Source organism: Streptomyces sp. NPDC051105 (assembly GCF_040682795.1).
In the GTDB taxonomy this organism is placed as follows: domain Bacteria; phylum Actinomycetota; class Actinomycetes; order Streptomycetales; family Streptomycetaceae; genus Streptomyces.
On sequence record NZ_JBFBBR010000003.1, the window covers coordinates 212,640 to 268,914 of the forward strand.

The 56,275-nt window shown below is 71.0% G+C and carries 51 protein-coding genes, 3 pseudogenes and 1 riboswitch (2 of these 55 only partly in view); of the genes and pseudogenes, 26 read left to right on the forward strand and 28 right to left on the reverse strand.

Annotation, left to right across the window (positions count from 1 at the left end):
* Positions 1-757, forward strand: the 3' portion of a protein-coding gene (locus tag AB0N16_RS08410; protein WP_365794428.1) for a glycosyltransferase family 2 protein. Its footprint begins 221 nt before the window's first position; 757 of the gene's 978 nt are visible here — the last part of the coding sequence; its start codon lies beyond the left edge, outside the window; the stop codon is at positions 755-757.
* Positions 754-2,088, forward strand: a complete 1,335-nt coding sequence (locus AB0N16_RS08415; protein WP_365794430.1) for an alpha-2,8-polysialyltransferase family protein — start codon at positions 754-756, stop codon at positions 2,086-2,088. Before AB0N16_RS08410 ends, AB0N16_RS08415 begins: the two co-directional genes overlap by 4 nt.
* 146 nt (positions 2,089-2,234) lie before the next feature.
* Here AB0N16_RS08415 and AB0N16_RS08420 read toward each other — a convergent pair whose 3' ends face one another.
* Positions 2,235-4,553 carry a glycosyltransferase gene (locus AB0N16_RS08420; RefSeq protein WP_365794432.1) on the reverse strand — a complete coding sequence of 773 codons (2,319 nt, stop codon included), beginning with the start codon at positions 4,551-4,553 and terminating at the stop codon, positions 2,235-2,237.
* Complete coding sequence (locus AB0N16_RS08425; RefSeq protein WP_365794434.1) at positions 4,550-6,010, reverse strand: glycosyltransferase family 29 protein; 1,461 nt, start codon at positions 6,008-6,010, stop codon at positions 4,550-4,552. The genes AB0N16_RS08420 and AB0N16_RS08425 overlap by 4 nt, the downstream gene beginning before the upstream one ends.
* Before the next feature lie 261 nt (positions 6,011-6,271).
* Here AB0N16_RS08425 and AB0N16_RS08430 point away from each other — a divergent pair, with 261 nt between their 5' ends.
* Both AB0N16_RS08430 and AB0N16_RS08435 read left to right on the forward strand, forming a co-directional pair.
* Complete coding sequence (locus AB0N16_RS08430) at positions 6,272-7,381, forward strand: acyltransferase (protein WP_365794436.1); 1,110 nt, start codon at positions 6,272-6,274, stop codon at positions 7,379-7,381.
* 100 nt (positions 7,382-7,481) lie between these two features.
* Positions 7,482-7,739: pseudogene (locus AB0N16_RS08435) on the forward strand (class I SAM-dependent methyltransferase); the annotation flags it as partial.
* Positions 7,740-7,803: 64 nt separating this feature from the next.
* Here the strand turns inward: AB0N16_RS08435 and AB0N16_RS08440 are convergent.
* Entirely contained in the window at positions 7,804-8,454 is a 651-nt protein-coding gene (locus tag AB0N16_RS08440; RefSeq protein WP_365794438.1) for a TetR/AcrR family transcriptional regulator C-terminal domain-containing protein, read from the reverse strand.
* Positions 8,455-8,525: 71 nt separating this feature from the next.
* On the opposite strand from AB0N16_RS08440, the gene AB0N16_RS08445 reads away from it, so the two are divergent.
* The gene (locus tag AB0N16_RS08445) at positions 8,526-9,917 is read left to right on the forward strand and encodes an FAD-dependent monooxygenase (protein ID WP_365794440.1); all 1,392 of its coding nucleotides are present in this window, start codon (positions 8,526-8,528) and stop codon (positions 9,915-9,917) included.
* A 17-nt stretch (positions 9,918-9,934) separates the two neighbouring features.
* Here the strand turns inward: AB0N16_RS08445 and leuE are convergent, their stop codons facing one another.
* Together leuE and AB0N16_RS08455 are read right to left on the reverse strand one after the other, a co-directional pair.
* Positions 9,935-10,597: a leucine efflux protein LeuE gene (leuE, locus tag AB0N16_RS08450; protein WP_365794442.1), complete on the reverse strand. Its 663-nt coding sequence runs from the start codon at positions 10,595-10,597 to the stop codon at positions 9,935-9,937.
* A 156-nt stretch (positions 10,598-10,753) separates the two neighbouring features.
* Positions 10,754-12,334: a methylmalonyl-CoA mutase family protein gene (locus AB0N16_RS08455; RefSeq protein ID WP_365794444.1), complete on the reverse strand. Its 1,581-nt coding sequence runs from the start codon at positions 12,332-12,334 to the stop codon at positions 10,754-10,756.
* 99 nt (positions 12,335-12,433) lie between these two features.
* On the opposite strand from AB0N16_RS08455, the gene AB0N16_RS08460 reads away from it, so the two are divergent.
* On the forward strand, positions 12,434-13,354 hold the full coding sequence (locus AB0N16_RS08460; RefSeq protein WP_365794446.1) for a L,D-transpeptidase family protein: 921 nt from the start codon (positions 12,434-12,436) through the stop codon (positions 13,352-13,354).
* 218 nt (positions 13,355-13,572) lie between these two features.
* Here the strand turns inward: AB0N16_RS08460 and AB0N16_RS08465 are convergent, their stop codons facing one another.
* Together AB0N16_RS08465 and AB0N16_RS08470 are read right to left on the reverse strand one after the other, a co-directional pair.
* Entirely contained in the window at positions 13,573-14,631 is a 1,059-nt protein-coding gene (locus AB0N16_RS08465; RefSeq protein WP_365794448.1) for a hypothetical protein, read from the reverse strand.
* Entirely contained in the window at positions 14,631-15,296 is a 666-nt protein-coding gene (locus tag AB0N16_RS08470; protein WP_365794450.1) for an RNA polymerase sigma factor, read from the reverse strand. Before AB0N16_RS08470 ends, AB0N16_RS08465 begins: the two co-directional genes overlap by 1 nt.
* Before the next feature lie 771 nt (positions 15,297-16,067).
* Here AB0N16_RS08470 and AB0N16_RS08475 point away from each other — a divergent pair.
* Entirely contained in the window at positions 16,068-18,359 is a 2,292-nt protein-coding gene (locus AB0N16_RS08475; RefSeq protein ID WP_365794452.1) for an N-acetylmuramoyl-L-alanine amidase, read from the forward strand.
* A gap of 266 nt (positions 18,360-18,625) precedes the next feature.
* Here AB0N16_RS08475 and AB0N16_RS08480 read toward each other — a convergent pair whose 3' ends face one another.
* From AB0N16_RS08480 to AB0N16_RS08495, 4 genes are all read right to left on the reverse strand, one after another.
* Entirely contained in the window at positions 18,626-19,006 is a 381-nt protein-coding gene (locus AB0N16_RS08480; RefSeq protein ID WP_365794454.1) for a hypothetical protein, read from the reverse strand.
* Between the two features lie 155 nt (positions 19,007-19,161).
* Positions 19,162-19,701: a hypothetical protein gene (locus AB0N16_RS08485; RefSeq protein WP_365794456.1), complete on the reverse strand. Its 540-nt coding sequence runs from the start codon at positions 19,699-19,701 to the stop codon at positions 19,162-19,164.
* A 324-nt stretch (positions 19,702-20,025) separates the two neighbouring features.
* Positions 20,026-20,790: a DUF4328 domain-containing protein gene (locus AB0N16_RS08490; RefSeq protein WP_365794458.1), complete on the reverse strand. Its 765-nt coding sequence runs from the start codon at positions 20,788-20,790 to the stop codon at positions 20,026-20,028.
* Positions 20,791-20,890: 100 nt separating this feature from the next.
* Positions 20,891-22,522: a glycoside hydrolase family 20 protein gene (locus AB0N16_RS08495; protein ID WP_365795208.1), complete on the reverse strand. Its 1,632-nt coding sequence runs from the start codon at positions 22,520-22,522 to the stop codon at positions 20,891-20,893.
* A gap of 191 nt (positions 22,523-22,713) precedes the next feature.
* Between AB0N16_RS08495 and AB0N16_RS08500 the strand changes: the two genes are divergently transcribed.
* The 10 genes from AB0N16_RS08500 to AB0N16_RS08545 all read left to right on the forward strand — a co-directional run bounded on the left by AB0N16_RS08500 (position 22,714) and on the right by AB0N16_RS08545 (position 29,832).
* Positions 22,714-23,262 carry a 2-oxo-4-hydroxy-4-carboxy-5-ureidoimidazoline decarboxylase gene (locus AB0N16_RS08500; protein ID WP_365794460.1) on the forward strand — a complete coding sequence of 183 codons (549 nt, stop codon included), beginning with the start codon at positions 22,714-22,716 and terminating at the stop codon, positions 23,260-23,262.
* A 188-nt stretch (positions 23,263-23,450) separates the two neighbouring features.
* Positions 23,451-23,831 (forward strand): succinate dehydrogenase, cytochrome b556 subunit, encoded by a 381-nt coding sequence (sdhC, locus tag AB0N16_RS08505; RefSeq protein ID WP_071659649.1) that lies wholly within the window; start codon positions 23,451-23,453, stop codon positions 23,829-23,831.
* Between the two features lie 5 nt (positions 23,832-23,836).
* Positions 23,837-24,319 carry a succinate dehydrogenase hydrophobic membrane anchor subunit gene (locus AB0N16_RS08510; protein WP_365794462.1) on the forward strand — a complete coding sequence of 161 codons (483 nt, stop codon included), beginning with the start codon at positions 23,837-23,839 and terminating at the stop codon, positions 24,317-24,319.
* Between the two features lie 19 nt (positions 24,320-24,338).
* Complete coding sequence (gene sdhA, locus AB0N16_RS08515) at positions 24,339-26,093, forward strand: succinate dehydrogenase flavoprotein subunit (RefSeq protein ID WP_365794464.1); 1,755 nt, start codon at positions 24,339-24,341, stop codon at positions 26,091-26,093.
* Positions 26,093-26,872, forward strand: a complete 780-nt coding sequence (locus AB0N16_RS08520; protein WP_365794466.1) for a succinate dehydrogenase iron-sulfur subunit — start codon at positions 26,093-26,095, stop codon at positions 26,870-26,872. Before sdhA ends, AB0N16_RS08520 begins: the two co-directional genes overlap by 1 nt.
* Before the next feature lie 101 nt (positions 26,873-26,973).
* Positions 26,974-27,384: a VOC family protein gene (locus AB0N16_RS08525; RefSeq protein WP_365794468.1), complete on the forward strand. Its 411-nt coding sequence runs from the start codon at positions 26,974-26,976 to the stop codon at positions 27,382-27,384.
* Positions 27,385-27,478: 94 nt separating this feature from the next.
* Positions 27,479-27,886 (forward strand): hypothetical protein, encoded by a 408-nt coding sequence (locus tag AB0N16_RS08530; protein ID WP_365794470.1) that lies wholly within the window; start codon positions 27,479-27,481, stop codon positions 27,884-27,886.
* Entirely contained in the window at positions 27,883-28,377 is a 495-nt protein-coding gene (locus tag AB0N16_RS08535; RefSeq protein ID WP_365794472.1) for a DCC1-like thiol-disulfide oxidoreductase family protein, read from the forward strand. Before AB0N16_RS08530 ends, AB0N16_RS08535 begins: the two co-directional genes overlap by 4 nt.
* Positions 28,378-28,386: 9 nt before the next feature.
* Positions 28,387-29,127, forward strand: coding sequence for a TetR family transcriptional regulator (locus AB0N16_RS08540; RefSeq protein ID WP_365794474.1), 741 nt, complete (start codon positions 28,387-28,389; stop codon positions 29,125-29,127).
* A 90-nt stretch (positions 29,128-29,217) separates the two neighbouring features.
* Positions 29,218-29,832, forward strand: a complete 615-nt coding sequence (locus AB0N16_RS08545) for a Uma2 family endonuclease (protein ID WP_365794476.1) — start codon at positions 29,218-29,220, stop codon at positions 29,830-29,832.
* On the opposite strand, the gene AB0N16_RS08550 is transcribed toward AB0N16_RS08545, so the two are convergent.
* Positions 29,825-32,233, reverse strand: a complete 2,409-nt coding sequence (locus AB0N16_RS08550; RefSeq protein ID WP_365795210.1) for an MMPL family transporter — start codon at positions 32,231-32,233, stop codon at positions 29,825-29,827. The genes AB0N16_RS08545 and AB0N16_RS08550 overlap by 8 nt on opposite strands.
* A 175-nt stretch (positions 32,234-32,408) precedes the next feature.
* Between AB0N16_RS08550 and AB0N16_RS08555 the strand changes: the two genes are divergently transcribed.
* Together AB0N16_RS08555 and AB0N16_RS08560 are read left to right on the forward strand one after the other, a co-directional pair.
* The gene (locus AB0N16_RS08555; RefSeq protein ID WP_365794478.1) at positions 32,409-33,098 is read left to right on the forward strand and encodes a response regulator transcription factor; all 690 of its coding nucleotides are present in this window, start codon (positions 32,409-32,411) and stop codon (positions 33,096-33,098) included.
* Positions 33,095-34,531: a HAMP domain-containing sensor histidine kinase gene (locus AB0N16_RS08560; RefSeq protein WP_365794480.1), complete on the forward strand. Its 1,437-nt coding sequence runs from the start codon at positions 33,095-33,097 to the stop codon at positions 34,529-34,531. The genes AB0N16_RS08555 and AB0N16_RS08560 overlap by 4 nt, the downstream gene beginning before the upstream one ends.
* Before the next feature lie 46 nt (positions 34,532-34,577).
* Here the strand turns inward: AB0N16_RS08560 and AB0N16_RS08565 are convergent, their stop codons facing one another.
* The 4 genes from AB0N16_RS08565 to AB0N16_RS08580 all read right to left on the reverse strand — a co-directional run bounded on the left by AB0N16_RS08565 (position 34,578) and on the right by AB0N16_RS08580 (position 38,436).
* Positions 34,578-34,979 carry an ATP-binding protein gene (locus AB0N16_RS08565; protein ID WP_365794482.1) on the reverse strand — a complete coding sequence of 134 codons (402 nt, stop codon included), beginning with the start codon at positions 34,977-34,979 and terminating at the stop codon, positions 34,578-34,580.
* Positions 34,980-35,040: 61 nt separating this feature from the next.
* Entirely contained in the window at positions 35,041-36,582 is a 1,542-nt protein-coding gene (locus AB0N16_RS08570) for an ABC transporter substrate-binding protein (RefSeq protein WP_365794484.1), read from the reverse strand.
* Between the two features lie 216 nt (positions 36,583-36,798).
* A complete protein-coding gene (locus tag AB0N16_RS08575; protein WP_365794486.1) occupies positions 36,799-38,166 on the reverse strand; it encodes a metallophosphoesterase in 1,368 nt (455 codons plus the stop codon).
* A gap of 30 nt (positions 38,167-38,196) precedes the next feature.
* Positions 38,197-38,436: a hypothetical protein gene (locus AB0N16_RS08580; protein WP_360487833.1), complete on the reverse strand. Its 240-nt coding sequence runs from the start codon at positions 38,434-38,436 to the stop codon at positions 38,197-38,199.
* Between the two features lie 91 nt (positions 38,437-38,527).
* Between AB0N16_RS08580 and AB0N16_RS08585 the strand changes: the two genes are divergently transcribed.
* A complete protein-coding gene (locus tag AB0N16_RS08585; RefSeq protein WP_365794488.1) occupies positions 38,528-39,820 on the forward strand; it encodes a D-alanyl-D-alanine carboxypeptidase in 1,293 nt (430 codons plus the stop codon).
* On the opposite strand, the gene AB0N16_RS08590 is transcribed toward AB0N16_RS08585, so the two are convergent.
* The 4 genes from AB0N16_RS08590 to AB0N16_RS08605 all read right to left on the reverse strand — a co-directional run bounded on the left by AB0N16_RS08590 (position 39,768) and on the right by AB0N16_RS08605 (position 42,734).
* Positions 39,768-40,673: a YihY/virulence factor BrkB family protein gene (locus AB0N16_RS08590; RefSeq protein WP_365794490.1), complete on the reverse strand. Its 906-nt coding sequence runs from the start codon at positions 40,671-40,673 to the stop codon at positions 39,768-39,770. The two genes, AB0N16_RS08585 and AB0N16_RS08590, sit on opposite strands and share 53 nt — an antisense overlap.
* Positions 40,661-41,116, reverse strand: coding sequence for a GtrA family protein (locus tag AB0N16_RS08595; RefSeq protein WP_365794492.1), 456 nt, complete (start codon positions 41,114-41,116; stop codon positions 40,661-40,663). The genes AB0N16_RS08590 and AB0N16_RS08595 overlap by 13 nt, the downstream gene beginning before the upstream one ends.
* Positions 41,113-41,976, reverse strand: a complete 864-nt coding sequence (locus AB0N16_RS08600; protein ID WP_365795212.1) for a decaprenyl-phosphate phosphoribosyltransferase — start codon at positions 41,974-41,976, stop codon at positions 41,113-41,115. The genes AB0N16_RS08595 and AB0N16_RS08600 overlap by 4 nt, the downstream gene beginning before the upstream one ends.
* Before the next feature lie 233 nt (positions 41,977-42,209).
* Positions 42,210-42,734: a phosphatase PAP2 family protein gene (locus AB0N16_RS08605; protein ID WP_365794494.1), complete on the reverse strand. Its 525-nt coding sequence runs from the start codon at positions 42,732-42,734 to the stop codon at positions 42,210-42,212.
* Positions 42,735-42,884: 150 nt separating this feature from the next.
* On the opposite strand from AB0N16_RS08605, the gene AB0N16_RS08610 reads away from it, so the two are divergent.
* Entirely contained in the window at positions 42,885-44,285 is a 1,401-nt protein-coding gene (locus AB0N16_RS08610) for an FAD-binding oxidoreductase (protein ID WP_365794496.1), read from the forward strand.
* 15 nt (positions 44,286-44,300) lie between these two features.
* Complete coding sequence (locus tag AB0N16_RS08615; RefSeq protein ID WP_365794498.1) at positions 44,301-45,056, forward strand: decaprenylphospho-beta-D-erythro-pentofuranosid-2-ulose 2-reductase; 756 nt, start codon at positions 44,301-44,303, stop codon at positions 45,054-45,056.
* 93 nt (positions 45,057-45,149) lie between these two features.
* On the opposite strand, the gene AB0N16_RS08620 is transcribed toward AB0N16_RS08615, so the two are convergent.
* From AB0N16_RS08620 to AB0N16_RS08635, 4 genes and pseudogenes are all read right to left on the reverse strand, one after another.
* Complete coding sequence (locus tag AB0N16_RS08620) at positions 45,150-45,728, reverse strand: 2'-5' RNA ligase family protein (RefSeq protein ID WP_365794500.1); 579 nt, start codon at positions 45,726-45,728, stop codon at positions 45,150-45,152.
* Between the two features lie 185 nt (positions 45,729-45,913).
* Positions 45,914-46,927, reverse strand: coding sequence for a tryptophan--tRNA ligase (gene trpS / locus AB0N16_RS08625; protein WP_365794502.1), 1,014 nt, complete (start codon positions 46,925-46,927; stop codon positions 45,914-45,916).
* A gap of 141 nt (positions 46,928-47,068) precedes the next feature.
* Positions 47,069-48,529: a glycine hydroxymethyltransferase gene (locus tag AB0N16_RS08630; RefSeq protein ID WP_365794504.1), complete on the reverse strand. Its 1,461-nt coding sequence runs from the start codon at positions 48,527-48,529 to the stop codon at positions 47,069-47,071.
* 32 nt (positions 48,530-48,561) lie between these two features.
* Positions 48,562-48,651: riboswitch (ZMP/ZTP riboswitch) on the reverse strand.
* Positions 48,652-48,812: 161 nt separating this feature from the next.
* Positions 48,813-48,998 (reverse strand): annotated as a pseudogene (locus AB0N16_RS08635) (glutathionylspermidine synthase family protein); the annotation flags it as partial.
* 195 nt (positions 48,999-49,193) lie between these two features.
* Here AB0N16_RS08635 and AB0N16_RS08640 point away from each other — a divergent pair.
* Both AB0N16_RS08640 and AB0N16_RS08645 read left to right on the forward strand, forming a co-directional pair.
* Positions 49,194-50,120 (forward strand): annotated as a pseudogene (locus tag AB0N16_RS08640) (hydrolase); the annotation flags it as partial.
* 110 nt (positions 50,121-50,230) lie between these two features.
* Positions 50,231-51,094: a DMT family transporter gene (locus AB0N16_RS08645; protein ID WP_365795214.1), complete on the forward strand. Its 864-nt coding sequence runs from the start codon at positions 50,231-50,233 to the stop codon at positions 51,092-51,094.
* A 207-nt stretch (positions 51,095-51,301) separates the two neighbouring features.
* Here the strand turns inward: AB0N16_RS08645 and AB0N16_RS08650 are convergent, their stop codons facing one another.
* Complete coding sequence (locus tag AB0N16_RS08650; RefSeq protein WP_365794506.1) at positions 51,302-52,732, reverse strand: PLP-dependent aminotransferase family protein; 1,431 nt, start codon at positions 52,730-52,732, stop codon at positions 51,302-51,304.
* Between the two features lie 46 nt (positions 52,733-52,778).
* Here AB0N16_RS08650 and AB0N16_RS08655 point away from each other — a divergent pair, with 46 nt between their 5' ends.
* A complete protein-coding gene (locus AB0N16_RS08655) occupies positions 52,779-53,276 on the forward strand; it encodes a carboxymuconolactone decarboxylase family protein (protein ID WP_365794508.1) in 498 nt (165 codons plus the stop codon).
* 96 nt (positions 53,277-53,372) lie between these two features.
* Here the strand turns inward: AB0N16_RS08655 and AB0N16_RS08660 are convergent, their stop codons facing one another.
* The 3 genes from AB0N16_RS08660 to AB0N16_RS08670 all read right to left on the reverse strand — a co-directional run bounded on the left by AB0N16_RS08660 (position 53,373) and on the right by AB0N16_RS08670 (position 55,383).
* The gene (locus AB0N16_RS08660; protein WP_365794510.1) at positions 53,373-54,026 is read right to left on the reverse strand and encodes a chaplin; all 654 of its coding nucleotides are present in this window, start codon (positions 54,024-54,026) and stop codon (positions 53,373-53,375) included.
* Positions 54,027-54,342: 316 nt separating this feature from the next.
* Positions 54,343-54,618, reverse strand: a complete 276-nt coding sequence (locus AB0N16_RS08665) for a hypothetical protein (protein ID WP_365794512.1) — start codon at positions 54,616-54,618, stop codon at positions 54,343-54,345.
* A 78-nt stretch (positions 54,619-54,696) separates the two neighbouring features.
* Entirely contained in the window at positions 54,697-55,383 is a 687-nt protein-coding gene (locus tag AB0N16_RS08670; protein WP_365794514.1) for a hypothetical protein, read from the reverse strand.
* A gap of 466 nt (positions 55,384-55,849) precedes the next feature.
* Here AB0N16_RS08670 and AB0N16_RS08675 point away from each other — a divergent pair, with 466 nt between their 5' ends.
* Positions 55,850-56,275, forward strand: the 5' portion of a protein-coding gene (locus AB0N16_RS08675; RefSeq protein ID WP_365794516.1) for a hypothetical protein. Its footprint extends 60 nt past the window's final position; only the first 426 of its 486 coding nucleotides appear in the window; the start codon lies at positions 55,850-55,852; its stop codon lies beyond the right edge, outside the window.

Here is a 56,275-nt window from a genome sequence, read left to right on the forward strand (position 1 = left end):
CAACACCGGTATCGACAAAGCACGCGGCGAGTACGTCACCTTCCTGGACGGCGACGACTGGCTCGCACCGGGCTACTACCCGCAACTGGTGGACGCCGTCGAGGCCCTGGGCTGCGACTTCGTCCGCACCGATCATGTGCAGTGCACCGCCCGGGCCCGCACCGTGCACCGGGTCCCGGTCGGCCGACGCAACGTCGTCATGAACCCGCGGGACGCGATCCTGCCGACCGACCGGACGACCTCCGTCGACTACGCGTACGCGTGGGCCGGGGTGTACCACCGCCGTCTGGTGGACAAGGGGCTCGTCCACTTCACGGACGGGCTGCGCACGGCCGAGGACCGGCCGTGGATCTGGAAACTGCACCGGGAGGCCGAGTCCTTCGCGGCGGTGAACCTGCTCGGCGTCTTCTATCGGCGTGGCGTAGCCTCGTCACTCACGCAGATCGGAGATGTCCGTCAGCTCGACTTCATTCGCGCGTTCGACCAGGTGATCGAGGAAACCGCACAGGACGCGGACGCGAAGGAACTCCTGCCGAAGGCCGTCCGTACCTACTGCGCCATCATTTCCCATCACCTGGGATCCATCGAAAGGTTCGAGCCCGCGGTGGCGAAGAAGCTGAAATCCATGAGTGCCGCCGCACTGCGGCGCATGCCGCAGGACGTGCTGAACGAGGCCCTGGACTCCATGGACCTCCAGCGCGCCACCAAGCTGCGCCGGCTGCGCCGCCGTCCCGCTCCCGCGGGGGCCGCCGCGTGACCACCCAGATCTTCCAGGCGTCCACCCTCTACGGCACGGCCACCCTCGCCGCCGCCCTGGACTCCGGCCTGTTCCGCCCGGCCGACCGGCGCATCCTGCTGGTCTGCAACAACGCGGCGACCCCCGAGACCACCCCGGGTCTGGACGTGGCGCCCGGCTTCGAGCGGCTGCGCGACCGCTTCGACGACGTGATCTCGTACAACGAGACGATCTTCCCGTTCCACCCCGGCGGCTGGGCCCCGCGCCTCGAGGACCTCCCCCTGTGGGAACGCTTCCTGCGCCACGAGTGGCGGCTCGGCGACGACGACGTGGAGCTCGCCGTCGAGTCCATCCAGGTCAACCCCTCGCTGAGCCTGACCCAGATGTTCACCGGCGCCCCGGTCACGGTCTACGCCGACGGCCTGATGAGCTACGGCCCGACCCGCAACAAGATCGACCCGCTGATCGGCACCCGGGTGGACCGGGTCCTCCACCTCGACCTGGTGCCGGGCCTCAAGCCCCTGCTGCTCACCGAGTTCGGCGTCCCCGGCGAGGTCGTGCCGACCCCGGCCTTCACCAAGGTGCTGGCCGAACTGGCGCCCAGCGGCGACGAGTTGCCGCAGATCGAGGAACCGGCCCTGCTGCTCGGCCAGTACCTCTCCGCGCTCGGCATCCTCTCCCCCGAGCAGGAGGAGAACCTGCACGTCCGGATGTTGCAGGGCGCCGTCGAACTCGGCCACACCAAGGTCGTGTTCAAGCCGCACCCCTCCGCGCCGGCCCGCTTCGTGCGGACCCTGGAGCAGGAGGCCGAGAAGCTCGAGGTCGACCTCACCGTCCTGGACACCACGGTCCTCGCCGAGGTGCTGTACCAGAAGATGCGGCCCGCACTGGTCGTCGGCTGCTTCTCCACCGCGCTGCTCACCGCGTCCGCGCTGTACGGCCTGCCGACCGCCCGGATCGGCACCGACACGCTCCTGGACAAGCTCACCCCGTACGAGAACAGCAACCGCGTCCCGGTCACCGTCGTCGACGCGCTGCTGCCCTCGCTCACCGACCGCAAGGCCGTCGAGGAGCAGCGCGCGCTGCTGACCGTCGCGGAACTCACCGAGCTGCTGCGCGCGGTGGGCTTCGCCATGCAGCCGAAGATCCACCCGCAGCTGCGCCAGGAGACCGAGCGCTACCTCACCAAGCACCTCAACGACACGACCATCCGCTACTTCAAGCGCAAGCGTCTGACCTCGCTCGCGCTGCCCGGCGGAGTACCGGCCCAGCTGGGCTTCCTGCCGCGCAACGCGACCGTCCGGCGGATGGCCCGCAAGGCGCGCAACCTGCGTCGGGTCGTGCGCCGGTAGCTCCGCCGGTAGCGCCGCTGGTAGCGCCGTGTCCTGTCGGCCGCGGCGCCGTGGGGGTTGGTCGCGCAGTTCCCCGCGCCCCTTTGGGGCGCTGTCGAACCGCTTCTCGAAGGGGCGGGCCCTGGTCCGGGCCCGCCCCTTCGGTGTCACCTGCCCAGGATCTTCTTGATCGTTGCGCGGTTCTCCTCGGTGACCTTCCACAGCTGCTGCTGCCGGTCGTGTACGTCGGCGACCGTACGGCTGTGGTTGTCGAGGATGTCGATCGCGCGCTCGGTGAGGATCTCGCCGAGGTCGCGCTCGTGGACCGAGACACCCCACTCGGGCCGCTCGATGTCGTTCAGGAAGTACGCCATCTTCGGGTGCGAGATGAGGGAGATGATGGGCGTGCCGACCCCGAAGGGGATCATGCCTGCGTGCCCGCGCATGCCGATGACCAGGCGGGTCTTGGCGTACGTCTCACGGATCTCGTCGTTGGAGAAGTCGTACATCGGGATCACCGGCAGCGAGATGCCGTGCTCGCGGCGCAGGTCGAAGGCGATCTTCTCGTCGTCCAGCGAGTGGGCGACACACTTGACCTCGGTGTGCTCGCCGATCTTACGGACGGCCTTGGCCATCTCGGCGAGGAAGTGCGCGTAGTCATGGCCGAAGCGCAGCCCCGCGCGGTCGTAGGCCGCGTTGAGCATGACCGTGTCCTCGCGGTACAGCGGGTCGCTCCAGCCGGCCACCAGCTGGCGCATGACCGTGGTCGGGCAGGGCTGGAAGACGACCTTGTCCTGGAGCTCCGGCGGGAGCATGCCGCGGACCTTGGCGATGGAGCCGTGGTTGCGCAGGCCGAAGAAGGACGACTTCTCGACCAGCAGCCGCAGGCTCTCGTTGAACCGGGTGGCCCGGTAGGACTGGCCGTCGAAGGCGTTGAAGCCGACCGCGTAGACCATGATCGGGACGTCGATGGCGCGCAGGTGCTCGTCCGGGACGTTCCACTGCCAGGCGCTGTTGCCGTTGGGCATGGTGTCCGGGATGAACAGGCCGCCGCCGCCGATGACCAGACCCCGGCGGGCGTTGACCCGCTCCAGGGCGGCCTTGTCGAAGTACCGGTGGGCGTGGACGGAGTGCCAGCGCCGGGAGGAGGTGTCCGGGCCGAAGCCGAGCCGGACGGTCTCCGGGAGCAGCTTGTCGCCCGCGTTGCCCTGCCGGTCCATGTAGAACGCGACGTGCGCCAGCTGGTCCTCGGCGCTGCCCTGCTCCTGGGAGGGGACGGCGGCCGCGCGCTGCGCCCACAGGCGGCTGGAGCGGTGCGTGGGGTCGACGGTGAGGCCGGCGGTGGCGTACTTGAGGGCCTCGGTGTTGTCGCCGTGCACCCAGGCCATCTGGGCGAGCCGGGAGAAGGCGGTCGCGGCCCGGTTGGGAGCGGCGGTGGCGAGCAGCAGCTGGGTCTTGGCCTCGTCGTAGCGGGAGACGCTCATCAGGGCGTGGCCGAGCACCTCGTGCGGCCAGGCCTCGTCCAGCGGGATGCGGACGCTGCCGAGGACGTCGACGGCGTCCTGGTAGTCGCCGGCCGCGATGTGCGCGGCGGCCACCTTGCGGGCGATCTCGACGTCACCGGTGCGCTTGACGTGCGGGGCGCCGAAGTGGACGACCAGGTCGTGGTGGAGGCCGCCGGAGGAGGCGAAGTAGGCCGCGTGGAAGTCGGCGTCGCTCATCTCGAACTCGCGCCAGCGCTCCTCGGCCTGCGCGTAGCCGGACTCGCCGCCCTGCCAGGGCTTGTGCCGTCCGGTGAAGTGCAGGATCTTCGTCTCCTCGGGGACCGGGAGGTCGCCGGAGAGCCGCCGCTTGACGAAGTTGTACTTGGCGTCGAGGCGGACGAAGTCACCGTCCAGGACGGCGTTCAGGATGCCCTGGTCGTGCTTGTCCAGCTCGTACTCGCCGCTGCGGCCGGTCTTGTCGATCTTCGCGCAGAACTCGTCGGACAGGTACTCCTTCTGGATCACCAGAAGGCCGGAGTTCAGTTTGTGCTGCCCGTAGAAGAACTGCGGCACGGCCGCGAGGCCCTCGCGCAGCTCCAGGAGCTCGCCGAGACCACCGAGGACGACCATGTCGGTGTCCAGCGTGATGATCGTGTCGTAGTCCCGCAGCCGGAAGATGTCGAGGATGAAGTACGCCTTACGGACCAGGTAGTTGTCCTGGTCGCCCTTGACGTACGAGTCGTAGTGCGTGTCGTTGACCCGCTGGAGCACGATGCGCGGGTGCAGCGCGCGGATCTTCGCGATGGAGGCCGGGCGCAGGTCGTCGTAGAGCACGACGAAGTCCTCGCAGACGCCCGGGTTGGACAGGGCGAGGCTGCGCAGCAGGACCAGGAAGCCGGGGAGGTAGTTCTCGTCCACGTAGGACGCGAACGCGATCCGGCGCTTCTTGGTGAGGGCGCTGGCGTTGGTGTTCGGTATCGCCGGGGTGAAGGTCGTCGTCATCGCAGGGAGATCCTCATGTCGGTCACGCTCTGGGCCCGCTGCATGACCCAATCCTTCTCGCTGGTGTATTCGTGCACGGAGGTGATGGCCAGCTTCATGGCCTCCTGCACGCGGTAGGCGCCGCTCTCGTAGAAGTCGAACCCGATCAGGTCCAGGGTCGGGCTGACGTCCAGGAAGTCCAGCAGCCAGAGCATGTTGAACCCGGAGGTCGGGATGCCCGACCAGGCGTCGGCGCCGATCTGCCCGATGTTGCGCATCGGCCAGCGCAGGGACTCGTCGCCGAGGTACTTCTGGGCGCCGGGCACCAGCTTGTTGCGCAGCGAGTGCTTCCAGTCACCGGAGACGCCGCCGAAGATCAGCCGGGTGGTCACCGGCTTCTCCCAGTTGAAGGCGTGCTTGTGGATGCTGACGTGGATGTCGGTGCGCTCACCGGTGTGCTTCGGGTCGATCTTGTACGAGTTGAAGCGCACGACCAGGTCGTAGTCGTCGATCTCCTTGCCCATGCCACTGGCGCCCACCCGGCCCGAGTTGGCGATCAGGCAGATCGACTTGCCGGCGATCTGGTTGCGGAACTCCCCGAGCGTGATCCACTGGACGCCGTCGACCGTCGGGTTGCCGACCGGGCCGCGCATCCGGGTGCGGCGCTGCTCGGCGTAGAGCGCGACGGCCTCGGTGAGACCGGCGTCACCGCCCTCGGCGAGGCGCAGGTCGAGGTACTGGCTGAGCAGCTCCTGCCGGTCGTTGACCGGCGCCTCGTCCGCCGCCAGGGCGAGCAGGGCGCCCACCAGGCGGGGTTCGGCGGCCTTCCAGTCGCCGAGGGCGTGCAGGGCCAGGCCCTCGGCCCAGGTGGCGGTGGCGGCCTCACGGACGTGGTCCGTGGCGGCGGGGACCTGGCGCTTGAGGAGGTCCAGGAGTTCGCGTTCGCGTTCGCCGGCGCGGCGCATGCCGGAGATCCGGTTGGCGACGCCGAAACCGTCGTCCTTGGTGAGTTCGAGGTAGCGCTCGTAGGCCTCGACGGCCTCGCGCTCCTCGCCGAGGCCCTCCAGGATGCGGGCCCGCAGCCGCCAGCCGGCCCGGGAGTTCTTGCGCTGCGCGAGCACGGTGTCGCTGATCACCAGGGCGAGGTTCAGCTCGTCGTTGTAACCGCACTCCAGGGCCTTGTTGGCAACCGCCAGCAGAGCGTCGAGCAGGTCGTTGTTGATCCCGCCGGCAGGGGTCGCGGCGCCCTTGACGGCCCGCTTGAGCAGGGCGGTCGCGCCGCCGGCCGGGGCCGGTGCGGGGGTGGTGGTGCCTTCGGTGGCGACCACCACCAGCAGCTTGCGCAGCTGCTCGGCCAACTCCGCGCGACGGCGGTCGAGGCTGCCGACCACTTTGCCGCTGTGCACAGCGCAGGCGTGCAGGCAGTCGTCCAGCTCCCCTCCGCGCGCAGGTGCCCGCCTGTTCTGGACCCTCGTCATAGCTCTCCTGATTTTGCCAAGCAAAGCTTGTGCAACCGCTGTGTGTGGTGGGGTGACCCGCACCGGGGGGATGGATGGAGAAACTAGGAAGCCAAAACGACTATATGGTTAACGAACTCCTACGGGTAAGAGAATGGTTAGCAGGTTCACCGCACACTTTCTATGATTCCCCCAGGTGACGGTATTGGGCTTCCACGTCTCGGGGACTCTGTGAACAGATCGGATGATTAACCACCCGGGGCCGGGTAGGGGTCTCGGACCATGTCTCTCGCTACCCCCACAACGGCGCCCCAGCCTGCGAAGATTGCCGTCGCCCCGGCCCCACCCGGACGACCGCGCACCCGACTTCCGGCCCTCGACGGACTGCGGCTCGTGGCCGCCCTGATGGTCTGCCTCTACCACTACACAGGGCGCGGCGGAGTCGTCTCCGCGTCCTGGCACCAGAACCCCGCCCACGTCTTCCCGACCCTGTCCCGGGTGGCCGTCTACGGCTGCCTCGGCGTGGAGTTCTTCTTCGTCATCAGCGGCTTCGTGATCTGCATGAGCAGTTGGGGCCGCTCCCTCGGCGACTTCTTCCGCTCCCGCGTCGCCCGCCTCTACCCCGCCTACTGGGCCGCCCTGGTGCTGATCACCGGCGCCTCCCTGGTCCTGCCGGCCGTCGTGCACGCGGTCCGGCTCGACGAGTTCCTGGTCAATCTGACGATGCTGCAACAGCCGATGGGCGCACCCCGCGTCCTCGGCGTGTGCTGGACACTCTGGGTGGAGGTGCGCTTCTACGCCCTGTTCGCGCTGCTCGTGGTCCTGCCGGGCGTCACCTACCGCAGGGTGGTGCTGTTCTGCTCGGTGTGGACCCTGGCCGCGGTGCTCAGCACCTCGGCCGGCGGCGTGTGGACCGAGCTGGTCGTCATGCCCGAGTACGCCCCGTACTTCATCGGCGGCCTGGCCCTCTACCTCGTCCACCGCTTCGGCAACCAGGCGCTGCCCTGGGGCATCGTGGCGCTCTCCTGGATCCTCGGACTGCGCATGGCCACCGAGGGGCTGTGGCACGCCGGCTCGCCCCGGAACCCGTACGTGGTGATGCTCGTCGTCACGCTGGCCTACGGCGCCGTGGCGGCGGTGGCGGCGGGCTGGACGCGGGGGGCGGCCTGGCCCTGGCTGACCACGGCCGGGGCGCTGACGTACCCGTTCTACCTGGTGCACGAGCACCTGGGCTGGTTCGTGATCAGGGTGCTGCACCGGGGCTGGGGGCTGCCGCCGTGGCCCACGCTGGCGGTGACGGTGCTCGCGATGCTCGGGCTCGCCCGGCTGATCCACCGCTTTGTGGAGACTCCGTTCGGTCCGAGATTGAAAAGAGCCCTGAAGACCTCTTGATTCGCTCCGAATTCACCTTTCATTAACTCAGGGATGTCTTGGGCCGCCGTTCACCTCTCCGTTGATTTCGGAGCCGAACGGCGGGCAGGCGCCGTACCGCCTGCACGTCGACGCGTCGCATCTGTACGAGCATGTGCACGGCGACATAGGAGCCGCCCGCGATCTGCTGCTGCCGGACGGGATCGTGGTCCTCGACGACTTCCGCTCCGAGCACACGCCCGGTGTCTCCATAGCGACGTGGGAGGCGGTCCTCAACCGCGGGCTGAGCCCTGTCTGCATCAGCACGCAGAAGCTGTACGGAACGTGGGGCGACCCCCGGCCGGTGCAGGAGGAGCTGATCGAGATGGTGCGGGGGCGGAGGTCCCGTACCCGCACCGCCTGCCAACCTCCCGCGGCACCCCGCGACGCGGCGCGCTTCGCCCTCAGGCGATCTCGTAGCGGGCGCCGATTCCGGCGATGACCAGTTCCAGCCCCTCCTCGAACCGGCGGTCGAAGTCGGTGAAGATTTCCCGGCCTGCCGCTGCCGACAAGGGGAAGTCGGCCAGCATGCGGGCTCGTTCGGCCACGTCGTAGCCCTCCCGGCGTTGGCCCGGGCGGGGTTCGACGCCCTGCTCCTCGGTGACGAAGCCGATGGTGTAGGCGTTCGTCGTCATGGCCGCCTGGGCCGCCTGGGCGAGGGTGAAGCCGGCCCCCGTCATGACGTGCAGGTACGCCTCCTGCTCCGGGGCGTGGTCGATGCCCGTGAAGCGTGAGCCGCTGTAGACCTTGGCGCCGTCGCGGTAGCCGAGCAGGGCCGCGCGCAGCCCGCCGTTCACCGTGCGCAGCACGTCCTGCCAGGTGCCGGAGGGGTCGAACCGCGTGCCCGCGACCATCCGCCGGTACATCTCCGTCGCCATCTCGTCGAGCAGCGCCTGCTTGTCCTTGAAGTGCCAGTACAGGGCCGGTGCCTTGACGTCCAGCTCCTTGGCGATGGCCCGCAGGGTCAGTCCGTCCAGGCCGGTCTCGTTCAGCAGGCACAGGGCCGTGTCGGCGACCCGGCGTCGGTCGAGGGGCGTGCGTCGTTCCGTACTCACACTTGACAGCTTAACAGCGTTAAGTGCAGCCTTGTCGCCGACGGCACTTAACGGTGTTAAGGAGATATGTGATGGATGTTCTGATCGTGGGCGCGGGTCCCACCGGCCTCACCCTCGGTATCGACCTCGCCCGGCGCGGAGTGGACGCGCTGGTCGTGGAGGCGGGCGAGAAGCTGTTCCCCGGCTCGCGCGGCAAGGGGATCCAGCCCCGCACCCAGGAGGTCTTCGACGACCTCGGGGTGCGCGACGCGATTCGCGCGGCCGGCGGTCCCTATCCGCCCCAGCTGTTCTGGAAGAACGGCGAGCGGCTGGCGACGCAGCCGATGTTCGACGAGGTGACGGCGGACGAGGGCACGCCGTACACCGATCCGCTGATGGTCGCGCAGTGGCGGACGCAGGAAGTGCTGTACGCGCGGCTGCTGGAGCTGGGCGGCCGGGTCGGGTTCGGGCAGGCGCTGACGGGCCTGGAGCAGGACGCGGAGGGGGTCACCGCCGGCTTCGCCGACGGTACGACCGCCCGGGCCCGTTATGTGGTGGCGGCGGACGGGGGCCGCTCGGCCGTACGGCGGGCGGTGCGCGTCGAGATGACCGGCGAGTCGGTCGACCCGAACCCCTTCCTGGTCGCCGACCTGCGGGTGCGGGGCCTCGCCCGCGACCACTGGCACGTCTTCGTCGGCGACGACGGCAACGGCGTGGCACTGTGCCCGCTGGCCGGTACGGACGACTTCCAGCTGGGCGCGAAGCTGCCCGAGGGCACGGAAGCCGACCTTTCCCTGGCGGGCGTACGGCGGCTGGTGTCGGCGTACAGCCACCTGGACGCGGCGGACGTCACCGAGCTGCGCTGGGCCTCCGACTTCCGCCCGCGCGCCGCCCTGGCCGACCGCTTCCGGGTGGGGCGGGTCTTCCTGGCCGGAGACGCGGCCCATGTCCACTCCCCGGCCGGCGGCCAGGGTCTGAACACCAGCGTCCAGGACGCCTACAACCTGGGCTGGAAGCTGGCCGCCGTGCTCGCCGGCGACGCCCCGGACACGCTCCTCGACACCTACGAGGAGGAGCGCCGCGCGAACGCCGCCGCCATGCTGAACCTCTCGACGGACGTCCACCGCGGCGAGGTACGGCGCGGCGAGGCGACGGTCCAGCTCGGGATCGGGTACCGGGAGTCCTCGCTGACGGAGGAGACCCGGGCGGACCCGGGGCCGGTGCGGGCGGGCGACCGCGCGCCGGACGGACGGAACGCGGACGGGGTACGGATGTTCGACGCCTTCCGGGGACCGCACTGGACCCTGCTGGCCCCGGACCCGGTCCCCACCGTCCCGCAGTCGGTGCGCCGGCTGCGGGCCCCGGAGTCGTACGGCTCCGGAGTGTTCCTCGTCCGCCCGGACGGCTATGTGGCCTGGGCCGGCGACACGGCTCGGGGCCTGGCGGAGTACGCCGGGCGTACCGGGGCCTGGAGTGCGCGGTAAGGGATGCGGGCGCTGCCTCAGGCGCTGGCGCTGGCAAGCGTCAGCTTCACCGCGAAGCCCAGGAACAGCGCCCCCGCCGCCGAGGTCGCCGACGCCGCCAGCCGCTTGCGGCGGCGGAAGGCGGCGGCCAGCCTGGTGCCGCTGAATATCAGGGCGGTCAGGTACAGGAAGCTGGCCAGCTGGGCGAAGGCGCCGAGGACGACGAAGGACAGCGCCGGGTAGGCGTATCCCGAGTCCACGAACTGCACGAAGAAGGCGACGAAGAACAGGATCGCCTTCGGGTTGAAGAGGCTGATCACCAGGGCGCGGCGGTACGGCCGCTCCTGCGGGCCGGCGGCCTCCGGGGCCGCGCCCTCGGTCACCGTCCGCTCCCGGCGCGCGAGCCACATCGACCGGGCCGCCCGGAGCATGCCGACCGCCAGCCAGGTCAGATAGCCGGCGCCGGCGTACTTCACGATCCCGAACAGCACGGCGTTGGCCTGGAGCAGCGAGGCCACCCCGGCCGCGGACAGCGTCATCAGCACGGTGTCGCCGCACCACACCCCGGCGGCGGCCGTGTACCCCGCCCGTACGCCCTGCCGGGCGGCGACCGAGAGCACGTACAGCGAGTTGGGGCCGGGCAGCAGGACGATGAGGACGAGGCCTGCCAGATAGGTGGGGAGATCGATGACACCGAACATGCGAAGAAGTCTCGCACGGGGGTCTGACACCGCCCCATGCACCACGGCTCGGAAGCCCACCGCCTGCACCACGGGTGGGAAGCCGACCGCCTGCACCACGGATCAGAACCCGGCCACCTGCACCACGGGGCAGAACCCGGCCACCTGCACCACGGATCAGAACCCGGCCGCCGGGACGTACACCCCCCACACCTCCCGCAGCGCGTCGCACACCTCCCCGACCGTCGCCCGGGCCCGCAGGGCCGCCTTCATCGGGCCGAGGACGTTGTCGTCGCCCTCGGCGGCCTTCTTGAGGGCGGTCAGGGCCGAGGTGACGGCCGGCCGGTCCCGTTCGGCGCGCAGCCGCGCCAGCCGTTCCGCCTGCCGGGCCTCGAGGGTCGGGTCGACGCGGAGCGGCTCGTACGGCTCCTCCTCGTCGAGACGGAAGCGGTTGACGCCGACCACCACCCGCTCCCCCGCATCCGTCTCCCGCGCGATGCGGTAGGCGTTGCGTTCGATCTCGCCCTTCTGGAAACCGGCCTCGATCGCCGCCACCGCGCCGCCCAGCTCCTCGACCGCGCGCATCAGACCGACGGCCGCGCCCTCCACGTCGTCGGTCATCCGCTCCACCGCGTAGGAACCCGCGAAGGGGTCCACCGTCGCCGTGACGTCGGTCTCGTAGGCCAGGACCTGCTGGGTGCGCAGGGCGAGCCGCGCGCTCTTGTCCGTCGGCAGGGCGATCGCCTCGTCGAAGGAGTTGGTGTGCAGCGACTGGGTGCCGCCGAGGACCGCGGCCAGGGCCTGGACGGCCACCCGGACCAGGTTCACCTCCGGCTGCTGGGCGGTCAGCTGGACGCCCGCCGTCTGGGTGTGGAAGCGAAGCATCAGCGACCTGGGGTTCCGTGCCCCGAACTCCTCCCGCATCACCCGCGCCCAGATCCGGCGCGCCGCACGGAACTTGGCCACCTCCTCGAGGAGCGTCGTACGGGCCACGAAGAAGAACGACAGGCGGGGTGCGAAGTCGTCGACGTCCAGGCCGGCCGCGACCGCGGTCCGCACGTACTCGATGCCGTCGGCGAGCGTGAAGGCGATCTCCTGCGCGGGGGAGGCCCCGGCCTCGGCCATGTGGTAGCCGGAGATCGAGATCGTGTTCCACCTCGGGATCTCGGCCCGGCAGTACCGGAAGGTGTCCGCGACCAGCCTCAGGGACGGTCGGGGCGGGTAGATGTACGTGCCCCGCGCGATGTACTCCTTGAGGATGTCGTTCTGGATCGTGCCGGTCAGCCGGTCGGCGCGCACCCCCTGCTCCTCGGCCACCAGTTGGTACAGCAGCAACAGCACGGCGGCCGGGGCGTTGATCGTCATCGACGTCGACACCTCGTCCAGCGGGATACCGCCGAACAGCACCCGCATGTCGTCGATGGAGTCGATCGCCACGCCCACCTTGCCGACCTCGCCGTGCGCCAGTGGGGCGTCGGAGTCATGGCCCATCTGGGTGGGCAGGTCGAAGGCGACGGACAGGCCCGTGGTGCCGTGGGCGATGAGCCGCCGGTAGCGGGCGTTGGACTCGGCCGCCGTGCCGAAGCCGGCGTACTGGCGCATGGTCCACGGGCGGCCGGTGTACATCGTCGGGTAGACGCCCCTGGTGAAGGGGTACGACCCCGGGTCGCCGAGTTTCCCGGCCGGGTCCCAGCCCGCGAGCGCCGACGGGCCGTAGACCGGCTCGACGGGCAGTCCGGACTCCGACTCACGGACCATGATGGCCGACCTCCGTGGTGCGCGGGTACGCCGGAACGTCTCTCCTTTCCCACCATGCCCCGTTGTTCGGCGGCGGTCACGCGGGGAAGCATCCTCGGCATGAAGGTCTCGGGGTACTCAGGGATCGTGGGGCGGCCCGCGGGCGCGCTCGCCTCGGCCGCCGTACTCACGGCACTCAGCGCGCTCTGCGGCTGCACGGTGCAGCCACCGGACGGCACGGACCACAAGGGGAACTCGCCCGTCCATATCGAGCTTCCGCACAGCCGGACACCCGGCGGAGCCGGCTCGCCCCCCGGCGGAGCGGACGGCCCGGCGCCCGGCGAGGCATCGGGCCGGTCGCCCGGCGCGGCTCCCGCCCCGACGCCGTCCGTCGTCGAGACCACCCCGCCGCACATCGTCTTCACCCGCGGCGACACCGGTACCGGCGTGCGTGAACTCCAGGCCCGGCTGCGCCAGGTCGCCTGGCTGTTCGACGGGCCGACGGGGACGTACGACGACCTCACCGCCGAGGCCGTCAAGGGCTTCCAGGGCAAGCGCGGGCTGCCGCAGACCGGCGAGACCGATGCGGTGACCTGGCAGCGGCTGCGGCGGATGACGCACACGCCGGGGAAGTGGGAGCTGTACCTGATGGGCGGTCAGCCGGCCGCCGCACCCGATCCGCGGTGCCTGACCGGCCGGGTGCTGTGCATCAGCAAGACCAGCCGGACGCTGCGCTGGATGGTCGACGGGCGCACGGTCTCGACGATGTCGGTACGGTTCGGGGCCCAGTACACCCCGACCCGTGAGGGCGTGTTCCACATCTACTGGAAGTCACGTCACCATGTGTCGACGTTCTACCACTCCCCGATGCCGTACGCGATGTTCTTCAGCGGCGGCCAGGCGGTGCACTACTCCTACGACTTCGCGGCCCGGGGTTACGCGGGCGGCTCGCACGGCTGCGTCAATGTCAGGGACGAGGCGGCGGTCTCGGCTCTCTTCGCTCAGGTGCGCGACGGCGACAAGGTCGTCGTCTACTGGTGAGTGCCGGAAGGTGTATGGGGCGCGGGCGGGACCGGGGGAACGTGTCCCGCCCGCGCCGAATGCACGAGCCACGGGTACGGGGGGAACCCCGGCTCTGTGCGACGGCCGATGACCAGTCGGCTCACTCTGTACTGCGCCGCCGCCGCCGAAAACGTCACACCCTGCCGGGAAAAAGTTCAGCGTCTTTCAAAATCCCAGGTCACGGCGGTGCGCAAAGGTCAGAGTACGCCGTACGTCGGATCGGGCGAGGGGTCGACCCGGTTCGGCAGCAGGGGTGCGAACGCCGTCGGGGAGGGCGCGGCCACACCGTCCTGACGGTGGTGGTGCCGGCCGCCGCCTCCGCTTCGGCCGGGCTGACCGTCGTCGTCACCGCCCTGGCCACTGCCGCTGCCGCTGCCACTGCCACTGCCGCCCGGACCGCTGTTCTGGCCGCCCTGTCCGTTTCCGTCGCCCTTGCCGTCGCCCTTGCCGTCGTCGGAGGAGCCGTTCTTGCCGGCCGCGCCGGCGCCGACGAGGACCTTGCAGAACTTGTTCACCCGTCCCGCGCCGCCCGCCAAGCCCTCCAGGGCACGTCTGCGGTCGGCGCCCAGGGACTTGCCGTCCTGGATGTCACGGCAGAAGGCCAGCGCACGGCTCCATCCGTTCCCGGAGGTGCCGCGCGAACCGGTGCCCCGGTCCTCCGGCTTGCCGGACGGGTCGGGCGAGGGCTGGACGGGGGTGCGGGAGGTGGCACCGGCGGAGGGCGCGCCGGTCTCGCCGCCGAGCAGGGACTCGGTCGAGGGCGAGCCCTGCGGGCGTGCGGGGGTGCCGGCGGCCGAGGCGGAGGCTCCCGGCGCGGGGCGGTCGTCGCCGAACGGCGTCGGCAGCACCCCGGCGCCCGCGGCGACCGCGACCCCGCCGAGCATGCCGACGGTCAGGGCGGCGGCCAGGGCGAACCGCGCGGGGCGGGCCCAGGCCGGGACACGGGGCGGCCGAGGACCGGCACCGATGCGGATGAGACCCGCGTCGGAGCCCCGCCCGAACCGGCCCGGCTGCCGCGCCACGGAGGTCCACTCGTCCCCGGCGGATTCGCGCGCTTTGCGGAAGGCAGCCAGCGCGGCTTCCTCACCGGGCAGTTCGACGGTGGCCGGCGCGGTCCCCACGGAGAGCGCGCCGAGCGTCCTGGCGAGACGTTCTGCCTGGTCACGGGCGGATTCGTCGACGGCTTCCAGCGACTCACCGCGCAGCAGACGTTCCGCCGTCACCCGGTTCAGCCACTTGTCCTGCTCGTCGGCCATCACATGTCCTTCTGCGTCCGCGAACGCGTATGCGTCACAGTGGCGGACGTCACCGCACGATCCTTCGGTTCTCGCTGGGGCGGAAGCGCGTCGAGGGCGCCTCCCGTCTGCTCCGGGTCGGCGCCGAGGAGTTCCGCGAGTTTCCTCAGGCCCCGGTGGGCGGCGGTGCGGACGGCGCCGGCGCGTTTGCCGAGCGTCTCGGCGGCCGTCTTGGCGTCGAGGCCCATGACGACTCTGAGGACGACCGCCTCGGCCTGGTCCTGGGGCAGCCTGGCGATGAGGGAGAGGGTGGAGTCGGTGGTCAGCGCCTCGATGGCCTCGTCGGCGGTGTCCGAATCGGCGGCCCGGCCGGTCAGTTCCGTCTCGTCGCCGCCGATCGCGGGGCGGCGGCCGCGCATCCGTATGTGGTCGAGGGCCCGGTTGCGGGCGATCCGGGCGGCCCAGCCGCGGAACCGGTCCGCGTCGCCCTCGAACCGGTCGAGGTCGCGGGCTATCTGCAGCCAGGCCTCGGAGGCGACGTCCTCGGCGTCCGGATCGCCGACGAGTGTGCGGACGTATCCGAGCAGGCGGGGCTGCACCGCGCGGTAGACGATGCGGAAGGCGGTTTCGTCCCCGTCCTGTGCCGCACGTACCGCGGCGGTCAACTCCGCGTCGTCCCCCAGCACCCGTCGTTCCCCAGTAAGTGGTCGGTCGCGGCTACCACGCAGCCGCCGATCGTTGCAGTGATCATGTACTCGCGCTCGACGCGAAAGGCACGTTACGACCTGAAACCGCTCGCCGTCCACGCCCGTACAAAGTGCAACTAACTCGTGACGCCTCGGGGTGTGACAGAAAACGCACTCATGGCGCTGAACAGAGTACGGGCCGCCGCGCGGTCCGTGCCGCGCGACGGCCGGGGCCTCTCCTGTGGGGGGTGGCGGCCCCGGCCGTTGCTTCGGTGCCGCTCGGCGCGCCAACATCGGGACGCCCCAAGCGGGTTGATCACCCGGCTCGCGATGCGCGGGATCAGTCGCCCTTGCCGCTGGGGGACTTGCCCTTGCCGGAGTTGCGCGGGTCGTCGGGCTTCTTCGTTTTACCGGATGTGCCCGGCTTCTTCCCGGAAGCCGTCGTCCGCACCAGCAGCTCGGCACAGTACGCGGTTACGTTCGTCTCACCGCCCGCGGCCTGGATCAGCCGCTGCCGGGCCGCCGGCTCCGTCTCCCTGCCGTTGCCCTTGGCCCCACACGTGTTCCTCGTAGGGGCCAGGTCCGACTCCCCCTCGCACGGGGTCCGTCCGCAGGGGCGAGCGGCGGTGAGTGACGTTTGGTCAGAGACGAACGCTGTGTCTAAGAGTCACCTGTGCGACAGGTGTGACAGGTGCGACAGTCGTGGTCTTTTTTTCTATGGGGTGGGGACGAGTGAGTCCACGCGGGAAGCGTGCGTACAGACCTTTGAGCGTGAAGCGACGGGCGTGGCTGACGCTCGGCGCGGTGGTCCTGGGCGGCGGGGGTGTGGTGACGTACGCGGTCGCCAGCCCGTCCTCCGGTCACGGGGGCGGGCAGGCCAGACGGCCGGTGAAGGTCTACGACCTCGCGCTGAAGGACACGGCGAACGGCAAGCGGGAGCTGCCGCGCACGGAGACCCATCGGTTCTCGCTGCTCGGCGTCTCCTGGACGGGGGCGACGAAGCGGCTGCACGGCACGGCCCAGGTGCGCACCCGGAGCGTCGAGACCGGCGAGTGGAGCGCCTGGCACGACCTGGAGGCGGCCGACCCGCTGGAGGACCCGGAGGCCGGCGCCGACGCGCGCGGCGCGTCCGAGCCGCTGTGGGTCGGCCCCTCCGACGGCGTCCAGGTCCAGGTCGTCCACCAGGACGGCTCCACCAGCTCCGGTCGGCCCAAGGGACTCCAGGTGAACCTGGTCGACCCCGGGGTGGCGACCGCCGCGGAGACGAAGGAGCAGCCGGCCGCGTACGTGGCGGACGCCACCCCGGGCGACAGCGCGTCGCCGGCGGATTCCGCTTCGCCCGGTGACTCGGCGTCCCCGGCCGACTCGGCGTCGCCCGCCGACTCCGCGTCGCCCGGTGACTCCACGGCGCCCAGCGAGTCCGTGACGCCCACCGAGTCCGTGCCGGCCACCGACTCGGCCTCCCCGGGCGACTCCGCGTCCGCCACGCCGACGGACAGCGCGTCCGCGAGCCCGTCGGCCTCCACGCCCACCGCGCCGCCGTCCACCGTGCCCGAGCCGCCGATCGTCTCGCGCGCGGGCTGGGGCGCCGACGAGTCGCTGAGCCCGGACCCGTCGGACTACATCGCCGAGGTGAAGGCCGTCTTCGTCCACCACACGGACGGCACCAACGACTACGCCTGCTCGGAATCCCCGGCGATCATCCGGGCCATCTACGCGTACCACACCCAGACCGAGCACTGGAACGACATCGGCTACAACTTCCTGGTCGACAAGTGCGGCACGATCTTCGAGGGCCGCAAGGGCGGTGTCGGCCTGCCGGTGTTCGGCGCGCACACCTACGGCTGGAACCGTGAGGCGGCCGGTATCGCGGTGCTCGGCGACTACACCACCGCCGGCGCCACGGACGCGGCCCTGGCCTCGATCGCCCGTCTCGCCGCCTGGAAGCTCGGCCAGTATGGCGTCGACCCGGCGACGACCGTGCAGCTCAAGGCGGGCGCGACCCAGACGAACCTCTTCGGCACCACCTTCACGGCCGGCACCTCGTACACGTTCAACCGGATCTCCGGCCACCGTGACGGCTACAACACCCTGTGTCCCGGCGACTCGCTCTACCCCCAGCTGCCGACCATCCGCGCCTGGGCGTCCGGCCCGGTGCAGGGCCTGAAGCTCGCCTCGCTGTCCGGTGCGAGCCTGTCCGGCTCGACGTACTACACCAAGGGCGCGATCACGGCGAAGTGGTCGACCAGCACGCCCGGTTCGCTGATCTCGAAGTTCGAGCTGCTGGTGGACGGCAAGGTCGCCGCCACCGCCTCCGGTACGGCGGCCTCGGCCGGCGCCACGCTCGCCGCGGGCAGCCACTCCGTCGCCGTACGGGCCGTGCACCAGTCGGGCAAGACCACCACGACCGCCGCGCTGACCGTCGTCACCGACACCACCGTGCCCGCCTTCACCACCACGCCGAAGCTCTCCCTGCGCACCGGCACCGTCAGCACCACCGCCGTCCCGGTCACCCTCGGCTGGAAGGCGACCGACAACGCGGCCCTGAAGTCGGTGAGCCTGCTGTCCCCGACGACGGCCACCTTCGGCCCGACCACGACCAGCTCCAGCCGCACCGCCAAGTCCGGCACCGCGTCCACCTGGTCGATGAAGGCGTCCGACTACGCGGGCAACACCCGCACCTCGTCCCCGTCCTTCACCCCGGTGATCCTGCAGGAGACCTCGGCCACCAAGTCCGGTACCTGGACGTCCCGTTCGTCCACCAACTACCTGGGCGGCAAGTCGTACTCCAGCGTCTCCAAGGGCGCGAGCCTGAGCTGGACCTTCACCGGCCGGTCCGCCTCCTGGGTGGTCAGCAGGGCGTCCACCTCGGGTCAGGCGTACGTCTACGTCGACGGCACCAAGGTCGCGACCGTCGACCTGAAGTCCTCGACGACCTCGTACCGCCAGGCGATCTGGACGAAGACCTGGGCGTCCAGCGCCAAGCACACCATGAAGATCGTGGTGGTCGGCACCGGCGGCCGCCCGACGATCACGACCGACGGCCTGGTGTACATCAAGTAGTCCAGGCAGCTCAGGTGGCCGAGTCCACCGGTTCGGGCGTCCGCTCCCGCGCGGCTTGCGGGGCGGGCGCCCGGTCCGCGTTCACGACCACTCCGGCGACGAGCGCGTCCAGCAGCAGTACGCCCTGCCCACCAGGTGGCCACGTTGAAGCCGTGCACCGCGGCCTTCGCCCGCCAGCGGCCCCCGGTCGGGAACGGCGGCCGCATGGGCGGCGGCGTACCGGGAGGGGGGTGACGCTCGCCGCGATGGTGTTAGCAGCGCCGTTCCTACCCCGTGGCGTCCCGGCACAGCAGCCGCAGCGAACCATGGCCGCCGTAACACCTCCGGGCCTCGTCGACGGGGTCCCAGAGCCGGCCGTCGGGGGTGCGGACCCAGTGGTCGCCGCCGGACGACCACCACTCGGCGCCGGTCTGACGGGCGATCACCTCGCCGGCGTAGCACCCGAGGCCGCGCAGCATCTCCCGTACCGCCTCGTACGGCGCGCCCTCCCGGCGTATCTCCTCGATCACCCGGTCGACCCGCCACAGACTCTGTGCCGAGTAGTCGAGCCGGACCCGCGCGCCCTCGCGCATCATGGCCACCGCGTCCGCCGCCCAGCGTGCCGGTTTCGTGGCGGCGTGCGGCCTGGTCTGCTGCTGTGCTGTCACGTAGTGGGCTGTCACATAGGGAAAAGCGAGGTCAGCGACGGTTTCGTCACACCGGTTCGGGGTGTTTCGGCAACCGGTGCAGGACCCCCGCAAGTCCGCCGCAGCTCCGCCGCACGGCACTCACAGGAACCTCTCAGGGCCTTCCCGGGCCGGGTTCAGCCGCGCCCGCGGGCCCGGCGCGACACCACCGCGCGCAGCACCCGGCGGCCCTCGGTGGAGACGTCCAGCGCGCGGCGCAGCCCGGCCGCGCCGTGGCCGGCGAGCAGTTCGAGGACGGTGACCTGGCGGCGCAGTTCGGCGGCGACCAGCGGGGACATGTCCTCGGTGGAGCCCTCGCGGCGGGTGTCGACGGAGGGTGCCGGGTCCTCGGCGGGGTCGAGGAGCCGGTGGATCTGCAGCGCGGCCACGGAACAGGCGTCGGCCCACCGCCGTACCTCGTCGGCGGCGCGGGGCGCGGGCGCGGCGTCGAGCATCCGGCGGACGAGCACCTCGGCCTCGTCGTCGCCGGTGCCCAGCGAGCCACGCGCCTTCTCCAGTCCCTCACTCCAGTCGGAGTCGTCGGCGAGGCTCGTCCACAGCGGCCGCAGCACCAGGTCGTCGCCGCCGAGCAGCGGCACGCACCGATCCAAACAAGCCAGTCCGCTGACGGCCAGCCCGCGTTCGTCGGCCTGCGCGATCAGCTCCACCAGGCTCATCCACGCCCCCCAATCGGTACGTACCAAGGCGCCGACCTGTACGGAGCCCGCACTTCCCCTTACTGCGTGCAAGGGCCCGGGAGTGTCACAGCGGTACGACACCCAGCAGATCGAGCGGCCGGAAGAAAGGGTTTTCGGCCAACGGCGCCGACGGGTCGGGGTCGGCGGTCGGTACGGCGCGGAGCGCGTCGGGGTCCGGGGTGGCCGGCCTCGGTGGCTCAGGCGACGGCGCGGCCGCCGGCGTCGTGGGGTTCGGGGAAGTCCGGTGCCGGGCCGAATACACCACCGGGGCGCGGAAGCTCGCCAAACGCGTGCGGCGGTGGATCAGAGTGCCGCCGGGGCGGCGCCCGCCAGCGCCTTCTCGTGCTGCATCCGGGTCAGCCGCACCACGACGAGGATCGCGAGGACGGCGGCGGCGATGTCGAGGGCGTCCGAGACCAGCATCCCGAGGGCGTCGTCACGGGCCTGGGCCGCGCCCCCGGTGTCGCCGTTGCCGCCGGTCACGGTGCGGCCGGCGACCAGCGAGGCCAGCCAGAGCGTCCACCAGGCGTTGACCAGCGCGTGCGAACGGGTCGTCCCCCACGGGCTGCTGGCGTCCCAGATGTCGAGGGTGATCCGGCGCGGGTACCAGAGGTTCACGACCGGCACGAACCAGCCGCCGATCGCCCAGCCCGGCGACTTGCGGTGCCCGAACGGGTTGAAGACCTGGGCGTTGGCCCGTACCCGGTGGAACCAGCACAGGTACACCACCGCGCAGCTGACCAGGGACATGGCCTGGGCGCCGGCGGCGAGGCCGGAGAGCGCGTCGGCACGGTCGGCCCGGCGGAACGCGGCGGCGCCGGTCTCCCCGTCGGCCAGGGCGCCCGTGGCGTCGTACTGGAGGAGGTCCGCGCAGACGGCGAACAGGTCGGCGGCGACGACCGCGCCGAGCAGCACGGCGGCCGCCCAGCCGAGGCCCACGGGCGAGCGCAGCCACAGCCCCGGCGCGCTGCCGAAGACCGGGACGGGTTCGGGCGAGGCGCCCAGGCAGCGTTGGCACAGGGTCGCGCCGGGCGCGGCGGCGAAGTGGTGGCAGCGGGCGCAGATCATGACGGTTCCCCCGGGGTAGGGCGCTGGACCCTCCCCTGGTCCGGGCGCGGAAGCGGAACATACGGCCCGTCGTCGCCGTACGTCCACCTCTCGTCGCATGTCAGCCCAGCTTGCCCGCCAGGGTCCTGAAGTCGGTCCACGACATGGCCGGGGTGCCCGGGTCCCAGAGCTTCTGGATCGTGGCCCGCAGCGGCATCCGGATGCCGGCGGCGACCTGGTCCTGTGTCTGGGAGTTCGCGAGGTCGCACCAGACGGCGAAGGAGCCGCCGAGGATCTGGGGGTCGTACCGCGTGGCCACGGCGCTGGTGCCGCGCAGCACGCGGGGGGTCCACTGCTGGTAGATCCGCTGTCCGGTCGGATAGACGAAGGTGTTGGGCTGCCCGAGGACGTAGTAGAGGAACTCGTCGTTGTAGTTGAGGACCTTCCGCCCCGCGCTCAGGTACTCCACCGGCTGCCGGGCGCCGATCTCCTTGCCGGTCCAGTAGGCGACCTGGAGGTCCCCGGCGGGCTGCACGGAGGTGCCCCGGAAGAAGCCGTCGTTCCAGACCCGCATGGTCCGGTCGTGGGCGCGGACGGTGTCGGCGCGGTCGTTGAGCCAGCCGGTGGTGAGGTCGGCGACGGTGCCCGAGGCGCCGTACGCCTGCTGGGCGGCGGCCGCCAGCTGCGGATAGGAGGCCTGCGGGTCGGCGACGGTGAGCGCCTGGTACTCGTCGCCGCCGAGATTCCAGGAGGAGCCCGGGAACAGGTCGGCGTACTCGTCGAGCAGGTCGTCGACGATCTTCGCCGAGTCGTCCTGGGAGATGTCGATGGCGCCCTTGGTGGCGACGCCCTGCGCGTTGCGCAGCTGCAGGTCCGGGTGGGCGGCGAGGACAGCGCCGAGGTGACCGGGCGAGTCGATCTCGGGCACCACCTGGATGTGCCGGCTGGCGGCGAGGTCGACGATCTCCTTGACCTGCGCCTTGGTCAGGTGATCCTGGGAGACGATCTCGGGGTGGGTGTCGGACTCGATCCGGAACCCCTGGTCGTCGGAGAAGTGCAGCCCGAACTGGTTGAACTTCAGATCGCCCAGTTCCCTTATCCGGCTTTCGATCCAGCCCGCCGTGAACGGCTTGCGCGCGATGTCCAGCATGAAGCCGCGCTGCGGCTTGGCCGGCTGGTCCTTGACGACCCCCTCCGGGGCGCTGCCGCCGCCCCGCACCTCCTGCTTGAGCGTCCGGGTGCCGTAGAAGACACCCGCGTCGCCGGGTCCGCTGATCCGCACCGACCCGCCGCGCACGGTCATCGTGTACGACTCCGGGTCCCCTGTGCCGCCGAGGTCCAGCCGCAGGTCGCCGGCCCTGACGTCCTCGTTCGCGGCCTTCTGGCCGGCGTACGACAGCCCCAGCTCACCCGCTGTCAGCCGCCCCTCGTCGACGAGCGCCGCGTCGCTCACCACGACCCGCTCGCCCTTCTGGGGGCGCCAGCCGGGTCCGCGGGCGGCGGTGTGGGAGCGCACGGCGGGGATGGTGCGCGGGGCTTGGGAGAGGGGGTAGCTGCGGGTCGGCGTGGGGGTGGGGGTCGCGGCGGCCCGATCGGCGGACGAGGCGGCCGTCCTGTCGCCGGACGACTGCCGGGCGGCCGATCCGGCCGGGGTCCCGCCGTCGCCCGAGGTGGCGGCCCATACGCCGATGCCGGTGCCGAGCGCGACGGTACCCACGAAGGCCGCGGCGATCACCGCCCGTCTCCGTGTCACCTGCCGTGCCGAGGGCCTGCGCTTGTGCTGGCTCACCGGTCCAACGTACGACGCATCCACCGCACGGATGTCATCCGACCGCTCCGAAACTCTCCCCTTCGGGTGAAATTGAGGCAACCAACCGACACTCCGTGAACGTCCTCGATAACGTCGATGACACATCTCTCACAGCATCCCCTGCCACACCGCATGTGACGCGAGGACCCACGCTGCCCGCCCACCGCCTGCCCCACCTCCCCACCCCGCTGGACGCCTTCAACGCCGCGCCCGACGACGAGGTCGGTGCCCTCCTCCTGCACTGCCTGCGCAGCCCGCGCTGGTCCCGGCGGCTCGCCGACCACCGCCCCTACCCGGACGTGGAGTCCCTGCTGGCGGCGGCGGACGAGGCGGCCTACGACCTGTCCCCGGCGGACCTGTCCGAGGCCCTGGCGGGCGAGTCCCTCCCCGAGCTGCCCGAGGACACCTACTCGGCGGCCCACACGGCCCTGACCGCGGCCCACGCGGCCTACGAGGCCAAGTTCGGACACGTGTTCGTCATCTACCTGGGCGACACACCCCCCGGCGAGTCACTGGACCGCGTCCTGGAAGGCATCCGGTCACGTTTGACAAACGATCCGGAGGAAGAAAGGGTCATTGCGGCCGAGGAACTCCGGCGCCTGGCAAGCGGACGGCTCCTGGCCCTGCTCAGGGGCGCGGGGAACGGCGCGACCAGCCACAAACAACCCGCACCCGGCAAATAGCCGCACCGCCCACCCCGGACGCCGCCCGGCTAAGCCATACGCGTGCCACTTTGATCACACCGGTAGGCCCGGCGTAAGCCCAGCGACAGCGCATCGCTACGATGCTGGGGGCCGGTGGACCGTACCCGGCCGGGCCCGACCGACACCAAGCCGGCGCGGCCCCAATCCCCGCTCCCGGAGGGACTTCCGTGCCGGCTGGAACGCTGTACCGCGGCCGGGAAGGAATGTGGTCCTGGGTGGCTCACCGAGTCACCGGCGTCCTCATTTTCTTCTTCCTGTTCGTTCACGTGCTGGACACCGCTCTCGTCCGTGTCTCCCCCGAGGACTACGACAAGGTCGTAGCCACGTACAAGACGCCGATCGTCGCGCTGCTGGAGTACGGCCTCGTGGCCGCCATCCTCTTCCACGCGCTCAACGGCCTGCGCGTCATCGCCGTCGACTTCTGGTCGAAGGGCCCGCGCTACCAGAAGCAGATGCTCTGGACGGTCGTCGGTGTCTGGGTCGTCCTGATGGCCGGGGCCGTTTACCCCGTTCTCGGCCACGCCGCTCGTGTCCTGTTCGGGAGCTGACGCAGATGTCGACCACTGAATCCACCGCAGCCGGCGTCGGCCCCGTCGAGGGCGCCCCCCTCTTCAACGTCGACAACCCGGCCCCCCTGATCGAGGCCCCGCGCAAACGCACCAAGAAGTCCCCGAAGTCCACCCGGGGCAACTTCGAGATGGCCGCCTGGCTCTTCATGCGCCTGTCCGGCGTCGTGCTGGTCGTCCTGGTCCTCGGCCACCTGCTGATCCAGCTGGTGCTGGACGGCGGCGTGTCGAAGATCGGCTTCGCGTTCGTGGCCGGCCGCTGGGCATCGCCGTTCTGGCAGGTCTGGGACCTCCTGATGCTCTGGCTGGCGATGCTGCACGGCGCCAACGGCCTGCGCACGGTCATCAACGACTACGCGGAGCGCGCGAACACCCGGCTGTGGCTCAAGGGCCTGCTCTACACCGCCACGGTGTTCACCATCCTGCTGGGCACGCTGGTGATCTTCACCTTCGACCCGAACATCCGCTAGGCACGGGGCTGCGAGAATCATGAAGATCCACAAGTACGACACCGTCATCGTCGGCGCCGGCGGCGCGGGCATGCGCGCGGCCATCGAGTCGACGAAGCGCAGCCGCACCGCGGTCCTGACCAAGCTCTACCCCACCCGCTCCCACACGGGCGCCGCGCAGGGCGGCATGGCCGCCGCGCTGGCCAACGTGGAGGAGGACAACTGGGAGTGGCACACCTTCGACACGGTCAAGGGCGGTGACTACCTGGTCGACCAGGACGCCGCCGAGATCCTGGCGAAGGAGGCCATCGACGCCGTCCTCGACCTGGAGAAGATGGGCCTGCCGTTCAACCGGACGCCCGACGGCACGATCGACCAGCGCCGGTTCGGCGGTCACTCCCGCAACCACGGCGAGGCGCCGGTCCGCCGGTCCTGCTACGCGGCCGACCGCACCGGTCACATGATCCTCCAGACGCTGTACCAGAACTGCGTCAAGGAGGGCGTGGAGTTCTTCAACGAGTTCTACGTCCTGGATCAGCTGATCACCGAGGTCGACGGCGAGAAGCGCTCGGCCGGTGTCGTGGCGTACGAGCTGGCGACCGGCGAGATCCACGTCTTCCAGGCGAAGGCGGTCATCTACGCGTCCGGCGGCACCGGCAAGTTCTTCAAGGTGACGTCCAACGCGCACACGCTGACCGGCGACGGCCAGGCCGCCGTCTACCGCCGGGGTCTGCCGCTGGAGGACATGGAGTTCTTCCAGTTCCACCCGACCGGCATCTGGCGCATGGGCATCCTGCTGACGGAGGGCGCCCGTGGTGAGGGCGGCATCCTCCGCAACAAGGACGGCGAGCGCTTCATGGAGAAGTACGCGCCGGTCATGAAGGACCTGGCCTCCCGCGACGTCGTCTCCCGCTCCATCTACACGGAGATCCGGGAGGGCCGCGGCTGCGGTCCCGAGGGCGACCACGTCTACCTCGACCTGACCCACCTCCCGCCGGAGCAGCTGGACGCCAAGCTCCCGGACATCACCGAGTTCGCGCGCACCTACCTCGGTATCGAGCCGTACACGGACCCGATCCCGATCCAGCCCACCGCGCACTACGCGATGGGCGGCATCCCGACGAACGTCGAGGGTGAGGTGCTGATCGACAACACCACGGTCGTCCCGGGCCTGTACGCGGCCGGCGAGGTCGCCTGCGTGTCGGTGCACGGCGCCAACCGGCTGGGCACGAACTCGCTGCTGGACATCAACGTGTTCGGCCGCCGGGCGGGCATCGCCGCCGCGGAGTACAGCCACACCACCGACTTCGTGGACCTGCCGGAGAACCCGGCCGAGTTCGTCGTCTCGCAGATCGAGCGGCTGCGCACCTCGACGGGCAACGAGCGGGTCGCCACGCTCCGCAAGGAGCTCCAGGAGACCATGGACGCCAACGTCATGGTGTTCCGCACCGAGCAGACGATCAAGACGGCCGTGGAGAAGATCGCGGAGCTGCGCGAGCGCTACCGGAACGTCTCGATCCAGGACAAGGGCAAGCGGTTCAACACCGACCTGCTGGAGGCCATCGAGCTCGGCAACCTGCTGGACCTGGCCGAGGTCATGGCGGTCTCCGCGCTGGCCCGCAAGGAGTCGCGCGGCGGTCACTACCGCGAGGACTACCCCAACCGCGACGACGTCAACTTCATGCGCCACACCATGGCGTACCGCGAGGTGGGCGACGACGGCACCGAGTCCATCCGTCTCGATTACAAGCCGGTCGTCCAGACCCGCTACCAGCCGATGGAGCGTAAGTACTGATGGCAACCCCTGTTCTGGACAAGGCGGACGCGGCCGGCCAGCCCGAGCCCGGCTTCGCCGACTCCCCGTACATCACGGTCACCTTCCGGATCCGCCGGTTCAACCCGGAGGTCTCCGCGGACGCCGTCTGGGAAGACTTCCAGCTGGAGATCGACCCGAAGGAGCGCGTCCTCGACGGCCTCCACAAGATCAAGTGGGACGTCGACGGCACGCTGACCTTCCGCCGCTCCTGCGCGCACGGCATCTGCGGCTCGGACGCGATGCGGATCAACGGCAAGAACCGCCTCGCCTGCAAGACGCTGATCAAGGACATCAACCCGGAGAAGCCGATCACGGTCGAGCCCATCAAGGGCCTGACGGTCCTGAAGGACCTGGTCGTCGACATGGAGCCGTTCTTCCAGGCGTACCGGGACGTGATGCCGTTCCTCATCACGAACGACACCAACGAGCCGACGCGCGAGCGTCTGCAGTCCGCCGAGGACCGCGAGCGCTTCGACGACACCACGAAGTGCATCCTGTGCGCCGCGTGCACGTCGTCCTGCCCGGTCTTCTGGAACGACGGCCAGTACTTCGGCCCGGCGGCGATCGTCAACGCGCACCGCTTCATCTTCGACTCGCGTGACGAGGCGGGCGAGCAGCGCCTGGAGATCCTGAACGACCGCGACGGCGTGTGGCGCTGCCGCACGACGTTCAACTGCACGGACGCCTGCCCGCGCGGCATCGAGGTCACCAAGGCGATCCAGGAAGTCAAGCGCGCCCTGATCACGCGCCGCTTCTGATCCCGGCTCCGCCAGGACCACAAGGGCCCCGCTCCCCGGAAGGAGCGGGGCCCTTCCGCGTGTCTGCCGCCGGTGCGGGTGCGCGGTTCTAACCTGACGGTATGTCAGATGACGAGTCGTACGAACTGCTCGGGTTCGACAACGCACTGTTCCCCGTCGGGGACATCGCGGATGCCGTCGGCTTCTACGAGCGGGCCGGGTTCACGGTCGGGTTCCGGTTCGACGAGGGCGGCATCGCCCTGCTGAAGGTCGGGGGCGAGACGCCCGGGATCCTGTTGCGGGCCGAGGCGGGGCTGGGGCGGCGGACGCCGGTGTGGGCCGCGCCGCGGCTGTGGCTGGAGGTGCCGGACGCGCGGGCCACGGCGGCGCGGCTGGCCGAGGCCGGGATCGCCGTGCTCGACGCACCGTTCTCCGTCGCCACCGGCTGGACCGTCGAGATCGCCGACCCCTGGGGGAACGTCCTCGGGTTCACCGACTACAGCAAGCGGCCGGAGCTGGCGCGACGGGCGTGAACGGGGTCACTCCGCAGTTGAGTTGAACACGTTCAAAAGCAGGGCTACAGTCATCCCTGTCAGCGTTTTGAACGCGTTCAAGAAGGGGTGGGGCATGGACCGCACGGTCATCGCCTACGTCATCTACCTGCTCGTCAGCATCGGGCTGACCATCTGGGTGGCCCGCACGCTCAGCCGCAACGGACGGATCTTCCTCTCCGACGTACTGCACGGGAACGAGCAGCTCGCCGACGCCGTCAACCACCTTCTGGTCGTCGGCTTCTACCTCGTCAACCTCGGCTTCGTCGCGCTGTACCTGCACACCAGCGACACCGTCGACGACACCCGGCAGATCTTCGAGACCCTGTCGGCCAAGCTCGGCGTCGTCCTGCTGGTGCTCGGCGTGATGCACCTGGGCAACGTGTACGTCCTCAACCGGATACGGCGGCGCGGGGTCATGGAGAAGGAGCAGCTCCCGCCCGTCCCGCCGCAGGGCTGGACCGCGCCGGCGGCCCGGGCGTGAGCACCGTGCCGGCCACCGACGACCGGGGCGCCGCGCGCGTCCCGGTCCGCGGGCTCACCGTTCTCTACGACGCCGAGTGCACCCTCTGCACCCACCTGCGCGACTGGCTCGGGCGCCAGCCGCAGCTGGTGCCGCTCACCCTGGTCCCGGCGGCATCGGACGAGGCCCGCGCCCGCTTCCCCGGACTCGACCACTCCGCCACCCTCGACGAGGTCACCGTCGTCGGCGACTCGGGGCAGGTCTACCGGGACACGGCCGCCTGGATCGTCGTCCTGTGGGCGCTCCGGGACCACCGGCCGCTGGCCCACAGGCTGAGCACCCCGGCCGGAGCCCGGCTGGCCCGGGGCGCGGTACTGGCCGCCGCCCGGTGGCGGGGGGCCCAGTGGGGCGGGAGGGTCTACCGGCGCGAGGACGGGTGGGTCTACGACCCCGGACTCGGGTGGGTCTACGACCCTCCGGGCTGTGCCGGCGACGTCTGCGCCACTCGTTAGGCTCTGTCCGTGTCCGCGAAGAACGACGGTCCTGTCGAGGCCGATACGCCCAGCAAGTCCGAGCAGACCCGCGCGCTGATCCTGGAGACGGCGATGCGGCTGTTCCGGGAGCGCGGCTACGAGAAGACCACCATGCGGGCCATCGCCACGGAGGCCGGGGTGTCCGTGGGCAACGCGTACTACTACTTCGCCGGCAAGGAACACCTGATCCAGGGGTTCTACGACCAGCTCGCCGCCGAGCACCGGGTGGCGGTCCGCGAGGTCCTGGACCGGGAGACCGACCTGGAGGCGCGACTTGCGGGGGTCCTCAAGGTGTGGCTGGACATCGCCCTGCCGTACCACGAGTTCGCGGTCCACTTCTTCAAGAACGCCGCCGACCCCGACAGTCCGCTCAGCCCGTTCTCCCCGGAGAGCGAGCACGCGCGCGTGGAGGCGATCAGCGTGCACCGGGAGGTGCTGGCCGGGGCGAAGACCAAGGTCGCGCCGGAACTGCGGGACGTCCTGCCGGAGTTGATGTGGCTCTCCCAGATGGGCCTGGTCCTGTACTGGATCTTCGACCGGACCGAGGGCCGCGAGCGCAGCTACCGGCTCGCCGAGCGGGGGGCCCGGCTGACCGCGCGCGGCGTCTCCCTCGCGCGGTTCCGGGTGCTCCGGCCGCTCGTGCTGGAGGTCCACGAACTGTTCACGGACTTCCTGCCGGGGATGACGCGGGTGCTGCCGGATCCGGCGGGTAAGGCGAAGGGTAAGTGATCACTTTCGGGTGAAGGGGGTCGAACGGGACAGCGGGGGGCTCGGCTGCCTACGATGATTTCCTCGACACCAGCCCCTGGGAGGCACGCGATGTCCGCCGCAGCCATCGAGCACCCCTTCGACGACGAGCCGTTCTCGCTCACGGCCATCGCCGACGAGATCATGGAGCGCCATCCGGGCTACCGTGTCGAGATCATCGGAGGCCACCTCCTCGTGACCCCAGCACCGGACGCCCCGCACGCTCGTGCGCTGACCAAGCTCATGGTCCCTTTTATCGCCGCAGGGCTGGCCGACGGCGAAACCGACGTCTTGCAAGGCGTCGGCCTCTGGCTGCCCGCCGGAGCCGAGGACTACGCCATCCCCGACCTGTCGATCGTGGACGCCGACATCGACGACTACCTCGTCGAGAACAACGCCTACGACCCGGTCTGCTTCCGTCTCGTGCTGGAGGTCACCTCCAGCAACTGGAAAGACGACCTGAAGACCAAGGCCCTCGCCTACGCCCAGGCCAAGGTCCCGGTCTACGTCATCGTCGACCGCAAGCACCAGCGTCTCCACGTGCTCACCGACCCCACCGGGGAGAAGTACGAGCATCACCGCCCGTACTCTCCCGGCGAGACCGTCGCGTTGCCCGAATCGATCGGCGCCAAGGTCACCCTCGACGTGGATCAGATCCTCAAGGCCGCGCAGAAGAAAGCTAATTGACCGCGTCCACCTCGTCCCCGGTCAGCTCCACGTCGTACACCAGCGCCCCGTCCGCCACCGTCACGTGCCGGGCGCGTGAGCCGTACGCCGGAGACGTCACCGCCAGCAGGTAGGAACCCGGCGCCGGAACCGACACGATGTAGGAGCCGTCCGCCAGCGACGTCACCCGGTCGAGTTGGCGGCCGCCCTTGGACATCAGGGTCACCGACGCGTCCTCCACCGGGTCGCCGTCCGCCGTGCGGACGAAGCCGTGGATCGCCGTGGCCGGGCCGGTGGGATCGGTCGGCTGCGGAGCCGCGTCCTCCCCCGGCTCCACCGCCAGGTGCGGGAGCCGCTTGTCCAGCCAGGCCGGCAGCCACCAGTTGGAGTTGCCCAGCAGGTGCATCGCCGCCGGGACCAGGGCCGTACGGAGAATGAACGCGTCGAGCGCCACCGCCGCCGCCAGGCCCACACCCGCCATCGCCGCGCCCGAGTCGCCGCTCAGGACGAAGGCCAGGAAGACGCAGACCATGATGAGGGCCGCGCTGTTGATGACGCGGCTGGTCTCCGCGAGGCCGACCCGGACCGCCCGCGCGTTGTCCCTCGTGTGCACCCACTCCTCGTGCATCCGGCTCACCAGGAACACCTGGTAGTCCATCGAGAGGCCGAAGAGGAGGGACAGCATGATGACGGGGAGGAACGCGTTGATCGGGCCCTCCTTGCCGAGACCCAGCAGGTCCAGGCCCCAGCCCCACTGGAAGACCGCGACCAGGACACCGAAGGACGCCGCCGCCGCGATCAGGTTCATCACCGCCGCCGTCAGCGGCACCACCAGCGAGCGGAAGGCGACCAGGAGGAGCAGGAAGCCCAGGCCGATGATCGTGGCGATGAAGAGCGGCAGCCGGTCGCCGGTGACCGAGGCGAAGTCCTTGGACACCGCCGTCACGCCGCCGACGTGCGCCTCCGCGCCCGCCTTCGGGATCACCTGGTCCCTGAGCGTGTCGATCAGGTCGTCGGTCTCCTTGGACTGGGGTGAGGTGGTCGGGATCACCTGGATGACGGTGACGCCCTGTGCGGGCGGCAGCGCGGCGGCCCGGGCCACTCCGGGGGTCTTCTCGATGCCCTGGACCAGCTTCGTCGTGTCACCGCCCGCGCTGACCACCTGGAGCGGGCCGTTGAAGCCGGGGCCGAAGCCCTCGGCGAGCAGGTCGTAGGCCTTCCTGGTGGTCGTGGACGCGTCGTCGTTGCCCTGGTCGGTGGCGCCCAGGCGCAGGGAGAGGACCGGGATGGCGAGGACCGCCATGACGACCACCGCGAGCGCGGCGATACGCCTCGGGCGCTTCTCGACGTTCACCGACCAGCGGGCCGCCAGGCCGCTCGCCTTCTCCGGTTCGGGGCCCTCGGCGGCCAGCCGGCGGCGCTGGCGGCGGCTGAGGACGCGCGGGCCGAGGAAACCGAGCAGGGCGGGCAGGAGGGTGACGGCGGCCAGGACGCTGAGCACCACCGTCAGGGAGGTGCCGATCACCACGCCGTCCAGGAAGCGGAGCCGGGTGACCAGCATGCCGGCCAGCGCGATGCAGACCGTGCCGCCCGCGAACAGCACCGCCCGGCCAGAGGTGTTGAGCGCGGTGACCGCCGACTCCTCGGGGTCCATGCCGCGCAGGATGCCCCGGCGGTGCCGGGTGACGATGAACAGGGCGTAGTCGATGCCGACGCCGAGGCCGATCAGGGAGGCGAGCAACGGGGCGATGTCGGGGATGTTCGTGGTGTGGCTGAGGAGCTGGGTGGAGAACAGGCCCATGCCGACGCCGAAGACCGCGATCGCGATGGGAAGGGTCATGGCGAAGAAGGAGCCGAAGGCGAGGAAGAGGACGATCGCCGCCGCGACGATGCCGACCATCTCGGAGAGGCCCTGCGGGGGCTCCTGGACGCGCTGGATGGCCTGGCCGCCCAACTCGACCTGGAGACCGCCGCGTTCGGCGCCCTGGGCGGTGTCGACGACCTTCTGGACGACGTCCTTGGGGATCTCGTTCGCCCGCTGGACGAAGGTCAGCTGGGCGTAGGCGATCTTGCCGTCCTGGCTGATCTGCCCGGCACCCTGAGCGCCGTCGTAGGGGCTGGTGACCGCGCCGACGCCTTTCAGCTTCGCGATCGTGTCCAGGGCCGGCTGGATACGGCTCCGGACCGCCGGGTCCTTGACCGAGCCGTCGGTGACCTTCCAGACCACGGTGTCCGTGTCGCCCGAGGTGTTCGGGAAGGCCTTCTGCATCAGGTCGTACGCGCTCTTGGAGTCCGTGTCGGGGAGGGAGAAGACGTTCGCGTAGTCCGTGCCCGCCGTCGAGGCCGAGAAGCCCACGCCGAACAGGGCCCCCACCCACAGCAACAGGACCACCAGCCGGTGCCGATAGCACCACCGTGCCAATGCCGTCACGCTCAACAGCTCCTTGAATCAGATAGGTTCGGTCGGTCGGTCCCCCAGGTCCTGGGCAACAGGATTGGCGGCGGGACGGGCGCCGCGACACGCGGCGCGCATGACTCTCAAGGAACTCCAAAGCTGGGAGCCCCCGGCTGTCGGTGGTCGCGCCGATACTGGAGGCATGACGGCTCCAGGCAGCACCGTGCTGATCGTGGAGGACGAGCCGAGCATCGCGGACGTCCTCGCCATCGCCCTGCGCTACCACCGCTTCGAGGTGATGACGGCCGGCACGGTCCGGGACGCCCTCACGCTGGCCGAGCGCACCCGCCCCGACGCCGCCCTGCTGGACGTGATGCTGCCGGACGGTGACGGCCGTGCCCTGGCCCGCGAACTGCGCGCCCGGCAGCCGGACCTGGCCCTGGTCTTCCTGACCGCGCGGGACGCGCCGGCGGAGATAGTCGGCGCGCTCGGCTACGGCGACGACTACATCACCAAGCCGTTCAACATCGACGAGGTCGTCGCCCGCATCGGCGCGGTGCTGCGCCGCACCCGCCCGGCCGACGTCATCCAGCAGCGCCCGCCGCTGCGCTACGGCGACCTGGAACTGGACGAGACGACGTACTCGGTGCACCGGGCCGGCCGCACGGTCGAGCTGACCCCGACCGAGTACGCGCTGCTGCGCTTCCTGGTGCGCAACGGCGGCCGGATCGTCCCCAAGGAGCAACTGCTCAGGCACGTCTGGCAGTACGAGCACGTGCCGTCCGAGTCGACCGTCGTGGAGACCTACATCAGCTATCTGCGGCGCAAGCTGGACGCCCTGGGCGCGCCGGTGATCACCACCCGGCGGGGCGTCGGATACGGCCTGGCATGAACGTCGGGAAGCGACGCCGGCACCGGCACGGCATGCACTCGCTGCGCGGCAAGCTGACCCTGGCCAATGTCGGCCTCCTCGCGGTCGGCATCGTGGCGGCGACCACCATCAGCATCATGGGCATGCGGCTGTACCTCCTCGACCAGGTGGACTCCTCGCTGCTCAAGATGCGGACCTCGCTGGGGAGTTCGGGGCTCACCCTGCGGCAGGTCGACTCCCTGGGCGCGCTCGGCGTCATCCGCGACCGGATGGTGCCGGCGGAGTCCGACCCGGCACCGGGCTCGATCTTCGCCGTGGTCGACGCCAAGGGCGACGCCGTCGAGGTCTTCGACATGGCGCCGACCGACGCCCAGCGCGGACTGGCGGCCGCCGTGCACGACCCGCGCGCCCTCGCCGCCGCCCCCGACCCGGCGGACGTCACCGTGCACGGCGCGATGTACCGGGTGACGGCGACCCGGCTCGCCGACGGCCCCTACATCCTGCTGGCCACCTCGACCGAGCTGCTGCACCACGGCATAGCCAAGGCGCTCCGGCTCGACTTCGCCGTCGGCGCGCTGCTGCTGGCACTGCTGGCCTGTCTGACCATGTTCAGCGTGCGCCGCCGGATGCTGCCGCTGGAGGACATGGTGGAGACGTCGTCGGCGATCGCCGAGGGCGACCTGACCCGGCGGGTGCCGTCGAGCCAGCATCCGACGGAGGAGGTCGAGCAGCTGCGGCTGGCCCTCAACTCGATGCTGCACCAGGTGGAGACGGCGTACCGGACGCGGGAGCGCAGCGCGGCCCAGCTGCGCCGGTTCGTCGCCGACGCGTCCCACGAGCTGCGGACGCCGCTCGCCGCCATCCGCGGCTATCTCCAGTTGTACGAGAAGGGGATGCTGAGCGAGCCCGGGGAGCGGCGGCGGGCCTGGGACCGGATGCACGGCGAGGTGGACCGGATGGGCCGGCTCGTCGACGAACTGCTGCTGCTGGCGCGGCTCGACCAGCGGCCCGAGATCCGGTTCCGGAACGTCGACGTGAGCCGGCTGGTGCGGGACGCGGCGGAGGACCTGCGGGCCCAGCAGCCGGGGCGGCCGATCGCGGTGAGCGCCGAAGGGGCGGTGCTGGTGCGGGCCGACGAGTCGGGGCTGCGGCAGGTGCTGGGGAACCTGGTGTCCAACGTCCGTACCCATACGCCGGTCGGGGCGGCGGTACGGCTGGGCGTGGAGCGGTCGGGCGCGGTGGTGCGGGTGTGTGTGGCCGACGAGGGGCCGGGGCTGGCGGAAGACGACGCCGCGCGGATCTTCGACCGGTTCTTCCGGGTGGGGAGCGCGGAGGGGAGCGGTCTGGGGATGGCGATCGTGCAGGGGGTGGTGGACGCGCATGGCGGGGAGGTGGCGGTGTGCACGGCGCCCGGAGAAGGGCTTGCCGTGACGGTGACGTTGAGGTGCGGGTGAGGGTGCGGGTGGGTGGAGGCCGAGGACGCCTAGGCCGGGGACGCTTCTAGGATCCGGTCAGAACAAGGGCCCACACCGTCTTTCCGTGATCGCCCCTGCTCCAGACCCCCCACGCCGCCGCGATCGTCTCCACCAAGTGCAGCCCCCGGCCCGTCTCGTCGTCCTCCCGGACGATCCGGAGCCGGGGCTCCACCCGGCCCTCGTCGGAGACCTCGATCAGACACGAGCCGTCCGACAGCGCCGTCACCGCCACCTCGAACTCCCTCTCGAGCAGCGGGCCGTGGCGTACGACGTTGGTGGCCAGCTCGGACACCAGAACCATGGCGTCACCGACCGCCGGGTCGCCCGGGCCGTGCCCCCAGTCGGCCAGATGGTCCCGGACCCGGTGCCGGGCCAGGCCCACGGACGCCGGATGCCGTGGCAGCCGGAAGGAGTTGCGTCTCAGCACGTCTGCTCCTCACCCCACGCACACCTCCGTCACATGGTGCCGCGCCGGGTGTCCGCCCCCGTCAGATCCAGTCCAGACTCCACAGGCGGAACAGGCCTGTGCTGTCCGTGAGGTACTGGGCGCCGCCCACGTCCTCGCTGCTGACGACGTAGTCCGTGCGCTGCCAGAGCGGGATCAGCGGCACGTCGTTCGCCACGTCCGTCTGGATGTTGCGGAAGTCCGAGTCGACGCGGGCCCGGTCGGCGAACTGCTGGCTGTGCTGGATGAGGCTGTCGACGGCCTTGTTGCTGTAGCCGGTACTCATCACGGAGTCGCTGCCGACCAGGGAGGCGCCGAAGGTGTCCGGGTCGGGGTAGTCGGCGACCCAGCCGACCGCCCAGGCGTCCATCTTGCCCGTGGCCCACGACTTCTGGAAGTCGGTCCACTCGTATCCCTTGACGTCGACCTTGAACAGGCCGCCCGCCTCCAGCTGCTTCTTCAGCGCGGCGGCCTCCTCGGCTCCCGCGCCGTGGCCGATGCCGTAGCCGAAGGTGAACTCGACCGGGGTGCTGACGCCGGCCTGCTGCAGCAGCGCCTTCGCCTTGTCGACGCTCTGCGACGGGTACTGGTCGAAGAAGGACGTGGTGTGGCCGGTGAGGCCGGTCGGGATCAGCGAGTACAGCGGCTCCACCGTCCCGTCGTACACGGTGGAGGCCAGCTTCTCGCGATCGACCAGCCAGGCCAGCGCCCGGCGCACGAGGACGTCGTGCAGGGCGGAGTTCTTACGGGTGTTGAAGTACAGGTTGCGGGTCTCGGCGCTGTCGGACACCGTGACGCGCTGGCCGGGGTCGCTCGGCGAGAGCTTGGACACCATGGCCGGCGGCAGCGTGCGGGTGGCGACGTCGATCGTCTTCGCCTTGTACGCGCTGCTGAGCTTGGCCGAGTCGGCGTAGTAGTCCAGCTTGATGGGGCGGCCGGAGCCGCTGATGTCGCCCTTGTAGTCGCCGTTGGGCTGCAGGGACGCCTGCTTGCCCTTCACGTACGACGTCAGGCGGTACGGGCCGGTGCCGTCCACCGAGTTGTCGGTGCGCAGCCCGTTCGCCGGGTACTTGTCCTTGTCGACGATCGAACCGGCGCCGGTGGCCACCTTGTACGGGAACGTCGCGTCCGGGGACGACAGGTGGAAGGTCACGGTCTTGCCGGAGGCGGTGACCGACGAGAGCGTCGAGAACAGGGAAGCCGGTCCGACGTCGGAGTTGATCTTCTTGACCCGGTCGAAGGAGAACTTCACGTCCTCGGCGGTCATCGCCCGGCCGCTCGGGAAGGTGATCCCGTCGCGGATCACACACCGGTACGTCCGCAGACCGGAGTCCGTGAAGTCACAGCTCTGGGCCGCGTCCGGGACCGGCTGGACGCCGCCGGGCTCGAAGGTGAGCAGCGACTGGAAGATGTTGTTGAACAACGCCCAGGAACCGGCGTCGTAGGCGCCTGCCGGGTCGAGCGAGGTGACGGCGTCGGTCGTACCGACGGTGATCGTCTTGTTCTTGTTCTCCTGCGACGGCAGCAGCTGCCAGCCGCCGATCCCCACGATCGCCAGTACGAGAAGCGTCACGAGAATCCGCATGCGAACAGATCGCACGGTTGGTGCCCTCCCCAGGACCCGCACGGGCCCGTTCCAGGCCCTGCCCAGGCCCTCCACAAGTGTCACTCCCCTAAGTGACGCGGCTCACCTAACCACAGGTGTTTCGTGTGGGGGAAGAGTGATCTGGCTAGATGAGGAAGAACTTACCGAACGCTTGTTTCCCCCGGATTTCACAGCTCCTCCACAGGTCTCCGGCGTTCAGGCCTGCTTCGACGCCAGTTCGACGACCGTGATGTCGGAGGGTGCCCAGACGCGCGTGGGCGGGCCCCAGGCCCCGGCACCCCGGGAGACGTACAGCTGGGTGTCGCCGTAGCGGTCGAGGCCCGCGACGGTCGGGTTGGCCGCGGCCGCGACGAGGTTGCCGGGCCAGAGCTGGCCGCCGTGGGTGTGGCCGGAGAGCTGGAGGTCGACGTGGCGGCGGACGGCCTCATGGATCTGGACCGGCTGGTGGGCGAGGAGCACGCAGGCGCGGGCCGGGTCCCGGTCGCCGAGCGCCCGGCCGAAGTCCGGGCCCTGACCGGTGCTTTCGCCGGCGATGTCGTTCACGCCCGCGAGGTCGAAATGAGCCAGTTCGGTACGGGCGTTCTCCAGCGGGCGGAGGCCGAGCCGGCGTACCTCCTCGACCCACTGGGCGGCGCCGGAGAAGTACTCGTGGTTGCCGGTGACGAAGAAGGCCCCGTGTCGTGCCGACAGCTGGGCAAGGGGGGCGGCGGCGGGGCCGAGGTCCTTGACGCTGCCGTCGACGAGGTCGCCGACGACCGCGATCAGGTCTGGCTGGGTGGCGTTGATCGTGTCCACGACCCGCTGCGCGAAGCCGCGGCCGAGGATGGGGCCGAGGTGGATGTCGCTCACCACGGCGATGCGGTAACCGTGGGCGGCCCGGGGGAGTTTGGCGAGCGGGACGGTGACGCGTTTCACGCGGGGGCCGCGGAGTACTCCGTAGGTTCCCAGGCCGACGGTGGTGACCGCAGCGGTCGCGGCTGCGCCGCCGACGATTCGGGAGACGATCAGGCGGCGGGTGAGGTTGCTATGACTCGGGATGGTTTCGGTAGGTTGTGACAGTTGCTCGTCGCTGGGGCTGGTCGCGCCCACGCGGCGGTAGCCGCATATCCGATACAGCCCCGCGCCCCTTACGGGGCGCTCCGATTCGGGGCGCTCCGAGGCGGGGCGCTCCGGTTCGGGGCGCTCCGAGGCGGGGCGCTCCGGTTCGGGGCGCTCCGAGGCGGGGCGCTCCGGTTCGGGGCGCTCCGAGGCGAGGCGCTTCAGAAGGCGGCTCAGCAGGGGGCGTATGACCTCCCCCGCCACCACCGCCAGCAGCAGGTACAGCGACAGGGCCATCCACAGGAAGCCCGGCCAGGCCAGCGTTTGCTGCAGGGGGAACGGGGCGTGGCCGACCTCGGTGGAGAGGGCCGCGACCATCAGGACCGGGCCGATGACGAACGCGGCCGTGCCGAGCCGGCGGGACCGGCCCCAGCCCGTCGTCGTGTCCCGCACCAGGCGACGCCAGAGGTACCAGTACAGGCCCGCCACCACGGCCAGGGCGAGGAGCGCGAAGACGATGATCACCCTGCCGTGCCTCTTTCTATGACATTCGGCCTATGACGTTCGGCGCAGTGCGCGCACTCCGCGCAACCCGATGCCCCCGATGACCGTCCCCAATACGAAGGAAACGACGGCCAGTGTCAGGTGAACCCAGAAGTACGCCGTGGGATGGCCGTCGTCGAAAGCGAGACCGCTGCCGTCCTTGACCAGATTCTTGATGAAAGTGATCCAGATGAACCAAGACCACACTCCGAACGCGAGCAGGAACCAGGACACCGGACGGCTGAGCTTCATGGGTTCAGTATCGCCGTCGGCTGTCCGGTTCCGTGTCCGGGGTGGGGTCGGTGGCGGGACTTCGCCCTCCGTGCCGGGTACGTTCTCGTCCGTGTCCGCACCGAAGTCCCCGGCCGGCCGATCTCTGCTGGTCGCCTCCGCCGCCCTGCTGTCCCTGTCGCTCACCGCGCCGGCCGCGCTCGCCGCGCCCACACCCTCGACCAGTCCGTCGGCCACTCCCCCGGCGCGCATGTCGACGGTCGGCGGCACCCGGCTCGGGCAGCCCGGTACCCAGGTCGATCTGGCCGCCGGCGTGCCGGTGCTGCCGAAGGACATCACGGCGCGTTCCTGGATCGTCTCCGACGCCGAGTCGGGCGAGGTGCTCGCCGCGCACAACGCGCACTGGCGGCTGCCCCCGGCGAGCACCCTGAAGATGCTGTTCGCGGACACCGTGCTGCCGCGGTTCCCGAAGTCGACCCCGCACAAGGTGCTGCCGACCGACCTCGCGGGCATGGGCGCGGGTTCCAGCCTGGTGGGGATAAAGGAGGGCCAGACCTACACGGTCCACGACCTCTGGCTCGGTGTCTTCCTTCGCTCCGGCAACGACGCCGTGCACGTGCTGTCCGCGATGAACGGCGGTGTCGAGCAGACCGTCAAGGACATGCAGTCCCACGCCGACGACCTCCAGGCGCTGGACACGCACGTGGTGAGCCCGGACGGGTACGACGCGGCCGGGCAGGTGTCGTCGGCGTACGACCTGTCGTTGTTCGCCCGTTCCGGGCTGCAGAAGAAGGACTTCCGGGAGTACTGCTCGACCGTGCGGGCCGCGTTCCCGGGCGAGACGACGAAGAACGCCAAGGGCAAGTCGGTCCGTGAGTCCTTCGAGATCCAGAACACCAACCGGCTGCTCAGCGGCGACACCGACGTGCCGGTCTACCAGGGCATCGCGGGTGTGAAGAACGGCAACACCACCAACGCGGGCGCCACCTTCACCGGGGTCGCGGAGCGGGGCGGCAAGGTGCTGCTGGTCACCGTGATGAACCCGGAGAAGAAGGAGCACAACGAGGTCTACAAGGAGACCGCCAAGCTGTTCGACTGGGGTTTCCAGGCGGCCGGCAAGGTGACTCCGGTGGGCGAGCTGGTTCCGCCGAAGGGAGCGGTGGACTCCAGTACCCCGCCGGGGGCGACCGCCTCGGCATCCGCGCCCGGTTCCGATCCCGATCCCGACTCCGGGAAGGGTGCCAGTTCGACGCCGGTGGCCGCCGCCTCCGCCGACGGCTCCAGCGGGGTCGGGGTCGCGCTGGGGATCGCGGGCGGGGCGCTGGTGCTGCTCCTGGGCGCGGCGTTCCTGGTCAACCGCCGTTGGCCGCTGCCGGATCTGGTACGTCGGCGGACTCGTCCGTGATCTCGGTGCTGCTCTCGGTCGCCGTCCAGGCGGCGCAGAACAGGACGAGTTTCGAGGTGAAGTTGATCCACAGCAGCAGGGCGACCGGCACGCCGAACGCGCCGTACATGCTCTTCGTGGCGACGCCCTGGATGTAGCCGCTGAGCAGCAGCTTGAGGAGTTCGAAGCCGATCGCGCCGATCAGTGCCGCGACCAGCAGGCGGCGGCGCGGCGGTTCGACCCCGGGCAGCAGGGTGAGGGCGTAGAGCAGCACCAGGAAGTCGGCGACCACCGCGACGACGAACGCGATGACGCGCAGCAGCAGGCTGCCCCAGCTGTGCTTGTCTATGCCGAGCTGTCCGGCCGTCCAGCCGATCGCCGCCGTGGCGAGCGTGGAGACGGCGAGGGTGACCAGCAGCGCGCCGCCGAGGCCGATCAGGATGCCCGCGTCCTTGGCCTTGGCGACGATCGGGTTCTTGTCCTTGTCCGGCAGTTCCCACACCGCGCGCAGGCAGTCCCGCATCTGGCCGACCCAGCCGATGCCGGTGAACAGCAGGACGGCACCGGCGATGAGACCGACGGTGCCGGCGTTCTGCACCAGGGAGTTGATGTCCAGCTGGTCGGAGATCCCCGGGAACTGGTCGGCGATCTTGCCCTCCAGGCTGTGCTGCCGTGAATCGCTCAGGGTGGCGGCGGCGATCGCGGCGCCCACGGTCAGCAGCGGGAAGAGCGCGATGAAGCTGATGAAGGTCATGGCGGCGGCCAGCCGGGCCCACTTCACCCGGTCGAGCCGCTCGTACGACCGCCACGCGTGCGTGTGCATCAGCCAGCCCACGAGCGGGCCTACGACGGGAAGTTTTCTCAGCCACTCCATGATCCGACTCTGCCCTCCGCGCGGAAGACCAATGTACGGGTACCCCAGAAGCGCACAACCGTGGCGAGCGCCATCCCGACGACCGCGCCGGAGACGGTGTCGGCGCGCTGTGAGGTGAGACCCAGACCGTAGTGGCTGACGGCGAGGCAGAGCAGCTGGACCAGGGCGCCGGCGAGGTTGACGGCGACGAAGGCGGCGTAGGGGCGCAGCCCGGACAGGCGCGCGTGGCGGTAGGTGCCGCGCGCGTTGCCGAGGTAGGCGACCGTGCAGCCGGCGAGGAACGACAGGGACTTGGCGGTGAGCGGGTCGAGGGCGGCCGGGCCGCGCAGGCAGCTGAAGAGGGTGAGGTCGGCGGCGTAGGCGAGCAGACCGACGGTCGCGAAGCCGATCAGCTCGCGCGGGGGCGGGGGGCTCGCGCGGGCGGGCCGCGGGCGCGCGGTCACCAGCGGGCCACCGCGAGCCCGTACATCGCGAGCCAGGCCAGGCCGATCAGGGCGAGGGCGCGGTCGCGCAGGACGACGTCCTCGGGCTCGCCGGCGGTACCCCGGTCGGCGAAGACGGCGTAGCGCAGGATCGCCAGGATGAACGCGACCATGGACAGCTGACGCCACGGCAGCAGGCCCGCCGCGGGGGTGTGGCGGCCCTCCAGGGCCCACAGGCAGTAGGCGAGGACGGCGACCCCGGCGGCGAGTTGCCAGACGAAGCGGAGGTAGCCGGTGGTGTATTCGGTGAGCAACGCGCGCGTGGCGCCCGCATTCCCGGCCAGTTGCACGGCCTCGGAGTAGCGCTTGGCCGACACCATGAAGAGCGCGCCGAAGCCGGTGGTGATCAGGAACCAGCGGGACAGCGGGATGCCGAGCGCGACCCCGCCGATCACCGCCCGCATCAGGAAACCGGTGGTGACGACGACGAGGTCGACCACCAGGACGTGCTTCAGGGCGACGCAGTACGCCAGTTGCATGCCCAGGTAGGCGATCAGGAGGGCCGGGACGAGGGGCGGGGTCAGCCAGGCCGCGAGCAGCGGTCCCAGGACGGCCAGGACGCCTCCTGCCGCGTAGGCGACGGGGACCGGGACCCGGCCCGCGGCGACCGGACGGCGGCACTTGGTGGGGTGGGCGCGGTCGGCGTCCGCGTCCCGGGCGTCGTTGATCAGGTAGACGGCGGCGGCGCAGGCCGTGAAGAGGACGAAGGTGACGGTGAGGGTCAGGAGCGCGGGTCCGGAGAAGAGCCGGCCGGCGGCGGCCGGGGCGGCGATGACGAGGGTGTTCTTGACCCACTGCTTGGGCCGGGTGGTCTTCAACAGGCCCTTGAGGAGGCCGCCTGGGGTGACACGCGCGCGTGCCGGTGCGTTCGCTGGTCCGTGCGCAGGTCCGTGCGCTGGTTCTTGCGCAGGTCCGTGCGCTGGTCCGTGCGCAGGTCCGTGCGCTGGTTCTTGCGCTGGTTCGTGCGGCCGGGCGGGGTGGCCGCGCTGCTCGTGCAGATTCGTTTCAGCAGTGCCGTCGGCGGTCGCTCCGGTGGCGGCGTGCGCGGTCTCGGTCACCCACGCCTCCCCGCGTACGAGGCACCCGGCACTCCCCCGCACATCCATCGCCCCCCGGCGCGCGCCGTGAGCGCCCCCAGGGCCGCGCCCGCCGCGACGTCCGTCGGGTAGTGCACGCCGACGACCAGCCGGGAGAGGCACATGGCGGCCGCCAGGGGCGCGAGGGCGGGCGCGCCGAGCGCCCCGAAGGCGACGGCGGCGGCCGCGGCGGAGGCGGCGTGCGAGCTGGGGAAGGAGTGCCGGCCCATGGTGCGCACCCGGGGCCGGACGTGCGCGGGGCGCGCACGGCGCACGAGCCGTTTGACGCCGATGCTGCCGAGGTGCGCGCCCGCGACGAGCGCCGTGCCGCGCAGCCAGGCACCGCGCCGCGCGCCGTCCACGGCGGCCCCGGCAAGGCCCGCCGCGAGCCAGAGCACGCCGTGCTCACCGGCGAGGGAGAGACCGCGCGCGGCCGACGCGACGCGTGGATCGGCACCGCAGGCGTGCAGCGCGAAGAGGATCCGGTGGTCCATGTCGTCCATTGGACTCACTGTTCACCTTGACCACGCCAAAGCGACGACCATATTGAGCGACATTCCGATAATCACCCGTTTCGGGGAGTCAGGTGATCTTCCGTAACCAATCGCCAATAGCACTCATAACACCCATACGGCAGCGATACGGTCGTCCCTATGCCTGGAAAGCCTGGAGGGCCCGCAGGTCCCGCCGAGTCCGCACCCCCCGGAACCACCGTCCCCGTCACCGGCTGGGGCCGCACCGCCCCCACCGCCGCCCACCTGATCCGTCCCCGGACGTACCAGGAGGCCGCGAACGCGATCCGGAACTGCGGGGTGCGCGGCGGGATCGCGCGGGGCCTGGGGCGGGCCTACGGCGACGCGGCGCAGAACGCCGGCGGCGCCGTGCTCGACATGACGGGCCTCGACCGCATCCATGCCATCGACGCCGACGGCGGCACCCTCCTGTGCGACGCGGGGGTCTCCCTGCACCGCCTGACGGAGGTCCTGCTGCCGCTCGGCTGGTTCGTCCCGGTGACCCCGGGGACTCGCCAGGTGACGGTGGGCGGCGCGATCGGCGCCGACATCCACGGCAAGAACCACCATGTCTCGGGATCCTTCTCCCGTCACGTGCTGTCCTTCGAACTCCTCACCGCCGACGGCCAGGTCCGCACGGTGAGCCGCGGCACCCCGCTGTTCGACGCGACGGCCGGCGGCATGGGTCTGACCGGAGTGATCCTCACGGCGACCGTCCGCCTCCTCCCGGTCGAGACGTCGTACATGACGGTCGACACCGAACGCGCCACCGACCTCGACGACCTGATGAACCGCCTGACCACCACGGACCACCGCTACCGCTACTCGGTCGCCTGGATCGATCTGCTCGCGCGCGGGGCGGCGACCGGGCGCGCGGTGCTCACGCGGGGCGACCACGCGCCCCGGGAGGCGCTCGGCGAGGGCACACGCGCCGGGCGTGCACCACTGGACTTCCGCCCCCGTCGGCTTCCGGCCGCCCCCGCGTTCGTCCCCGAAGGCCTCCTGGGCCGCACCACCGTCGGTCTCTTCAACGAACTCTGGTACCGCAAGGCGCCACGCGCGCGTACCGGCCAACTCCAGCGCATCTCCGCGTTCTTCCACCCCCTGGACGGCGTCCCGCACTGGAACCGCGTCTACGGCCGCGGCGGCTTCGTGCAGTACCAGTTCGTCGTCGGATACGGCCGGGAGGACGCCCTGCGCCGGATCGTGGCCCGTATCTCCGAGCGCCGCTGCCCGTCCTTCCTGGCCGTCCTCAAGCGCTTCGGCGACGCCGACCCCGGCTGGCTCTCCTTCCCCGTGCCCGGCTGGACCCTCGCCCTCGACATCCCGGCCGCCCTGCCCGGCCTCGGCGCCTTCCTCGACGAACTGGACGAGGAGGTCGCCGGCGCCGGCGGCCGCGTCTACCTCGCCAAGGACGCCCGGCTGCGGCCCGACCTGCTCGCCGCGATGTATCCACGGCTCGCCGACTTCCGCGCGCTGCGCGCGGAGTTGGACCCGCGCGGGGTGTTCGTCTCCGACCTGTCCCGCCGTCTCGGCCTCTAGGAGCTGATCGCTGTCATGAAGGACGCCTTCGGAATGCCCCAGTCCCTGCTCGTCCTCGGCGGTACGTCCGAGATCGCGCTGGCCACCGCGCGCCGGCTGATCGCCCGCCGTACCCGCACGGTCTGGCTGGCCGGCCGCCCCTCCCCCGCGCTCGACCACGCCGCCGGGCATCTGCGCACCCTGGGTGCCGACGTCCGCACCGTCCCCTTCGACGCGCTCGACCCCGAGTCCCACGAGACCGCCCTCGGCAAGGTCTTCGCCGAGGGCGACATCGACATGGTGCTGCTGGCCTTCGGCGTCCTGGGCGACCAGGCGACCGACGAGCGGGAGCCGGCGAAGGCCGTCCGGGTGGCGCAGACCAACTACACGGGCGCCGTCTCGGCGGGCCTGGTCAGCGCACGGGCCCTGCAGACGCAGGGCCACGGCTCCCTGGTGGTCCTGTCGTCGGTGGCCGGGGAGCGGGCGCGGCGCTCCAACTTCATCTACGGCTCCAGCAAGGCGGGCCTGGACGCGTTCGCCCAGGGCCTGGGCGACGCGCTGCACGGGACGGGCGTGCACGTGATGGTCGTACGGCCGGGGTTCGTGCGGTCGCGGATGACGGCGGGGCTGGAGGAAGCGCCCCTGGCCACGACCCCGGAGGCGGTGGCGACGGCGATCGAGACGGGTCTGCGGCGGCGCTCGGAGGTGGTGTGGGTACCGGGGGCGCTGCGGGTGGTGATGGCGGCGCTGCGGCACGCACCGCGGTCGGTGTTCCGACGGCTACCGATCTGACGACGGCCACGAGGGCGCACCTTCAGGGGCGTGGGGCCGTGTCGGCGCGGCCACCGCCGCGTGGGCGCGCCAGGGCCCCCAACCGGCCCGCCACTACCGGCGGGCGATGGTCCCCCGCTCCGCGTGCCCCACCTGAGGCGGCACGACGGAGCCCCCGAACACGTAGTCGTGCAGCTTCCGCCACACACCGTCGGAACCCTGCTCGTACAGCGCGAACCCCATGCAGGACCACTCGGCCTCGTACTCCGCCAGCTCCGTGAAGGCCCGGTCCATCGCCGCCTCGTCGATCCCGTGCGCGACGGTGACATGCGGGTGGTACGGGAACTGCAGCTCGCGGTCGAGCGGCCCGGAGGCGGCGCGGACCCGCTGCTGGAGCCAGGTGCAGTCGTCCGCCCCCTGGACCACCCGGACGTACACGACCGGCGAAAGGGGCCGGAACGTGCCCGTGCCGCACAGCCGCATGGGGAACGGCCGGCCCACGGCGGCGACCTCGCCGAGGTGGGCCCGCACGGCGGCCAGCTCGCCCTCGGCGATCTCGGTGGGCGGCAACAGCGTGACGTGCGTGGGGATGCCGTGGGCCGCGGCGTCGCCGAAGCCCACGCGCCGCTCCTGGAGCAGGCTGCCGTGAGGCTCCGGGACCGCGATCGACACGCCGATCGTTACGGTCCCCACGTCATCTCCTGTCGGTCGTGTTGGTCGGACGCGTGTCGGGTTCGTACCCGGCCGTCCGGCTATCGACTGTACGACCACGGCCGCCTTCCGGGCAGCCGTGGCCGAAGTGATGTGCAGCGCTCCCGTGCGCTCCCCGGGGCTTCCGAGCGCCCCCGGTGCCTCGCTCGGTACCGTCGGCACTCCGCTCAGTGCTTGGCGGGCAGGAAGCCGACCCTGTCGTAGGCCTGGGCCAGGGTCTCCGCGGCGACGGCGCGGGCCTTCTCCGCGCCCTTGGCGAGGACCGAGTCGAGCGTCTCCGGGTCGTCCAGGTACTGCTGGGTGCGCTCCCGGAACGGGGTCACGAAGTCGACCATGATGTCGGCGAGGTCCGTCTTGAGCGCGCCGTACATCTTGCCCTCGTACTCCTGCTCCAGCTCGGCGATCGACTTGCCGGTGAGGGTGGAGTAGATGGTGAGGAGGTTGCTGACGCCCGGCTTGAGCACCGCGTCGTAGCGGATCACGGTGTCCGTGTCGGTGACCGCGCTCTTGACCTTCTTCGCCGTCGCCTTCGGCTCGTCGAGGAGGTTGACGAGGCCCTTCGGCGTGGACGCCGACTTGCTCATCTTGATCGAGGGGTCCTGGAGGTCGTAGATCTTCGCCGTCTCCCTGAGGATGTACGGCTTCGGGATCACGAAGGTCTCGCCGAAGCGGCCGTTGAAGCGCTCGGCGAGGTCGCGGGTGAGCTCGATGTGCTGGCGCTGGTCCTCGCCGACCGGCACCTCGTGCGCCTGGTAGAGCAGGATGTCGGCGACCTGGAGGATCGGGTACGTGAACAGGCCGACGCTGGCGCGGTCCGCGCCCTGCTTGGCCGCCTTGTCCTTGAACTGGGTCATCCGGCCGGCCTCGCCGAAGCCGGTGAGGCAGTTCATGACCCAGGCGAGCTGGGCGTGCTCGGGGACGTGGCTCTGCACGAAGAGGGTGCAGCGGTCCGGGTCCAGGCCGGCGGCGAGCAGCTGGGCGGCGGCGAGGCGGGTGTTGGCGCGCAGGTCGGCGGGATCCTGCGGGATCGTGATCGCGTGCAGGTCGACGACCATGTAGAAGGCGTCGTGGGACTCCTGGAGGGCCACCCACTGGCGGACGGCGCCGAGGTAGTTGCCCAGGTGGAACGAGCCGGCGGTGGGCTGGATGCCGGAGAGCACGCGGGGTCGATCAGAGGCCATGCTCACCATTCTCGCAGAGGGTGAGGGTGGGATCGGTCTCCGCGGTGGGGGTTGTTCGGTGCGCGGGGGACTGCGGCGCCGTTGTGGCCGGTCGCGCAGTTCCCCGCACCCCTTCCGGGGCGCCGCCCCTTACGGCGCCGATCAGCCCAGGTCGATCTCCGGGTACAGGGGGAAGCCCGCCACCAGGTCCGTCGCCCGCTGCGCGATCTCCGTCGACACCTTCTCGTCCAGGACGTGGGAGGCCTTGCTCGGGGCGCCCGACTTCGTCGTGCCCGGCTCCGTCGCCGTCAGGACCCGGTCGATCAGGGCCGCGACCTCGTCCATCTCGGCCGTGCCCAGGCCACGTGTGGTCAGGGCCGGGGTGCCGATGCGGATGCCGGAGGTGTACCAGGCGCCGTTCGGGTCGGCCGGGATCGCGTTGCGGTTGGTGACGATGCCGGAGTCGAGCAGGGCGGACTCGGCCTGGCGGCCGGTGAGGCCGTAGGACGACTCGACGTCGATCAGGTTGAGGTGGTTGTCCGTGCCGCCGGTGACGAGGGTGGCGCCGCGGCGCGTCAGGCCCTCGGCCAGGGCCCGCGCGTTGTCGACGATCCGCTGGGCGTAGTCCTGGAAGGCGGGCTGCCGGGCCTCGGCCAGGGCCACGGCCTTGGCGGCCATGACGTGCGGGAGCGGGCCGCCGAGGACCATCGGGCAGCCGCGGTCGACCTGGTCCTTCAGGGAGTCGTCGCACAGGACCATGCCGCCGCGCGGGCCGCGCAGCGACTTGTGGGTGGTGGTGGTGACGATCTGGGCGTGCGGCACCGGGTCGAAGTCACCGGTCAGGACCTTGCCGGCGACCAGGCCGGCGAAGTGCGCCATGTCGACCATCAGGGTCGCGCCGACCTCGTCGGCGATCTCCCGCATGATCCGGAAGTTCACCAGCCGGGGGTACGCGGAGTAGCCGGCCACGAGGATCAGCGGCTTGAAGTCGCGGGCCTGGGCGCGCAGCGCGTCGTAGTCGATCAGGCCGGTCGCCGGGTCGGTGCCGTAGGAGCGCTGGTCGAACATCTTGCCGGAGATGTTCGGGCGGAAGCCGTGGGTGAGGTGGCCGCCCGCGTCCAGGGACATGCCGAGCATCCGCTGGTTGCCGAAGGCCTGCCGCAGCTCGGCCCAGTCGGCCTCGGAGAGGTCGTTGACCTGGCGGGCGCCCGCCTTCTGCAGGAAGGGGACCTCGACGCGGTCGGCGAGGACGGCCCAGAAGGCGACCAGGTTGGCGTCGATGCCGGAGTGCGGCTGGACGTAGGCGTGGCGGGCGCCGAACAGCTCGCGGGCGTGCTCGGCGGCGAGCGCCTCGACGGTGTCGACGTTGCGGCAGCCGGCGTAGAAGCGGCGGCCGACGGTGCCCTCGGCGTACTTGTCGCTGAACCAGTTGCCCATCGCGAGCAGGGTGGCCGGCGAGGCGTAGTTCTCGGAGGCGATCAGCTTGAGCATCTCGCGCTGGTCGTGGACTTCCTGTCCGATGGCGTCGGCGACGCGCGGCTCGACCGCGCGGATCACGTCGAGGGCCGCGCGATACGCGGTGGACTCGGTGGAGAGGGGCTCGGTGGAACGGGGCTCGGACATTCGGGACCTCCGGACATGGCGTTCGGCGTTCACGGTTCGGCCCAGGCGCACGGCACTCGATCAGACACGGGCCGCTCCCCGATGGTCGGTCCCATCCCAGCGCGCCAGTCACGGCCCGCTGGTCAGACTACCGGGCACGCCGGATCCGAGGGCCGGGGCGTCCACCACTCGGGCGGGACGGCGCGCCCGCCCGACCGACCACCACGCCCGACCGACCACCACGGCCGACGGACCACCACGCCCGCCTGACCGGACCGGTCGGCGTCGGCGCCGACCGGTCCGGTCAGGCGGCGGACGGCAGGATCACGTGGGGCAGGAAGCGGGCGTAGTCATCCGTCACCAGGCCCCGCGACTCCCTGATGCCCAGTCCCGCCGCCTCTTCGCCCACCACCCAGGCGCCGAGCACCACATGGTTGCCGTCGAACGAGGGCAGCGGGGCCAGTTCCTGGTAGCAGCACGGCTCTTCGCGTACCCCGACTTGTCATGTCCAGGTAAGAAAATCATGTGAAGACGCCGGAGCTCCTGACGCCACGCCGCGCACCCCGGGTACCGTCCAGCTGTTCGTAGGTGAACGATCAACTTCGAACTCTACGCGCGAAGACACCACCCCGCAGCACCCGCACCGCCATCCCCCTCGCACCCCCCACCGACGGAGGAATGACAGATGCCCGGCTTCGCCGCCTCGCGCCACAAACTCACCACGGCCCTGACCGTGCTCGGCCTGCTCACCGCGGGAGCCGCGCTCCAGGCCGCCCCCGCCCATGCCGCCACCACCTACCGCGTCCTGTTCGACGACGGCCATGCCGAGGAGGCCGGCAACGCGGACTGGATCATCTCCACCAGCAAGCCCGACCCGCTCTCCCAGGACTCCTCCCCGTCCTCCGACAAGGACTGGACCGGCGCGCTGTCGTCGTGGGGCGTCGCCCTGCAGAAGACCGGCGACTACAGCCTGAAGACCGCGACCAGCGCCCTCACGTACGGGGGTTCGTCGACGACCGACCTGTCGAAGTTCGACGCGCTGGTGCTGCCCGAGCCCAACACCAAGTTCACCACCGCCGAGAAGACGGCGATCATGAACTTCGTGAAGGCCGGCGGGGGCCTGTTCATGATCTCCGACCACACCGGTGCCGACCGCAACAGCGACGGCTACGACGCGGTCGAGATCCTGAACGACCTGATGACGAACAACAGCGTCGACTCGACCGACCCGTTCGGCTTCTCGATCGACACCCTCGACATCGGCTCCGGCTACCCGAAGGCCGTCAGCGACAGCAGCGACCCGGTGCTGCACGGCGGCTTCGGCACCGTCACCAAGAGCCTGATCGCCGACGGGACCACGGCGACCCTCAAGCCGTCCGACAACTCGGCCGTCAAGGGGCTGGTGTACCGCAGCGGTTACTCGGGCAACACCGGCGCCTTCTTCGCGACCAGCACCTTCGGCAGCGGCCGGGTCGCGTTCTGGGGCGACAGCTCCCCGATCGACGACGGCACCGGCCAGTCCGGCAACACGCTGTACGACGGCTGGAACGACAGCGGCGCCACCAACGCCGCCCTCGCCCTCAACGCCACCGCCTGGCTCGCCGGCGCCAGCTGACCCACAAGGGGAGGGAGCGGGTCCGGGGTTCGCCCCCGACCCGCCTCTCACTGTCCTCACGATCACCGTCCGCTCCCCTCCCCTAGAGTCCCTTTGTGCTCTTTGGAATGGTGTGCGCCCTCGCGGCCGCGATCTGCTTCGGAACGGCGACCGTCCTGCAGGCGATGGCCGCGCGGGCGGCCGGTGACGGCGCGGGCGGGGAGGCCGCGCTGCTGCTGCGGGCCGTGCGGCAGTGGCGGTACGTCCTCGGACTGGGCCTGGACGGTCTCGGGTTCGTGTTCCAGATCCTGGCGCTGCGGTCGCTCCCCATCTACGCGGTGAGCGCGGCGCTGGCGTCGAGCCTCGCGGTGACCGCGGTGGTCGCGGCCCGGCTGCTGCGGGTGCGGCTGAGCGGGCTGGAGTGGGGCGCGGTGGGGGTGGTGTGCGCGGGGCTCGCGATGCTGGGGCTGGCGTCGGGTCCTGAGGGCGGCCGGGCCGGGTCCGACGCGCTGAAGTACGCGATGCTCGCGACCGCGGTGGGCGTGCTGCTGCTCGGGCTCGTCGGCGGGCGGCTGTCGGGACGGTGGCGGGCGCTGCTGCTGGGCCTCGGGGCGGGGTTCGGGTTCGGGGTGGTGGAGGTGTCGGTGCGGCTCATCGACACTTTGTGGCCGGGCGGGCTGCTCACCAACCCGGCGACCTACGCGCTGCTCGTCGGCGGCGGTGGCGCCTTCCTGCTGCTGACCTCGGCGCTCCAGCGCGGCTCGGTGACCACGGCGACGGCCGGGATGGTGATCGGCGAGACGATCGGCCCGGCGGCCATCGGCGTGGTGTGGCTCGGGGACCGGACCCGGGAGGGGCTCGCCTGGCTCGGGGTGCTCGGTTTCACGGTGGCCGTGGCAGGGGCGCTGGCGCTGGCCCGGTTCGGCGAGGCGCCCGAGGTGCGGGACACGGGCCCCGGGGCGCCCGAACCCGTCGGTCCGGCGCGTCCGTGATCCCGTCCCGCTGATCCGAGAGCGCGCCATGCGTTCCGGTATCCGCGTCGCCCAACGGGACCGGCCCGGCCGAACCGGACGGGCACGAGGTGTGGCTGGTCGACGGCTCTTGGCAATCGAATGCGGAGCCGGCGTCCCGGAACTCGCCCCTGGAAATCGTCCCCGGAAATCGTTCCTGCAACTCGTTCCTGCAACTCGTTCCTGGATTCATTCGACGCCGGTCACGGCCGGGTCCGACAGCACCGTGCACAGGATGTCCAGCGCCCCCGACCAGGCGTGGTCGGCGGGGGTGCCGTAGCCGAGGACGAGGGCGTCCAGGGGTGCGGTGACCGCGTCGGGGTGACGGTGACGCGGGGTGAGGCCGTCGAGGGCGAGGCCCTGTGCGGCGGCGGCGCGGATCACCCGGCGCTCGGTGCCGGGCGGAAGTCGCAGCAGCATGTGCAGGCCGGCCGCGATGCCCGTGACCCGGATCTCCGGGGCGCGCTCGGCGAGGGCCGCGACCAGGGCGTCCCGGCGGCGCCGGTAACGGGAGCGGGACGCGCGGACGTGCCGGTCGTAGGCGCCGGAGGTGATGAACTCGGCGAGCGTCAACTGGTCCAGCGCCCCGCAGGTGTCCACGCCGCCCTTGACCTCCGTCACCTCCCGGGCCACGCCCGGCGGCAGCACCATCCAGGCCAGCCGCAGTCCGGGCGCCAGGGACTTGCTGGCCGTGCCCAGGTAGACGACCTCGTCGGGGGCGAGGCTCTGGAGGGCGCCGACGGGACGGCGGTCGTAGCGGAACTCGCCGTCGTAGTCGTCCTCCAGGACCAGACCGCCGGTGCGCCGCGCCCAGTCGACGACGGCCGCCCGGCGGTCGTGGTGCAGCGGTGCGCCCATCGGGAACTGGTGGGCGGGGGTCAGCAGCACCGCGGCCAAGCCCTGGGGCAATTCCCTTGTGTCGGTGCCGAGTTGGTCGAAAGGCAGTGGGTGGGTGCGGAGTCCGGCCGTTGTCAGCAGCCGCCAGTGCTCGTCGAGGCCGTAGGACTCCACGGCGATCGTGTCCGCCCCGCGGGCCCGCAGCAGCCGGCCGAGCAGGCTCAGGCCGTGCGCGAACCCGGCGCAGATCACGATACGTCCGGGGTCGGCGCGTACCCCCCGGGCACGGGCGAGGTAGGCGGCGAGCGCGGTGCGCAGTTCGACGCGGCCGCGCGGATCGCCGTAGCCGAAGGCCTCGTTGGGGGCGGTGGCGAGGGCGCGGCGGGCCGCTCTGAGCCATTCGGCGCGCGGGAAGGCGGAGACGTCGGGGTGGCCGGCGCGCAGGTCGTAGGCGGGGTGGTGGGCGGTCGTGCCGGTGGCGGACGGCGCTCCGTGCCGCCCCGGCGGCGACGCCGTCGGCTCCCTGGCCGCGACCCGGGTGCCGGAGCCCTGGCGGGCGGTGAGCCAGCCCTCGGCGACCAGGTCGGCGTAGGCGTCGGCGACGGTGTTGCGGGCGATGCCCAGGTCGGCGGCGAGGGAACGGGACGAGGGCAGCCGGGTGCCGGGGACCAGCCGGCCACCGCGGACCGCTTCACGCAGGGCCTCGGTCAGGCCCCGGCGCAGGCCCGGACCGGCCGGTTCCAGATGGAGGTCGACGCCCAGAGTGGCCCATGCTTTCCCCATGGAAATGGACCATACTCCTGGGCTGCCTGGCTCCTAGGGTCGAGATATGACCACAGAACACCCGACCGAGTACGCACCCGAACACTCCCCCCGTCTGCCCTGGTCGGAGCTGGTGCCCGACGTCTACCGGGCGATGGTCCGACTGGACACCGCCGCCCGGAAGGGCCTCGACCCGAAGCTCCTGGAGCTGGTGAAGATCCGGGCCTCGCAGCTCAACCGCTGTGCTCTCTGCGTGGACATGCACAGCAAGGACGCGCTGGCGCAGGGCGAGAGCGTCGAGCGGATCATCCAGCTCAGCGCCTGGGAGGAGTCCGAGCACTTCTACACCGAGAAGGAGCTGGCGGCGCTGGGCCTGACGGAGGCGGTGACCGTCCTCACCGAAGGGTTCGTGCCGGACGACGTCTACGAGCGGGCCGCCAAGCACTTCGAGGAGGCGGAGCTGGCGCAGCTGATCGCCGCGATCACGGTGATCAACGCGTGGAACCGGTTCGGGGTGACCTGCCGTCTGGTGCCGGGGCACTACACGCCGGGGCAGCACGCGTGAGCAAGGCCGGCGTCTTGCGCGCCGGGGCTCCGGCAGCGGGCCGAGGCGGCGGTCCGGGAGATCGCCGCCTGGCTCCGTCGGACGGGACGGCCCGGATCACCTCACGTGGCTGACCGCCGCCGGGCGGAAGCGCCGGTACAGCACCACTCCGGCCGTCAGCGAGGCCAGGCTCGCGGCGGCCGGCGCCCAGGGATTGCCCGTTCCGGTGTGCGCGAGCGTGCCGGTCGTCCGCTGCCGGACGACGGTGGCGGGCGGCTTCGGCGCCGGGTGCGCCTTGGCCGGGTGTGACGGCTGGTGGCGGAGGGGAGGCGTGGACGGCCCGGGCTCGTCGGGATGGTCGACTGAGGTGTTGACGCCCTCGTTGCCGAAGACGGGATTGCCGATGCCCACCGCGTTCACGCTGTTGCCGACGACGTTCAGGGGAACATCGACCGGAAGCTGGATGCCGTTGCCGGAGAGGACACCCGGCGAGCCGTGGGCGTTGCCGACGGCCGTGGCCCCCTCCTTCCCCTTGCCCTTGTCCTTGTCCTTGCCACCCTCGTTGGCGCAACGGTTGCCCATCGCGGGGTTGAGCAGCCCGACCACGTCGACGGTGTTCCCGCACACGTTCACCGGGATGTTCACCGGCAACTGGATGTCGTTGCCGGAGACCAGCCCGGGCGAGCCGGACGCGGAACCGTCCGCGGTGGAGTCGGCCCACGCCGGGCCCGCGACCGCCATCGCACCAGACGCGACGGCGAAGGCGATCACACTGTTTCGGGTAGCCCGTTTCATGGGTTCCCTGCCCTTCCAGACACGTCGCGGGCTCTCACCCGCGAGCGGCGAAATCCAAGCAGAACGAAAGAAGTAGTAGCTTTTCGAGTATTTGACCGGTACCAGGCCGATGCGGGCCTGCCGGGCGGAGCCTGCAGGCCTGCCCGGCCGCCGACGAGACGTGGCGTGCCGCGGCCCTCCGGGCCGGCCCCCCCCCACCGGCGTCCGGCTGCGCCATGGTTCGCGTCGGGCGATGGAGGCGCGCACGACGACGAGGTACGTGACCAGGGCCGGACGAGCAGCCGCGGAGGGGTCAGAGCGCCTGGTTGTTGCAGCCCATGTCCGAACCGAGGTGGTTCTGCTGCGCACCCGGGTTGCCCTCGCCGTTCAGCAGGTTGCCCGCCAGACCGGTGATCGCGCCGACGCTGCCGATCACCTCGATGTTCATGTCGTGCGAACGGCACTCGGTGGCCTGCGTGATGTCGAGGTCGCGGCCCAGGTCGTCGTGGGCGAAGGCGGTGTTGCCCCCGAGGGAGCCGACACTGCCGAGCATGGCGCCCACGAGGACCGCCTTCTGGAACGTGCGCATGGGTTCTCCATTGGTCGAGCGGTTGGAATCTGCAAGAGTTCGAGCGGGAAGTGCGGATGTTCGCCGGCGCGGCGGCCGTCAGCCGAGTCGGGGAAGCCCCAGCTGGCCGACGGGAGGTGCCGCGACCTGTCCGAGACCGACCGGGGAGAGCTGCGGCACGCCCGGCGACCCGAGCTGCGGGTTGAGGAGCGGGTTCACCTGCGGATTGATCTGGGGGTTCACCTGCGGGGTGACGACCGCCGGGCCCTGCGAGCCGAAGCTCTGGGGTGCCTGGGGTACGGCCAGCTGAGGGGCGACCTGCGGCATGACCTGGGGCATGACCTGGGGCACCACCTGGGCCGGCTGCGCAGGGGCGGCCTGGACCGGCGGCGGCGGGGCGGCCTGCTGCTGGTACTGCGGCGCGGCCTGCTGCGGATACGGCGTCGCGGCGGCCTGCGCGACTCCCTGCGAGGTGGCCGTGCTGGAGGCGTAACCGGTCGGCGGTGGCGCGGGCGCCGGCGCCGGAGCGGCCTGCGGAACCGGCACGGGCTGCGGAACCGGCGCGGCCTGCGGAACCGGCTGAGGAACGGGTGCCGGCGCCGGAGCGGCCTGCGGAACCGGCTGAGGAACGGGTGCCGGGGCCGCCTGGGGAGCGAACTGCTCGGGAGCCGGCGCCGGGGCGGCACTGCCTTGTCCGATGGGAGCGGCATGACTGACGCCACCGCCGAGCGCGGACAGACCGCTGGCCGCCACCACAAAGATCGCGGCCTTGTGAAGCTTGCGCATGAAACCCTCGGCCCTTCGATACCTGAATAGGGAAGTCCATTGCATTCAGCTCGGTCACACGTGCACTCGGTGTGATACTCGTACCGCACCACCGGCAGCGGCAGTTCCGATAAGCACGCGGACTTCGCATTCGAAGCCGACAGCGATTGACTCACCCTCTTCAGGTCCACGGTCGCTGCCCTCTCCTCGTCGGAACGACGATCGGCCGGCTGCGGTCACGGCATCCAAAAGCCCGTCACCCATTTGCCTTTCAACGGGGGCGGACTTCATCACCCGCACGCCCTCCGGCAAATGGGTGACCACGGCCCGGTGACCGTTTCTGGTTCTGCACGCGTCTCGTTCCCCACGGGGCAAGAACGATGGTTCACCGCAGCCGCGCAGGGGCGGCAGGAACAGCGACAACTGCGCTGTCTCATCAGCATTTCATCAGATTCCATGCACAGGTCAATGAAGGGCCGAGAATTCCATGCGCAAGCTTCGTAAGGTCGCGCTCGTCTTCGCAGCAGCTGGAGGTCTCACCGCCGCAGGCGCCGGCCCAAGCTCCGCCGCCACTCCCGCCGTCTACAACGGGGCTGTGCCGCCTCCCGTTTCCCAGCCGGACGCCCAGGCCGCCTCGGCCGCCTCCGCTCAGGCGACCGCGCAGTCCTACGGCTCGCCGGCTCCGCAGCAGGCGCCCCCGCAGCGTGGCACCGAGGTCGCCCCGCAGATCAACCCGCAGCTGAACCCGCAGATCAACCCGCAGCTCTCGCCGCCGGTCCCGCAGCCGGCGCAGGGACAGGCCGCGCCGGTGAGCCAGACCAACATGTTCCGTCCGTCCCAGGAGTGCAGCCCGCAGTCCCTGCTCGACGCGAACGTCCCGGTCGCTCTGCTCGCCGCTTCCCAGACCCGCGGC

Coding starts and splice junctions, on each gene's coding strand:
- AB0N16_RS08445 (WP_365794440.1), top strand. CDS start 8,526: ATGGATGTTCTGATCGTGGGCGCGGGTCCCACCGGCCTCACCCTCGGT.
- AB0N16_RS08510 (WP_365794462.1), top strand. CDS start 23,837: ATGTCGACCACTGAATCCACCGCAGCCGGCGTCGGCCCCGTCGAGGGC.
- AB0N16_RS08465 (WP_365794448.1), bottom strand. CDS start 14,631: ATGGCCGACGAGCAGGACAAGTGGCTGAACCGGGTGACGGCGGAACGT.
- sdhA (WP_365794464.1), top strand. CDS start 24,339: ATGAAGATCCACAAGTACGACACCGTCATCGTCGGCGCCGGCGGCGCG.
- AB0N16_RS08425 (WP_365794434.1), bottom strand. CDS start 6,010: ATGACGAGGGTCCAGAACAGGCGGGCACCTGCGCGCGGAGGGGAGCTG.
- AB0N16_RS08645 (WP_365795214.1), top strand. CDS start 50,231: ATGGTGTGCGCCCTCGCGGCCGCGATCTGCTTCGGAACGGCGACCGTC.
- AB0N16_RS08590 (WP_365794490.1), bottom strand. CDS start 40,673: ATGGAGTGGCTGAGAAAACTTCCCGTCGTAGGCCCGCTCGTGGGCTGG.
- AB0N16_RS08430 (WP_365794436.1), top strand. CDS start 6,272: ATGTCTCTCGCTACCCCCACAACGGCGCCCCAGCCTGCGAAGATTGCC.
- AB0N16_RS08615 (WP_365794498.1), top strand. CDS start 44,301: ATGAAGGACGCCTTCGGAATGCCCCAGTCCCTGCTCGTCCTCGGCGGT.
- AB0N16_RS08460 (WP_365794446.1), top strand. CDS start 12,434: ATGAAGGTCTCGGGGTACTCAGGGATCGTGGGGCGGCCCGCGGGCGCG.
- AB0N16_RS08560 (WP_365794480.1), top strand. CDS start 33,095: ATGAACGTCGGGAAGCGACGCCGGCACCGGCACGGCATGCACTCGCTG.
- AB0N16_RS08520 (WP_365794466.1), top strand. CDS start 26,093: ATGGCAACCCCTGTTCTGGACAAGGCGGACGCGGCCGGCCAGCCCGAG.
- AB0N16_RS08605 (WP_365794494.1), bottom strand. CDS start 42,734: ATGGACGACATGGACCACCGGATCCTCTTCGCGCTGCACGCCTGCGGT.
- AB0N16_RS08525 (WP_365794468.1), top strand. CDS start 26,974: ATGTCAGATGACGAGTCGTACGAACTGCTCGGGTTCGACAACGCACTG.
- AB0N16_RS08420 (WP_365794432.1), bottom strand. CDS start 4,553: ATGACGACGACCTTCACCCCGGCGATACCGAACACCAACGCCAGCGCC.
- AB0N16_RS08665 (WP_365794512.1), bottom strand. CDS start 54,618: ATGCGCACGTTCCAGAAGGCGGTCCTCGTGGGCGCCATGCTCGGCAGT.
- AB0N16_RS08555 (WP_365794478.1), top strand. CDS start 32,409: ATGACGGCTCCAGGCAGCACCGTGCTGATCGTGGAGGACGAGCCGAGC.
- AB0N16_RS08485 (WP_365794456.1), bottom strand. CDS start 19,701: ATGAGCCTGGTGGAGCTGATCGCGCAGGCCGACGAACGCGGGCTGGCC.
- AB0N16_RS08455 (WP_365794444.1), bottom strand. CDS start 12,334: ATGGTCCGTGAGTCGGAGTCCGGACTGCCCGTCGAGCCGGTCTACGGC.
- trpS (WP_365794502.1), bottom strand. CDS start 46,927: ATGGCCTCTGATCGACCCCGCGTGCTCTCCGGCATCCAGCCCACCGCC.
- AB0N16_RS08530 (WP_365794470.1), top strand. CDS start 27,479: ATGGACCGCACGGTCATCGCCTACGTCATCTACCTGCTCGTCAGCATC.
- AB0N16_RS08580 (WP_360487833.1), bottom strand. CDS start 38,436: ATGAAGCTCAGCCGTCCGGTGTCCTGGTTCCTGCTCGCGTTCGGAGTG.
- AB0N16_RS08610 (WP_365794496.1), top strand. CDS start 42,885: ATGCCTGGAAAGCCTGGAGGGCCCGCAGGTCCCGCCGAGTCCGCACCC.
- AB0N16_RS08650 (WP_365794506.1), bottom strand. CDS start 52,732: ATGGGGAAAGCATGGGCCACTCTGGGCGTCGACCTCCATCTGGAACCG.
- AB0N16_RS08490 (WP_365794458.1), bottom strand. CDS start 20,790: ATGATCTGCGCCCGCTGCCACCACTTCGCCGCCGCGCCCGGCGCGACC.
- AB0N16_RS08545 (WP_365794476.1), top strand. CDS start 29,218: ATGTCCGCCGCAGCCATCGAGCACCCCTTCGACGACGAGCCGTTCTCG.
- leuE (WP_365794442.1), bottom strand. CDS start 10,597: ATGTTCGGTGTCATCGATCTCCCCACCTATCTGGCAGGCCTCGTCCTC.
- AB0N16_RS08630 (WP_365794504.1), bottom strand. CDS start 48,529: ATGTCCGAGCCCCGTTCCACCGAGCCCCTCTCCACCGAGTCCACCGCG.
- AB0N16_RS08670 (WP_365794514.1), bottom strand. CDS start 55,383: ATGCGCAAGCTTCACAAGGCCGCGATCTTTGTGGTGGCGGCCAGCGGT.
- AB0N16_RS08655 (WP_365794508.1), top strand. CDS start 52,779: ATGACCACAGAACACCCGACCGAGTACGCACCCGAACACTCCCCCCGT.
- AB0N16_RS08570 (WP_365794484.1), bottom strand. CDS start 36,582: ATGCGGATTCTCGTGACGCTTCTCGTACTGGCGATCGTGGGGATCGGC.